Annotated in this window: 51 protein-coding genes, 2 tRNA genes and 2 pseudogenes (1 of these 55 only partly in view); 29 read left to right on the forward strand and 26 right to left on the reverse strand. The window is 39.0% G+C overall.

Features of this window, described 5'->3' with window-relative positions; translation table 11 throughout:
• Positions 1–787, forward strand: partial view of a glycosyltransferase family 2 protein gene (locus CFPU101_RS02215; RefSeq protein WP_206813682.1) — the 3' portion only. Its footprint begins 152 nt before the window's first position; the window shows 787 of its 939 coding nt (coding positions 153–939); its start codon lies off the left edge, out of view; the stop codon is at positions 785–787.
• Here CFPU101_RS02215 and CFPU101_RS02220 read toward each other — a convergent pair whose 3' ends face one another.
• Positions 788–1,237, reverse strand: coding sequence for an EVE domain-containing protein (locus CFPU101_RS02220; RefSeq protein WP_206813683.1), 450 nt, complete (start codon positions 1,235–1,237; stop codon positions 788–790). It lies immediately after the preceding gene.
• Between the two features lie 575 nt (positions 1,238–1,812).
• Here CFPU101_RS02220 and CFPU101_RS02225 point away from each other — a divergent pair.
• The 6 genes and pseudogenes from CFPU101_RS02225 (at position 1,813) to CFPU101_RS02250 (ending at position 8,344) form a co-directional block, all read left to right on the forward strand.
• On the forward strand, positions 1,813–2,535 hold the full coding sequence (locus CFPU101_RS02225; protein ID WP_242577722.1) for an EboA family metabolite traffic protein: 723 nt from the start codon (positions 1,813–1,815) through the stop codon (positions 2,533–2,535).
• 60 nt (positions 2,536–2,595) lie between these two features.
• Complete coding sequence (locus tag CFPU101_RS02230) at positions 2,596–3,504, forward strand: TatD family hydrolase (RefSeq protein WP_206813685.1); 909 nt, start codon at positions 2,596–2,598, stop codon at positions 3,502–3,504.
• A 19-nt stretch (positions 3,505–3,523) separates the two neighbouring features.
• Entirely contained in the window at positions 3,524–4,435 is a 912-nt protein-coding gene (eboC, locus tag CFPU101_RS02235; protein ID WP_206813686.1) for a UbiA-like protein EboC, read from the forward strand.
• A gap of 6 nt (positions 4,436–4,441) precedes the next feature.
• Positions 4,442–5,680: a 3-dehydroquinate synthase gene (locus CFPU101_RS02240; protein WP_206813687.1), complete on the forward strand. Its 1,239-nt coding sequence runs from the start codon at positions 4,442–4,444 to the stop codon at positions 5,678–5,680.
• 62 nt (positions 5,681–5,742) lie between these two features.
• Positions 5,743–6,960 (forward strand): annotated as a pseudogene (gene eboE / locus CFPU101_RS02245) (metabolite traffic protein EboE); the annotation flags it as partial.
• A 1-nt stretch (position 6,961) separates the two neighbouring features.
• Positions 6,962–8,344, forward strand: coding sequence for an alkaline phosphatase family protein (locus tag CFPU101_RS02250; RefSeq protein ID WP_206813688.1), 1,383 nt, complete (start codon positions 6,962–6,964; stop codon positions 8,342–8,344).
• A 32-nt stretch (positions 8,345–8,376) separates the two neighbouring features.
• Here CFPU101_RS02250 and gyrB read toward each other — a convergent pair whose 3' ends face one another.
• On the reverse strand, positions 8,377–10,302 hold the full coding sequence (gene gyrB / locus CFPU101_RS02255; RefSeq protein WP_206813689.1) for a DNA topoisomerase (ATP-hydrolyzing) subunit B: 1,926 nt from the start codon (positions 10,300–10,302) through the stop codon (positions 8,377–8,379).
• Between the two features lie 453 nt (positions 10,303–10,755).
• On the opposite strand from gyrB, the gene CFPU101_RS02260 reads away from it, so the two are divergent.
• The 5 genes from CFPU101_RS02260 (at position 10,756) to CFPU101_RS02280 (ending at position 13,949) form a co-directional block, all read left to right on the forward strand.
• Complete coding sequence (locus CFPU101_RS02260; protein ID WP_206813690.1) at positions 10,756–10,956, forward strand: hypothetical protein; 201 nt, start codon at positions 10,756–10,758, stop codon at positions 10,954–10,956.
• A gap of 114 nt (positions 10,957–11,070) precedes the next feature.
• Complete coding sequence (locus tag CFPU101_RS02265; protein ID WP_206813691.1) at positions 11,071–11,814, forward strand: hypothetical protein; 744 nt, start codon at positions 11,071–11,073, stop codon at positions 11,812–11,814.
• 76 nt (positions 11,815–11,890) lie between these two features.
• Positions 11,891–12,026: transfer RNA gene (locus tag CFPU101_RS02270), tRNA-OTHER, on the forward strand.
• A gap of 223 nt (positions 12,027–12,249) precedes the next feature.
• Positions 12,250–12,319 (forward strand) — tRNA-Met (locus tag CFPU101_RS02275).
• Between the two features lie 196 nt (positions 12,320–12,515).
• The gene (locus CFPU101_RS02280) at positions 12,516–13,949 is read left to right on the forward strand and encodes a hypothetical protein (RefSeq protein ID WP_206813692.1); all 1,434 of its coding nucleotides are present in this window, start codon (positions 12,516–12,518) and stop codon (positions 13,947–13,949) included.
• A gap of 40 nt (positions 13,950–13,989) precedes the next feature.
• Here CFPU101_RS02280 and CFPU101_RS02285 read toward each other — a convergent pair whose 3' ends face one another.
• The 4 genes from CFPU101_RS02285 to CFPU101_RS02300 all read right to left on the reverse strand — a co-directional run bounded on the left by CFPU101_RS02285 (position 13,990) and on the right by CFPU101_RS02300 (position 15,505).
• Complete coding sequence (locus CFPU101_RS02285; protein WP_206813693.1) at positions 13,990–14,457, reverse strand: type II toxin-antitoxin system VapC family toxin; 468 nt, start codon at positions 14,455–14,457, stop codon at positions 13,990–13,992.
• A 3-nt stretch (positions 14,458–14,460) separates the two neighbouring features.
• Entirely contained in the window at positions 14,461–14,700 is a 240-nt protein-coding gene (locus tag CFPU101_RS02290) for a hypothetical protein (RefSeq protein ID WP_206813694.1), read from the reverse strand.
• A gap of 68 nt (positions 14,701–14,768) precedes the next feature.
• Positions 14,769–15,101 carry a XisI protein gene (locus CFPU101_RS02295; protein ID WP_206813695.1) on the reverse strand — a complete coding sequence of 111 codons (333 nt, stop codon included), beginning with the start codon at positions 15,099–15,101 and terminating at the stop codon, positions 14,769–14,771.
• A complete protein-coding gene (locus tag CFPU101_RS02300) occupies positions 15,089–15,505 on the reverse strand; it encodes a XisH family protein (RefSeq protein WP_206813761.1) in 417 nt (138 codons plus the stop codon). The genes CFPU101_RS02295 and CFPU101_RS02300 overlap by 13 nt, the downstream gene beginning before the upstream one ends.
• Positions 15,506–15,570: 65 nt before the next feature.
• Here CFPU101_RS02300 and CFPU101_RS02305 point away from each other — a divergent pair, with 65 nt between their 5' ends.
• The 6 genes from CFPU101_RS02305 to CFPU101_RS02330 all read left to right on the forward strand — a co-directional run bounded on the left by CFPU101_RS02305 (position 15,571) and on the right by CFPU101_RS02330 (position 20,184).
• Positions 15,571–16,395, forward strand: coding sequence for a hypothetical protein (locus tag CFPU101_RS02305; protein WP_206813696.1), 825 nt, complete (start codon positions 15,571–15,573; stop codon positions 16,393–16,395).
• A 3-nt stretch (positions 16,396–16,398) separates the two neighbouring features.
• Complete coding sequence (locus CFPU101_RS02310; RefSeq protein WP_206813697.1) at positions 16,399–17,031, forward strand: ThiF family adenylyltransferase; 633 nt, start codon at positions 16,399–16,401, stop codon at positions 17,029–17,031.
• 75 nt (positions 17,032–17,106) lie between these two features.
• The gene (locus CFPU101_RS02315; RefSeq protein ID WP_206813698.1) at positions 17,107–17,841 is read left to right on the forward strand and encodes a creatininase family protein; all 735 of its coding nucleotides are present in this window, start codon (positions 17,107–17,109) and stop codon (positions 17,839–17,841) included.
• Between the two features lie 5 nt (positions 17,842–17,846).
• Positions 17,847–18,557: a response regulator gene (locus CFPU101_RS02320; protein ID WP_206813699.1), complete on the forward strand. Its 711-nt coding sequence runs from the start codon at positions 17,847–17,849 to the stop codon at positions 18,555–18,557.
• A gap of 1 nt (position 18,558) precedes the next feature.
• The gene (locus CFPU101_RS02325; RefSeq protein WP_206813762.1) at positions 18,559–19,689 is read left to right on the forward strand and encodes a cell wall metabolism sensor histidine kinase WalK; all 1,131 of its coding nucleotides are present in this window, start codon (positions 18,559–18,561) and stop codon (positions 19,687–19,689) included.
• Between the two features lie 18 nt (positions 19,690–19,707).
• Positions 19,708–20,184, forward strand: coding sequence for an SH3 domain-containing protein (locus CFPU101_RS02330; RefSeq protein ID WP_206813700.1), 477 nt, complete (start codon positions 19,708–19,710; stop codon positions 20,182–20,184).
• Here CFPU101_RS02330 and CFPU101_RS02335 read toward each other — a convergent pair.
• The 6 genes from CFPU101_RS02335 to CFPU101_RS02360 form a co-directional block, all read right to left on the reverse strand.
• Positions 20,181–20,852, reverse strand: a complete 672-nt coding sequence (locus tag CFPU101_RS02335) for a hypothetical protein (protein ID WP_242577723.1) — start codon at positions 20,850–20,852, stop codon at positions 20,181–20,183. The two genes, CFPU101_RS02330 and CFPU101_RS02335, sit on opposite strands and share 4 nt — an antisense overlap.
• 92 nt (positions 20,853–20,944) lie before the next feature.
• Positions 20,945–22,849 (reverse strand): tRNA uridine-5-carboxymethylaminomethyl(34) synthesis enzyme MnmG, encoded by a 1,905-nt coding sequence (gene mnmG, locus CFPU101_RS02340; RefSeq protein ID WP_206813701.1) that lies wholly within the window; start codon positions 22,847–22,849, stop codon positions 20,945–20,947.
• A 141-nt stretch (positions 22,850–22,990) separates the two neighbouring features.
• Positions 22,991–23,431: an N-acetyltransferase gene (locus CFPU101_RS02345; RefSeq protein ID WP_206813702.1), complete on the reverse strand. Its 441-nt coding sequence runs from the start codon at positions 23,429–23,431 to the stop codon at positions 22,991–22,993.
• Between the two features lie 207 nt (positions 23,432–23,638).
• Positions 23,639–23,950, reverse strand: coding sequence for an Arc family DNA-binding protein (locus CFPU101_RS02350; protein WP_206813703.1), 312 nt, complete (start codon positions 23,948–23,950; stop codon positions 23,639–23,641).
• Positions 23,951–24,016: 66 nt separating this feature from the next.
• The gene (gene cphA / locus CFPU101_RS02355) at positions 24,017–26,638 is read right to left on the reverse strand and encodes a cyanophycin synthetase (protein ID WP_206813704.1); all 2,622 of its coding nucleotides are present in this window, start codon (positions 26,636–26,638) and stop codon (positions 24,017–24,019) included.
• 99 nt (positions 26,639–26,737) lie between these two features.
• A complete protein-coding gene (locus CFPU101_RS02360) occupies positions 26,738–27,589 on the reverse strand; it encodes a cyanophycinase (RefSeq protein ID WP_374191925.1) in 852 nt (283 codons plus the stop codon).
• A 373-nt stretch (positions 27,590–27,962) separates the two neighbouring features.
• Between CFPU101_RS02360 and trmD the strand changes: the two genes are divergently transcribed.
• Positions 27,963–28,661, forward strand: coding sequence for a tRNA (guanosine(37)-N1)-methyltransferase TrmD (gene trmD, locus CFPU101_RS02365; protein ID WP_206813706.1), 699 nt, complete (start codon positions 27,963–27,965; stop codon positions 28,659–28,661).
• Positions 28,662–28,673: 12 nt separating this feature from the next.
• On the opposite strand, the gene CFPU101_RS02370 is transcribed toward trmD, so the two are convergent.
• Positions 28,674–29,594 (reverse strand): Sll0314/Alr1548 family TPR repeat-containing protein, encoded by a 921-nt coding sequence (locus CFPU101_RS02370; protein WP_206813707.1) that lies wholly within the window; start codon positions 29,592–29,594, stop codon positions 28,674–28,676.
• Between the two features lie 79 nt (positions 29,595–29,673).
• On the opposite strand from CFPU101_RS02370, the gene CFPU101_RS02375 reads away from it, so the two are divergent.
• The 5 genes from CFPU101_RS02375 to hppD are packed head-to-tail and all read left to right on the forward strand — an operon-like array spanning position 29,674 to position 33,286.
• The gene (locus tag CFPU101_RS02375; protein WP_206813708.1) at positions 29,674–30,300 is read left to right on the forward strand and encodes an ABC transporter ATP-binding protein; all 627 of its coding nucleotides are present in this window, start codon (positions 29,674–29,676) and stop codon (positions 30,298–30,300) included.
• Positions 30,300–31,046 carry a 16S rRNA (guanine(527)-N(7))-methyltransferase RsmG gene (rsmG, locus tag CFPU101_RS02380; protein WP_206813709.1) on the forward strand — a complete coding sequence of 249 codons (747 nt, stop codon included), beginning with the start codon at positions 30,300–30,302 and terminating at the stop codon, positions 31,044–31,046. Before CFPU101_RS02375 ends, rsmG begins: the two co-directional genes overlap by 1 nt.
• Positions 31,047–31,080: 34 nt before the next feature.
• Positions 31,081–31,380 carry a c-type cytochrome gene (locus CFPU101_RS02385; protein ID WP_242577724.1) on the forward strand — a complete coding sequence of 100 codons (300 nt, stop codon included), beginning with the start codon at positions 31,081–31,083 and terminating at the stop codon, positions 31,378–31,380.
• Positions 31,381–31,440: 60 nt separating this feature from the next.
• On the forward strand, positions 31,441–32,151 hold the full coding sequence (locus CFPU101_RS02390; RefSeq protein ID WP_206813711.1) for an SDR family oxidoreductase: 711 nt from the start codon (positions 31,441–31,443) through the stop codon (positions 32,149–32,151).
• Positions 32,152–32,191: 40 nt separating this feature from the next.
• On the forward strand, positions 32,192–33,286 hold the full coding sequence (gene hppD, locus CFPU101_RS02395) for a 4-hydroxyphenylpyruvate dioxygenase (RefSeq protein ID WP_206813712.1): 1,095 nt from the start codon (positions 32,192–32,194) through the stop codon (positions 33,284–33,286).
• On the opposite strand, the gene CFPU101_RS02400 is transcribed toward hppD, so the two are convergent.
• From CFPU101_RS02400 to CFPU101_RS02455, 12 genes and pseudogenes are all read right to left on the reverse strand, one after another.
• On the reverse strand, positions 33,283–33,759 hold the full coding sequence (locus CFPU101_RS02400) for a DUF29 domain-containing protein (protein WP_206813713.1): 477 nt from the start codon (positions 33,757–33,759) through the stop codon (positions 33,283–33,285). The genes hppD and CFPU101_RS02400 overlap by 4 nt on opposite strands.
• A 27-nt stretch (positions 33,760–33,786) precedes the next feature.
• Positions 33,787–33,936, reverse strand: a complete 150-nt coding sequence (locus tag CFPU101_RS02405) for a hypothetical protein (RefSeq protein WP_206813714.1) — start codon at positions 33,934–33,936, stop codon at positions 33,787–33,789.
• A 5-nt stretch (positions 33,937–33,941) separates the two neighbouring features.
• Positions 33,942–34,280, reverse strand: coding sequence for a restriction endonuclease subunit S (locus tag CFPU101_RS02410; RefSeq protein WP_206813715.1), 339 nt, complete (start codon positions 34,278–34,280; stop codon positions 33,942–33,944).
• Between the two features lie 30 nt (positions 34,281–34,310).
• Positions 34,311–34,769, reverse strand: a complete 459-nt coding sequence (locus CFPU101_RS02415) for an SH3 domain-containing protein (protein WP_206813716.1) — start codon at positions 34,767–34,769, stop codon at positions 34,311–34,313.
• A gap of 18 nt (positions 34,770–34,787) precedes the next feature.
• Entirely contained in the window at positions 34,788–36,302 is a 1,515-nt protein-coding gene (locus CFPU101_RS02420) for an AAA family ATPase (protein ID WP_206813717.1), read from the reverse strand.
• A gap of 127 nt (positions 36,303–36,429) precedes the next feature.
• Positions 36,430–36,687 carry a hypothetical protein gene (locus tag CFPU101_RS02425; protein ID WP_206813718.1) on the reverse strand — a complete coding sequence of 86 codons (258 nt, stop codon included), beginning with the start codon at positions 36,685–36,687 and terminating at the stop codon, positions 36,430–36,432.
• 131 nt (positions 36,688–36,818) lie between these two features.
• Positions 36,819–37,286, reverse strand: coding sequence for a dual specificity protein phosphatase family protein (locus CFPU101_RS02430; protein WP_206813719.1), 468 nt, complete (start codon positions 37,284–37,286; stop codon positions 36,819–36,821).
• 9 nt (positions 37,287–37,295) lie between these two features.
• On the reverse strand, positions 37,296–37,691 hold the full coding sequence (arsC, locus tag CFPU101_RS02435) for an arsenate reductase, glutathione/glutaredoxin type (protein WP_206813720.1): 396 nt from the start codon (positions 37,689–37,691) through the stop codon (positions 37,296–37,298).
• 14 nt (positions 37,692–37,705) lie between these two features.
• Positions 37,706–38,338: an arsenical resistance protein ArsH gene (gene arsH / locus CFPU101_RS02440; RefSeq protein WP_206813721.1), complete on the reverse strand. Its 633-nt coding sequence runs from the start codon at positions 38,336–38,338 to the stop codon at positions 37,706–37,708.
• A gap of 17 nt (positions 38,339–38,355) precedes the next feature.
• Positions 38,356–39,377: pseudogene (locus CFPU101_RS02445) on the reverse strand (PstS family phosphate ABC transporter substrate-binding protein).
• A 146-nt stretch (positions 39,378–39,523) separates the two neighbouring features.
• The gene (locus CFPU101_RS02450; RefSeq protein ID WP_206813722.1) at positions 39,524–39,856 is read right to left on the reverse strand and encodes a helix-turn-helix transcriptional regulator; all 333 of its coding nucleotides are present in this window, start codon (positions 39,854–39,856) and stop codon (positions 39,524–39,526) included.
• Between the two features lie 152 nt (positions 39,857–40,008).
• On the reverse strand, positions 40,009–41,070 hold the full coding sequence (locus CFPU101_RS02455) for a hypothetical protein (protein WP_206813723.1): 1,062 nt from the start codon (positions 41,068–41,070) through the stop codon (positions 40,009–40,011).
• A 73-nt stretch (positions 41,071–41,143) separates the two neighbouring features.
• Between CFPU101_RS02455 and CFPU101_RS02460 the strand changes: the two genes are divergently transcribed.
• Both CFPU101_RS02460 and CFPU101_RS02465 read left to right on the forward strand, forming a co-directional pair.
• On the forward strand, positions 41,144–41,713 hold the full coding sequence (locus tag CFPU101_RS02460; protein WP_206813724.1) for a DUF721 domain-containing protein: 570 nt from the start codon (positions 41,144–41,146) through the stop codon (positions 41,711–41,713).
• A 365-nt stretch (positions 41,714–42,078) separates the two neighbouring features.
• On the forward strand, positions 42,079–42,360 hold the full coding sequence (locus CFPU101_RS02465; protein ID WP_206813725.1) for a hypothetical protein: 282 nt from the start codon (positions 42,079–42,081) through the stop codon (positions 42,358–42,360).
• A gap of 101 nt (positions 42,361–42,461) precedes the next feature.
• On the opposite strand, the gene menB is transcribed toward CFPU101_RS02465, so the two are convergent.
• A complete protein-coding gene (gene menB, locus CFPU101_RS02470) occupies positions 42,462–43,295 on the reverse strand; it encodes a 1,4-dihydroxy-2-naphthoyl-CoA synthase (protein WP_206813726.1) in 834 nt (277 codons plus the stop codon).
• A 207-nt stretch (positions 43,296–43,502) separates the two neighbouring features.
• Between menB and CFPU101_RS02475 the strand changes: the two genes are divergently transcribed.
• From CFPU101_RS02475 to CFPU101_RS02485, 3 genes are all read left to right on the forward strand, one after another.
• A complete protein-coding gene (locus CFPU101_RS02475; protein WP_206813727.1) occupies positions 43,503–43,844 on the forward strand; it encodes a hypothetical protein in 342 nt (113 codons plus the stop codon).
• A gap of 156 nt (positions 43,845–44,000) precedes the next feature.
• Positions 44,001–45,833 (forward strand): threonine--tRNA ligase, encoded by a 1,833-nt coding sequence (thrS, locus tag CFPU101_RS02480; protein WP_206813728.1) that lies wholly within the window; start codon positions 44,001–44,003, stop codon positions 45,831–45,833.
• A 67-nt stretch (positions 45,834–45,900) separates the two neighbouring features.
• The gene (locus CFPU101_RS02485; protein ID WP_206813729.1) at positions 45,901–46,371 is read left to right on the forward strand and encodes a DoxX family protein; all 471 of its coding nucleotides are present in this window, start codon (positions 45,901–45,903) and stop codon (positions 46,369–46,371) included.
• Positions 46,372–46,600 lie beyond the last annotated feature (229 nt).

Consider the following 46,600-nt stretch of genomic DNA (forward strand, 5'->3'; position numbering starts at 1 on the left):
TTGGTTAGCCAACTCAAAACAAGAATACCCCCACGTTAAAGTATTTGAGCAAAATCATCAAGGCCCCGCCGCCGCCCGTAATTTAGGAGTAGACAAAGCCACAGGTGATACGATTATCTTTATCGATAGTGATTTGGTCGTTACTGAAAAATTTCTCCAGTCTCACGCCGATGCTTTAGTCAAAGGGGAATTAGAACAAGGGAACGATCGCATTTTTACCTATGGTTGGGTCATTAATACCTGTAATTTTGATGATCCAACTTCTGAACCCTATAAAATTACCGATTATTCGAGGGCTTATTTTGCTACTGGAAATGTTGCTATTGCCCGAAAATGGCTAGAAAAAGCAGGACACTTCGATACACGCTTTCAATTGTATGGCTGGGAAGATTTAGAATTGGGTGTGAGATTAAAAAAACTTGGACTTCAATTAATCAAATGTCCCGAAGCGGTGGGCTATCACTGGCATCCTCCCTTTAAATTAGAACAAATCCCCAATTTAATCGATAAAGAAATCCAACGGGGACGAATGGGAGTTCTTTTTTATGAAAAACACCCAACTTGGGATGTCCGTTTAATGATACAAATGACCTGGATACATCGTATTTTGTGGGGAGTTCTCTCCGTCGGTGGAAGATTAAACGAAAAAACGATGGCACCTTTTTTACAATGGCTTATCGATATGGGTAAACCCCAACTTGCATTAGAGATAGCACGAGTCTTCTTGAATTGGTATAACGTCCAAGGTGTTTATGAAGCCTATCACGAATTGCAACAGCGATCGTAATTATTTTAAAGATAGGATTCTCTGAGCTACTTCTAATTCTACAGGCATCACCGACAAACGATTCCCCTTTCTCACCACCCAAAGTTCATCAGGGTTGAATTTTTGTTTTAATAATTCCAGAGAAATCATCTTCGTAAACGCTTCGACAAACTCCATCTTTACCGTAAACCAACGAGGCGTGTCTAAAAATGATTTAGGATCATAATAAGGACTATCAGGAGCGAACTGAGTAGGGTCAATGATATTACTTTCTACGACTTTGACTAAACCCACTATCCCAGGAGGCGAAACATTAGAATGATAGAAAAATCCGAAATCATCTTTATTCATCTGGCGTAAAAAATTTCTCGCTTGATAGTTGCGGACTCCATCCCAAATCGTTTGACGATCGCTCCGTAAATCATCAATACTATAAACATCGGGTTCTGATTTGATTAACCAATAAGCCACTTCAAAAACATCTGTCTTTTAGTAGAATACAATTTAATCATACATGACTCATAGGCATAGATTAAAGCCCAACCACGTCCCCTCGTTGTTTGTGCGTTTAATTATGCTCACGTACTTATATTGAGTAAATGTGTCCTCAATTAAAATAATTGAAAAAAATTAGAATCGATCAAGCTATTTTAATTTTTTCATAAAATCCAAAAAATGTTCATTCTTAAAAGAAAAATAATGCTTGTCTCTTAAGAAATATAGTAGATAAACTATTGTACATAGATAAATACTAATTTACTGCTCACTATTTTTTTAATAGTTGAGTATCAACTATGTTGTATTACTCTAGATTAATTCTACTAATTCTAGAACAAAAATCTATGAAGTAAATGTTAAAAAAAAGAGGTTTGACGGGTTACTAAATGAACATTTTTTCAAAAATGAAAACCGTGCAAATCAATCTATGTAAGACATACACTTAACAATTAAGTCCTTAATTTTTTAATACATGAGATTAATATTTATGCGCTCGTTGTTAATTGAAGCTTCTTTTACTCATTTGGCATTGCTTATCTTTAATGATAATGAATAAACAACAAACAAATATCATTACTCTGCTCAATCATTTGCTTTACCGACAGCTAGAGCGAGAAAATTGGGAATGGCTTAATCAAAAAAGTCAACAAATTATAAACGGCGCATCAGAGCGAGTGCTGTGGGGTGCTTTTAGTGCAGTATCTCGCCATGCTAATAAAGACGATTTGATGTTACTTTCTCAAGACTGGGAAACTATCAAAACCCTTCGTTCTGGCTGGTGTCCTCGTCATTGGAGTGTTGCTCAAACGGCACGAATTTTTTTAATTCTTTCGTTGCCAGATGAAAACCAAAACTTTTATTTAAACACGATCAAGAAACTTTTTGCTACTGCTGATCTAGAAGAATTGATCGCCCTCTATCAAGCCTTACCTTTATTATCCTATCCCGAACAGTTTCGCTTGCAGGCGGCGGAGGGAGTGCGCTCAAATATGACGACGGTAGTAGATGCAGTGGCTTTACATAATCCCTATCCTGCCGAGTATTTTGATAACCTTGCTTGGAATCAAATGATTTTAAAAGCTCTATTTGTCGGGAGTCCTCTTGAGTTAATCCAAGGACTTAATGAAAGAGTCAATCCTAGCTTGGTTTCTATGTTACTCGATTATGCCCAAGAACGTCGCTCGGCTAACAGGAGTGTCCCTCCTCAACTCTGGCAACTTGTCGAACAATCAGGTCATCCAACAAAGATCGACGAATACAGCATCGTCTAAAAAATGACCTTGTAAAAAGCCTTTAAATTTGTCATTCATTACCTATCCTATCTCAAGCTTATGATGTATATCGATCCCCATATCCATATGTCTTCCCGTACCACCGATGACTATCAAGCAATGCGAGATGCAGGCATTGTAGCAGTCATCGAACCTGCTTTCTGGTTAGGACAACCTCGCACTAATGTCGGTTCTTTCCAAGATTATTTTAATAGCTTGATTGGTTGGGAACGATTTCGCTCTGGACAATTTGGCATCCGTCATTACTGTACCATTGGCTTAAACTCAAAAGAAGCGAATAATGAAGCCTTAGCAGAAGCCGTCATGGAACTGTTACCCCTCTATGTCTGTAAAGATGGAGTAGTGGCGATCGGAGAAATTGGTTATGATGACATGACCCCTGCTGAAGATAAATATTTTCGTTTGCAACTAGAACTCGCTAAAGAGATGGATCTTTTAGTGTTAGTTCATACACCGCACCGCGACAAGAAAGCGGGTACAAGTCGCAGCATGGATGTTTGTCTCGAACATGGTCTAAAACCAACACAGGTTATTATCGATCACAACAACGAAGAAACCGTTAAAGAAGTTTTAGATCGGGGTTTTTGGACAGCTTTCACCATTTATCCTAATACCAAAATGGGCAATGCAAGGATGGTTGAGATCGTGCGCCAATATGGTAGCGATCGCATTATTGTCGATAGCAGTGCTGACTGGGGTATCAGCGATCCCCTAGCTGTACCGAAAACGGCGCAATTAATGTTAGAACGCGGTATCCCTCGAACCACAGTACAAGCGGTTTGTTATGGAAATGCTCTTGCTGCATACAGTCAAAGTGGACAGATGAAAGAAACGGACTGGTTAAACCCCTCACCTGTCGATCAAAGACAGTTATTTAGCGGTAACTCGGTCTTACGAGGACAAAAACCTGTTACAGAAACCCCTCGCCATCCCGTTTTGATTGAGTAGAAACACGAAAAAGAAACGTATGCAAATTTTAATTCAAAAACTATCCTTTAAACTCCCAGATTACCTGTTAGCCTGTTTACAACTGATGCGCCCTGCTAATATCGTCACAGCATGGGCCGATATTCTAGCGGGTTATACGGTATCAGGTGCCGTTTTCGCTCATTCCACCTTTTTAGTCTGGTTACTGCTGGCAACGACAGGTCTTTATGGGGGTGGAGTGGTCTTTAATGATGTCTGCGATGCCCAACTCGACAAGATTGAACGTCCTGAACGACCAATACCAAGCGATCGCATTTCCATAACAACAGTAACTTTACTCGGCTGTCTGCTTTTAGGAATGGGAGTTTTAGCCGCCGCCCAAGTTTCTCGACTCAGCCTAATTTTAGCTCTATCGATTGCGGTTTTGGCTCTAATTTACGATCGCTTTAGTAAACACCATTCTTTACTAGGGCCTTTGAACATGGGGCTTTGTCGGGGTTGTAATTTACTGTTAGGCGTTAGTGCAGTTCCGCTTCTATTTAGCCAACGTTGGTATCTTGCTTTAATTCCAATCATTTATATCGCTGCTGTAACTACCATCAGTCGCGGTGAGGTAGCAGGTGGGAAATCTAAGACAGGTGCGATCGCTCTAGTTCTATTTGGCATTGTACTGATAAGTTTACTAGCTCTCTCTTGGACACCTAACTATACATTTTTGGCAGTTTTACCCTTTTGGGTTTTGTTGGCGATACGAGTGTTCCCCGCTTGGTATAAAGCAACTATCAATCCTCAACCAGACATCATCCGTCATGCGGTCAAAATAGGCGTAATTTCTTTGATCCTTTTAGATGCGACCTTGGGATCAGGTTTTACAAATGTATTACTAGGCCTTCTGATACTCAGTTTACTCCCTATTTCTTTCGCTTTAGCCCGTTTATTTTCAGTCACTTAATTAATTATGACAATTAGTATTGAGCAAACCAGTCAAGCTTCTTTATCATTTCCGATAATTAAGCAACAAGTCCCCGTCACTTTTCACTACAACGTTCATTTTACCGAACGCTTATTCGATTTAGATAATCCTTTATTGGCTCAAATAGTAGCAGCAGACGGTAGGTTATCCCCCCGTAAAGCGATCGCTATTGTCGATTCTGGAGTAGTGCGTCATCATCCCAAATTACTTGAAAACATTCAACTTTACACCGATTGGTATAATGATTCCATTCAGTTGTGTACCTTTCCTCTCGTCGTTACAGGTGGAGAAGCCGCCAAAAATGAACCCAAATCGATTCAAAGTCTTCATTCTCTAATTGATCGGGTTCAATTGTGCCGTCATTCCTATATCTTAGCGATCGGTGGGGGCGCAATGCTCGACATGGTGGGATATGCCGCCGCGACTGCCCATCGAGGAATTCGCTTGATTCGTATTCCTACTACTGTTTTAGGACAAGATGATTCAGGAATTGGGGTTAAAAATGGCATTAATGCTTTTGGTAAAAAGAATTTTTTAGGGACGTTTGCCGCTCCCTATGCGGTGATCAATGACTTTCATTTCCTAACAACTCTAGATGAGCGAGATTGGCGATCGGGTGTTGCGGAGGCGGTCAAAGTCGCTTTAATTAAAGACGCTGATTTTTTTCAGTATATTAGTACTCATACCGATGCAATTGTCAGCCGAGACAAAAAAGTGATACAGCAGATTATTTATCGTTGCGCTCAACTTCATTTAGAACACATTGCTAATAGTGGTGATCCTTTTGAAACTGGTTCCTCGCGCCCCCTCGATTTTGGTCATTGGGCAGCCCATCGCTTAGAACATTTGACCGATTATCGTTTGCGTCATGGAGAAGCGGTTGCTATTGGTATTGCCCTAGAGAGTACCTATTCTTATCTTGCGCGTAAGATTTCCTATTCCCAATGGCAAAAAATTATTAATACGCTCAAAAACATTGGATTTAGTTTATTTGTCCCTGAATTAATCAATCATGATCTCAATCCTGCTAGGTGTCTTTTTCAGGGATTAGCACAATTTCGTGAACATTTAGGAGGAGAGTTAACGATCACTGTGCTAGAAAAAATTGGCAAGGGAATAGAGATCCATGAGGTTGATCTGAGTCTGTACAAACAAGCGATCGCTCTTTTACAAGAAGCACCAGAAATTGACCGATATACAACCAGTGAACAAACTCACCATTAATCTACTACTTGCCGAAATCATATGAAAATTAATGCCGATCGAATCTTCATTTAACCTACTGCACTAATGTTCATGCGGGTGAAACTTGGTCACAAGTCTACGCTAATTTAGAACAATATCTACCATCCCTCAAAGCGCGACTTTCTCCTAATGCACCGTTTGGTGTTGGTTTAAGACTTTCAGATCGTTCAGCGCGGGAACTGTTGACACAAAATCACTTAGAACGATTTCAGTGCTGGTTAGCCGAGCAAGATTTATACGTCTTTACCCTTAATGGTTTTCCCTATGGTAATTTCCATTACTCTATCATCAAAGATCAAGTTTATGCACCCGATTGGTTTGAGCAAGATCGTTTGAATTATACCCAACGCTTACTTAAAATTCTCTCTGTTCTATTACCAGAAGGACTTGAGGGGAGCATCTCGACTTTACCATTATCTTATAAACCTTGGTGGCATGATAATCAAGTAGCTCTCGGAAAGCTTCTGACTGCTAGTACCCTTAATTTGGCTCAATTAACGGCACAAATGAGCCATATTGAGCAGGAAACGGGAAAAGTACTGCACTTAGATTTAGAGCCAGAACCTGATGGATTATTAGAAAATGGGACAGAGGTCATTGATTATTTTAAAGATTGGTTATGGCCAATTGGGAAAAAATATCTAGCTTTCAATCGTGGAATTAGTTTTTCACAAGCTGAAGATCTCCTACGAAAACATATTCGGATTTGTTACGATACCTGTCACTTTGCAGTTGAATATGAAGATCCTGCTACAGTTTTTCGACGGTTTCAAGCCCTTGGAATTAACATCGGTAAGATCCAGCTTAGTGCAGCCGTCAAGGTAGATTTAACCAAGAGCGCTCGCTATCAGATCCGCGAACGGTTACGCCCCTTTGCTGAATCAACTTATTTACATCAAGTCATCGAACAACGGGCAGATGGTACCCTACATCGATATCGAGATCTCATCGTTGCCCTATTAGAATTAGAGCGATCGCCTGCTCGTGAATGGCGTACTCATTTTCATGTTCCTATTTTTATCGAAAACTATCAACTTTTACAATCCACTCAAGATCACATTATTGAGGTTCTACAACTTTTAGAAACTTTCTCGACTTGTTGTCATTTAGAAATTGAAACCTACACTTGGGATGTTTTACCTGCACCGATGAAGCTAGATTTATTTACTTCTATTGAACGGGAATATCGCTGGGTTTTACAGAAAATGTCAGAAATCATGGAAACGAAAAAATTTGCGTTACAAAGTATTGAACGATAATATGCAAAAAACTGTTGTTCTAAACGTAGTTGGATTAACTTCTAGTTTGCTTGAACAGATGCCGTTACTTTCTCGTTGGGCATCTCGCGGACAAGTGGCAAAGATTGAACCTATTTTACCCGCCGTGACTTGTTCAGTACAAGCGACTTATCTGACTGGAAAATTGCCATCAGAACATGGAATAGTCGGTAATGGATGGTATTTTCGAGATGAATGTGAAATCAAGTTTTGGCGACAGTCCAATAAATTGATCCAGTCTCCTAAGATTTGGGAAATGGCGAAATCTATCGATCCGACATTTACCTGTGCGAATCTTTTTTGGTGGTACAATATGTATTCTTCGGTGGATTATGCGATTACGCCGCGCCCGATGTATCCCGCCGATGGTCGAAAAATTCCTGATATTTCTACCCAACCAACTCAAGTACGCTCATTAATTCAAGATGAACTCGGTCAATTTCCGCTATTTAATTTTTGGGGCCCGAATACGTCTATTAAATCAAGTCAGTGGATCGCAGATTCTGCTAAATGGATCGAGCAACGTTACAGCCCTACTTTAACATTAGTTTATTTACCTCACCTCGATTACTGTTTACAACGCTATGGCACTGATTTACAACAAATACAACAAGATTTAGCAGATATTGAGACTCTTTGTTTGGATATCATTAATTTTTATGAACAGCGTAATACTCAGGTAATTGTTCTTTCTGAATATGGTATTACTCCTGTTTCTCAACCCGTTCATCTAAATCGTCTGTTACGCGAGAATGGCTTACTTAAAGTGCGTGAGGAGTTGGGACTAGAATATCTAGATGCAGGTGCCAGTATCGCTTTTGCAGTCGCTGATCACCAAATTGCCCACATTTATATTAATGATCCAGACTATATCCCGAAGGTTTATGATTTGCTAGAAAATGCTCAAGGTGTCGCACAAGTATTAGATGAATCAAATAAAAAAACTTATGGTTTAGATCATCCTCGTTCTGGAGAATTATTAGCGATCGCTCAAGACGATGCGTGGTTTACTTATTATTACTGGTTAGATGATACAAAAGCTCCAGATTTTGCTCGAACTGTAGATATCCATCGTAAACCTGGTTATGATCCTGTTGAACTTCTAATTGATCCTCTGATTAAATTTCCTAAACTCAAAATTGGGACTATTCTAGCTAAAAAACGGCTTGGTTTTCGGACTTTGATGGATGTGATTCCTTTGGATGCCTCTTTAATACGAGGATCTCATGGTTGTGTTAGTTCTTTTTCTGAAGAATGGCCGATTTGTATTACACAACAAGAATTTCTTCAATCCACAGCGATTAAAGCGACTGATATCTGTTCTCTAATGATGCAACATTTAACGAAAAAATGCGACCAGAATTAGTTATCCTAGCCGCATTTGACAAAATAACACATTTAGATGTCGAGATCAGTCAAATTCATTCTCGCTCCATGTGTTTCGATAAATTCTCGTCGTGGGGCAACGCGATCGCCCATTAGAATTGTAAATAACTCTTCTGCTTTGGCTGCGTCTTCGATCTCGACTCGTTTCATCGTTCGGGTTTCTGGGTTCATCGTTGTATCCCATAGTTGTTCGGGCATCATTTCACCTAACCCTTTAAACCGTTGAATCGTGTAATTAGCATTTGCGGGGAATTCAGCTATTTTTTGTTGCAATTCTCGCTCACTGTAACAGTAATAATGATTCTTTCCTCGTTCTAATTTATAGAGTGGAGGACAAGCAATATAAATGTAACCTTGATCCACTAATTCACGTTGATAGCGATAGAAAAAGGTAAGTAAAAGAGTTCTGATGTGAGAACCATCTACATCAGCGTCAGTCATTATAACGATGCGGTGATATCGTAATTGAGAGGGGTCAAATTCTTCACCTTTGATCCCTAATCCAAGAGCAGTAATTAACGATTGTACTTCGTTATTTTTGTAGATTTTAGCATCATCTGTCTTCTCAATATTCAGGATTTTTCCTCTTAATGGAAGAATGGCCTGAAATTTTCTGTCACGTCCTTGTTTTGCCGAACCGCCCGCCGAATCGCCTTCTACGAGGTAGATTTCGGATTCTCTGGGATCTCTGGAACTACAATCAGCTAATTTTCCAGGTAGAGGTGATGATTCTAAAACAGATTTTCTACGAACTAAATCTCTAGCGCGTCTTGCTGCTTCTGCTGCTTTGAATGCTTGGATGGCTTTTTCAAGAATTGAGTCACCAATGGGGAGGTTAAATTCTAAGAATTCGTTGAGTTTTTCCCCCACCATTGAATCAACAAGTCCTCTAACTTCGGTATTGCCGAGTTTGGTTTTGGTTTGTCCCTCAAATTCAGGTTCGGGTACTTTGACGGAAATAACCCCCGTTAACCCTTCTCTAATATTCTCTCCGCTTAGATTGGGTTCATTTTCTTTTATTTTGTTGCGTTTGCGGGCTAAGTTATTAAAAGTACGAGTCAGTACGGCTTTTAATCCTTCTAGGTGAGTTCCTCCGTCAATGGTACGGATATTATTCGCAAACCCTAATAAGTTATCACTGTAGGCATCAATGCACCACTGTAAGGCGACTTCAATCTGAATCCCGTTGCGCTCTCCTGATACATATATAATGTCTTTGTGTAGTGCTTCTTTTTCTCGACACATATACTCGACATACTGACGAATTCCCCCTTCATAGAAATAGACTTCTTCATGAGGTTCATCAGGTCGATGATCAGTAAAAGTCATCTTAACACCAGCATTAAGATAAGCCAGTTCTCTCAGTCTTCCTGAAAGGGTACTGTAGTCAAATTCAATGCCACCTGTAAAGATCTGAGTATCAGGAAGAAAAGATACTCTTGTTCCAGTACGAGTTTCGTGATCGGGTTTTGACTGTAGTTCACCGATGGGTACGCCTCGTTCAAAGCGTTGAGTATGAACTTTTTTATCGCGCCATACCGTTACTTCTACCCATTCAGATAAAGCGTTAACGACGGAAACTCCAACCCCGTGTAGTCCTCCAGATACTTTATATCCACTATCACCGCCAAATTTACCGCCAGCGTGGAGAACGGTTAAAACGGTTTCTAATGCTGATTTTCCAGTGGTGGGGTGAATATCGGTGGGAATTCCGCGCCCATTATCGGTTACAGTGACAGAACCATCAGCATTAATCTCGACTTCGATGTGGTCACAATATCCCGCTAATGCTTCATCAATTGCATTATCAACAACTTCATAGACGAGGTGATGCAGTCCTCTGGGGCCTGTTGTCCCAATATACATCCCAGGACGCTTACGAACGGGGTCTAATCCTTCTAGGACTTGTATCTGTTCTGCACCGTAATTACTGGTCATAGAGTTTCCTATAAATTGGCTGATATTCTTTATCTGCCTTATCAAAGACAAAATCCTCAAAAATTCTAACACAAATGGGTTACAGACTGCTTAAAGTGCTTTGTAGAGGAAGTTTATTTAGGGGGTGTAGCGAACGAAAGAGAATTATAGATCGTTGTTTATGCAGTTAAGTACAATTATACCATATCTGCTTCAAAAATCTTTTTGTAGTATGGTATTGACACGACTGTATTATTTGTAGTATATTATAAAACATGAGGAAAACAAACCTCTAATCCAGTTTCTACAGCGTGTCCTAACTCGATCAAGCTTACATACTGGTTGTTCGGTTAACGCCGTAGTAGGTTCGATTCCTACAATCTCCGCTAATCTTGGAGATTAAAAGTAACTAGCTGTTCTGACTTACACGAGGTGGAAACCCTTTAATAAATTTTGAATGGAGGTGATAGCGCAATGATTCATGTACGTTTTGAGGGCCGTTCTTTTGATGTGAATGAAAGACAGGTGAATATTGCAGAGAATATGAGCGATCGCGCTATTAAAGAACGACTCGCCAGACATCTCGAAGTCAATACCGATCAATTGAATACATATGTAGTCAATCGTCGTCCTAGTGGTGATTTTATCATCCGACCTGAAGCAGTTTACGGTTAAAAAAGGAGCCTACAAAAATGAAATGTAATAAACAATTAGTTTACCGAAATGCAGTCAACCAGGAGGCACTAAATTATGAACCTCCCTAATTAAAAACCCCTCATTTTTTGTTATATGAGCGAACATCGATTAGGAGAAATTGTTATCGAACGTCCCAGAGGTGGGATGAGATGTAGTTCCAGAAGACTCAAGGGAGTTAAAAAAGAACTGGATAGAATCACTAAAGAAGCAACTGAAGACGGTTTACTAAGACCTTATTTGATTAAAGTCAGAAATAAAACTAAATCACTTTCAGATCATTTGAACCCTTTACGTCGTTTCTTGCGTTCTAAAGTGGGTCAACCTTGGGATCAAGTGTACAGCGAACTTTGTCAGGAGATTAAACCGAATACCCTAACAGGTCAACATATTCTGTCTCATCTGTGGAGTGATGTCGAACTTCATATCGAGATAATTGACGGAGTACCGTATCGTAAGAAATACAATCGTTTTAGTCGTTATCCTCTAGGATATTTGGGTTGTTTCGGGCCTATTAATACTGAATTCTACGTCCATCCTGAAACCAAAATTCTTTGTTTAGCACAAAAGGTTATTAGTCCCGACGAGAAACCCAAAAAACGAGATGATCTGATTTGGATTGATGACTATCATCAGTATCGTAAAATCGATGAAATTTGGTATGTTATCACCTTAGAAGATTTCACACCTGATTTAGTAGTGACAGATGTCGTTCTCAAGGTTCCTATGACTTCTAAGGTTGCACATGATGAATATAAAAAACAAGTTTATGCAGCACATAAAAGACAGTGTAGCAAACGAGAACTTAAGCTGATTCAAGCAAAACTTTCTCGGATATAAAGTTTGATTCTTCGCACCCTAACCAGATTAGCATACATACTATAAATCGTGGGTTCAAGTCCCATCAATCCCGTTAGGGTTTGTAGCAAAGCGGTAATGCAGTGGTAAATCAATTGCTAATCGAACTTGTGTGAAGTCCAAGAATAATATCAAATCGTACCCTAACCAGATTAGCTTACATACTATCGTGGGTTCAAATCCCACCGAACCCGTTAGGGTTTGTAGCACAGTGGATAAATGCAGTTGAAATAACAGCTAATCGAACTTGTACGACGTTTTCAAAAAATATCACATTGCACCCCAACCTAAAAAGCTTACATACTTATCTCTTGCAACGAGACTCAGCTTGAAAAACTGAATCTGTATAAAACAGCTTTTTGAACTTGTGCGAGGTGGTTAAAACCATCTTGATCGTGTCCCAACCAAGAAAGCTTACATACTAGCTCATCTAGGTAGAGCATTCGTCTCATAAACGACTGGTAGCAGGTTCAAATCCTGCGTATAAAACAACAGCTTTCTTAACTTACACGATCGAGATTTTAAAAAAACATCTAAAAAAATACTGTTTATTCCGTACCCTGATAGGGGAAGCTTACATACTCTACCAAAAACGATAGGTGCGTATGGAGTAATACGCGGCAGTCCCGAACCTTAATAGCGGGAGCTTCCCTGACTTGTACGGTATTATGGAGGTTACTTAATTGAATACCGCAGAACGTGACTTACGTTTAGAAATGCTCAACAGCTTATTAACGACTCCTCACCGTAAGCTTGAGCAAGTAAAAGAAATTCACCAATTAATTGTAGAACTTGATCCAATATTCTACGGACACTTAGCAATTTGGTATCAACGAAATGGGGATGTACGAGATCACAAAGAGGTCTTTGTTAGCTACTTGTTAACTAGTTCTCTTACCGAACACCGTGACGCAGGTTTTATGATGCTACAAGAGTTCCCACCCTATCAAGTGGCTCGTGTGGTAGACTTCATGAAACAAACACTAGGTAAATTACCTCGTTCTGCTAAAACTGCGGTTACTCGTTATCTAAAAGTACGGGAAAAAAATCCGACTCAGTTCGATCGTGCTGTATTACGGGCCAAAAATGCAATGAAACATTTATACGCTTCACTGCACATTAAACCTGATGAACGTGCAAATGCCATCTTGTTTCATGAACAACCCCCCGCAGGTTCTCCTTTAGCTGCATTAAAACTGTTAGCGAAAGCAGAAACAGCTGCAGATCAAGCGAGAATGATTGTAGAGTATGACATTCCTTATACGATTGCAGTCGGTGCAGTTAAACAAATTACCCCGACGATCTTGGTAGCTTTGATCAATAGTATGACACCGCAAGAGGTGATCAATAACCTAAAGTCACTCAAAACTAAAGGTGCAATGGATCACCCTGAAGTGAAACAACTCATTGATAGTAAGCTAGAAGAAGCGAAAAAGAGCGATCGTGTTTCTGCATTCAAAGCGAAAGTTGCTGCGGATGTAACTGAGTTGGATACGGAAACCGTTACCAGACTTGAACAAATTACCAACGAACAAGTCAAAAAACGGGGTACAATTACTCGTGCAACTGCTTTATTTGTCGATAAATCTGGTTCAATGCAACGAGCGATCAATACAGGTAAACAGTTAGCAGCGTTGATCTCTGGGATTACGGAAGCAGAATTATTTGTCTATGCGTTTGATACTATTCCCTATCCTGTGACTGCGACAGGAAAAGATTTAACCGACTGGGAAAAAGCTTTTCAAAATATTAAAGCAGATGGGGGTACAAGTATCGGTACTGCATTAGAAATAATGCGACGCAAAAAACAAATCGTTGATCAAATTATTCTCGTAACCGATGAAGGGGAAAATGCAGCACCCTACTTCACAGAAGTATACAAAACTTACTCGCGTGAATTTGCGGTCATGCCTAATGTTGTAATTGTTCGAGTCGATAGCAGTTATGACTGGTTAGAACGACAATTAAAACAAGAACATTTACCTGTAGAAACTTTCACTTTTGCGGGTGACTACTATTCTTTACCAAACTTGGTTCCTCTATTAACTCGTCCTTCTCGTTTAGAGTTGTTGATGGAAATTATGGAGATGCCTTTACCAGTACGGCAAGATAAGTAAAAATAAATGTGGGAAAGAGCAAATATGAACCTCTTTCCCTCTAATAACTGATGTTACGCCATTCGGAAGCTTCAGCAAATAAACGAAGATGTTTAACATTTGTTGTACTGATAATAACCATCCTGCCTGGGAACTCTTTTTTAAGAATCTGCCAATGAGCCGCTATGATAATATCTATATCAATATTTTTTTCATCTGCTGTTGGTGTTCCTTCTTGACGAGCTTTAGCCCAAATTTGTGACGCTAGTTCCGCAACCTCTTGAGTAACGGGAAGAAAATCAATAACATTTCTTAGTGCATCTAGTTTACTAATTCCTCTAGCAGAATATCCAGTCTGAGCAGCTAAAATTAAACTTCGTTTCAATTCATAAAAACAAAGTTCAGAAGTAACAAAATAAACACCTCTCGCTAACAAATGCTCAAACCAGTTCTGACATTCAACGATTTCTGATAATTGATTTGGATTAGACAACTGACCTAAAATACTTGTATCTATAAAAACGATCATTAACTATGAAAATAAGTGATAACTACGGTTTTCATCAATTATTTTTTTGACTTGATTCCATGTATCCTGTGCTTGTTGTAATTCATCTTCTGTTAATGTTTCCTTTTTCCAAGAGCGAATTAAATCGAGTGCCGCTTGATTTTTCATTATTTGTTCTTCTTGAGTCATCCCTAAATGTTTATAGTTAGACTCTTTTATCTGTTCATTATGAATTTGAGAAGTTAAATTAGATGCTGTTTTCATGCTATTTTTTCTTTAATCGTCTGTAACTTTATATTATCATATATCAAAATGGCTTGATTCATCTGAAACTAATTAATAGCAAACTCAGTTAAAGCCCGTCTTTCAGGTCGATAGAATCCTAAAACAATATCTTCTTTTGCAATTCCATAATCTAACAATTCTTGAGTTATTCCATTTTCTAAACCATCCCATTCAATCCAAATTTTATCATTTTGAATTCTTAAATGAAAAACAACAGCATGAACTCGTCCTGTATTATCCCATCCAAGATCCATGAGCATATAATTATCGTTCTCAAAGTCACAAATTGCCAAAGTTTCTATTTGTCCATGACTTGGTTGATAAACTTTATGTTTAATAATTTTTTGAATAGCTTTTCGATAGGTATTTAATTTATCCATTGAATAATCTCCTCTAAATTTTGGTCAAAAACTAATAAGTTAATTTTGTGATCTAAAATAATTTCTTGAATTGTAGGCCTTTGAAAAAAGTCTAAATAAATATCATTAGCAATAGCTAAGTAAATTTTTCTATCAGGATGAATACGCTGTATGAAAGTTCGATATATACTATACTGTCCAACTGCTTTTTCTAATTCTGTGATGAATGATGAACTATTAAACACTTTAATTTCAACAACAATTTTTTGTTGCTCTTTGGTAGCCGTAAAAAGTCTTTCAGCACCTAAATCAGCATATAAGCGCAATCCCTTAAATTCGATTATAAACGGATCATCCGTAATTATCCAGCCATTTTTGATTAAAGCTGTTCTTACAACATTATGATAAAGATCATATTTAGGTATTTAATAAAATTGTAATAATGTATTGATTTTAAACTAACCTTGAGCAATTCATCAATAGTCACTATATGTCTAATATCCGTCAACTTTTAGAAAAAATTGCAGCCCAAGAAAACCAATTACGAGAAACTCAGTTTTTTGCACCTTGCGTTAAGGGAGGAAAAGTTAAAACCAAAGTCTCAGGTATCATTTATAAATTTGCTCCTAAACCTCAAAATTTTGAAGGATGGGGCATCTTTCAAGCTGAAAATGAGAAAATAGCCAAACTGGTTGAGCAAGCAGATTTATGGCAAATTTCAGATTATTTGGATTATTTTCCCTCATTTCGTTTACGGTTAGCGTATCGTCTTTCGGGTAAAACTTGGTTAGCTTATCCAGTCAATAAAGCAGATGTTAAACAACGTTTAGGAAAAGTTAAACCGATTCCTGTACATCTTGTGATAGAAGGGGGACGCTTTGAACAAATTATTGCTCGATTTGATGGTCATACTTGGTGGTTTGAAGAAGTCGATCGTAGAGGTGATTTTAAAATTATTGATCAGCTTAAATCCTCTCTAAAACAATTAGTCACTGTTCAAAATCTATCGATTAAAGGAATGACACCAGAAATCAAAACTGTTTATGACTTAGTGACTCAAAAAAAAGAAGGATTTACGCAATACAGTGATGAAAGACTTTTAAAAAATGCTCTAAAACTCGGAGGAGGTGACTTACAAGAATTTCAAGATAATGGGGATTATTGGATAGTAAACTGGATGACTTCTGATAGTGAACATCATATCAGCGCTATTTCTAAAAATGATCTCACTGTTGTTAGTTCGGGAATTTGCCTAAGCGGAAAAGATCGAGATTTTGACTTACAATCTTTAGTCGGTGTCATCGAACACCGTTAACCGATGACTATTTTCTTTCATGAACAACTGTATCGTACAAATGAACTGATGAAAAAAGTAGAAAAGTATCCGATCGCGATTTGTGGTGCGGGTGCTTTGGGTGCTAATATTACTGAAAACTTAGCACGTTCAGGTTTTAGTCAGTTAAAAGTCATTGATTACGATCGCATCGAAGAACGTAACCTATCGACCCAACCTTATTATCGTTCGGATGTGGGAGCTTTTAAAGCAAAAATTCTCGCAAATCATCTGTATCGTGCAGTTGGGGTAAAAATTGTTGCAGTGACCGATAAATTAACCCTCGAAAGTGTTACATCTTTACTGAAGGGAAATTTAGTCATCGATGCTTTTGATAATAGTGTAGCTAGAGGAATCGTGAAAGAACACTGCGAACGTAAATCGATTTCTTGTCTTCATACGGGTTTATCGAGTGATTATGCTGAAATCATTTGGAATGAAAGTTATCGAGTTCCTTCAGATGTCAATGATGATATCTGTGACTATCCCTTAGCGAGAAATTTGGTGATGTTGACGGTAGCGGTGACTTGCGAGACAGTGATTAACTTTATTGCAACAAAACAAAAACTGAGTCATAGCATCACGCTCAAGGATTTATCGATCCAATCTTTTGTCTAAGAATGTTTGTTATAGTGAGTCTATTGTCTCCACTCAAAGTTACATCGATTATAAGGGCGATCGCTCAAACCAATAATGTTGTTACATTTAAGCACTTGGACAGAAGTCGAGTCCTATTTAGGACAGTCTAAAGGAATTATTATACCCATTGGCTCAACCGAACAACATGGCCCAACTGGGTTAATTGGTACGGATGCTATTTGTGCAGAAGCAGTGGCCAAAGGTGTCGGAGACGTAACACAAGCATTGGTCGGGCCAACGATTAATGTAGGAATGGCTTTACATCATACCGCTTTTCCTGGTTCAATGAGTTTGCGACCCAGTACCCTGATTTTAGTGATTACTGAATATATTACCTGTCTTGCTAAAGCGGGTTTTGAGCGATTTTTTTTCATTAATGGTCATGGGGGAAATATGGCAACTGTCAAAGCTGCTTTTTCCGAAACATATGATCATTTATCCAGTTTAAATATAGAAGTGCGATGTCAGTTAGCGAACTGGTTTATGTGTCGTTCGGTGTATCAACTCGCTAAAGAACTTTATGGAGATCAAGAAGGATCTCATGCTACCCCTTCTGAAGTCGCACTGACGCAATATATTTATCCCGAAGCAATTAAAGATTATCCTCTATCCGAAACAGTTGCATCAGGTCATCCGATTTATGGTGCGGCTGATTTTCGTCGTAACTATAGCGATGGTAGAATGGGATCGAATCCTGCTTTAGCGACACCCGAACACGGTCAGCAATTTTTAGAATTAGCGGTGAAAGAACTAAGCAACGCATATTTAGAATTTATTAATGCTCAGTAAAAACGATGAATGTTTTGATCGTAGAAGATGAGCCAGCGATCGCGCAACTCATTCGAGAAACCCTAGAACGGGAAAACTTTTCTTGTATGATTGCTCAAACGGGTTTACAAGCGTTAGATTTATTCACTCAGCATCAAAGCGATGTGATTATTTTAGATTTAATGCTTCCTGAACTCGATGGGTTAGAGGTTTGTACTCGCATTCGACAAAAATCAAACATCAAAGATCCCTATATTTTGATGTTGACTGCGAAAGGGGAAGAAATTGATCGTATTATTGGTTTATCAACGGGTGCGGATGATTATCTCGTTAAACCTTTTAGTCCTAGAGAATTAGTGGCTAGAGTTAGAGCGTTATTGCGTCGGAGTTTACGACATGGCGGCACGACAAATCAAGTCTATCGAACTCGTCATTTTACCGTTGATTTAGACCAACATACTGCAATTCGTCATTTAGATGAACAAACCTCCGAAATCCTAGAATTAACTACGTTAGAATTTAAGTTATTAGCCACCTTTGTCAGCTATCCTAGTCGGGTTTGGAGTCGCACACAACTTATCGATCAATTGTGGGGAAATGACTTTTTTGGGGATGATCGCGTGGTTGATACTCATATTCGACGTTTACGCAAAAAAATTGAACCAGATGCGTCTCATCCGTTTTATATCAAAACGGTGGTGGGTATGGGTTATAAATTTGAAGATGAAATGAGCTAAAATTTCTATGCCAAAATTTAGTTTAGGAACTCGCTTCTTTTTTTCTCACTTGTTCGTGATGCTGGTGGGATTAATTAGTTTTGTAGCGATGGCTAAATTATCTTCTCCTAAAATGTTTGTTTTGCGTCTAGAACAATTAGAAAGGCAGGGTTTTTATACGGTTCGTTCAGCTAGAACTTATTTAATTAGAGGTTTTGAAACTGCTTGGGATAGTAGCGCAATTTTAGCTTGTGTTGTCGGAGGAACTACCGCAGGATTTTTGAGTTATTTTGCTTCCCGTCAAACGATGAAACAATTTAAAGCGATGCAAGATATTACTCAAGAATTCGCCGCAGGAAATTTACATCAACGTATGGCAAGTAGTGATATTCCAGAGTTTAATCAATTAGCGTCTAGTTTTAATTACATGGCAAAAAGTTTAGAAGATGTAGAGAAAAAACGACGAGAATTAATTGGTGATTTAACTCACGAACTCAGAACTCCTTTAACAGTTGTCAGAGGATATTTAGAAGAATTAGCCGATGGTTCAATTGAAGCAAACCCTGAACTTTATTGGCGTTTGGTACAAGAAACAAGACGTTTAGAACGATTAACCTACGATTTACAAGAATTATCGAAATCTGAGGCTGGATATCTATCAATTAATTTACAATCCATTGATTTAAAACCAATTCTTAATTCTTTAGTCGAAAAATTTGCTGATCAACTTTTAGAAGACGGCCCCGTGTTACAGTTAGACTGTCCTGCTGATTTACCTATGGTTTTAGCTGATATTGACCGAACTGAACAGGTTTTAGTTAATTTATTAGGAAATGCTTTAAGATACACTGAAAAAGGTACAATAACTCTCAAAGCATGGCGTGAAAAACAAAAAGTTTGGATCGCAGTCATTGATACAGGTATTGGTATTGCTCAAGAAGATTTACCCTATGTGTTTGAAAAGTTTTGGCGTGCCGATCGCTCCCGTTCTCGCTATTCTGGAGGAAGTGGGTTAGGTTTGTCGATCGCTCGTCGTTTGGTAGAATTACAAAATGGTCATCTAACTGTTGAAAGTGCGTTAGGTAAAGGCAGTACATTTAAGTTTTCTTTACCTGTATCTGAAACAAATATTCTAAATCTTCTTTCAACTTAAAGATCTTTTTTAAGGAATATGTTTAAACCTTCCATCATATCGGTCATCACTAATTTTATCGCCTTTCCCGTCTTGGCTCAATCAACGGCTACTGTTTTTGCACCTCCTACTAATATCCGCAACCGTCCAAATGGTGAGATTATTTGTACGGTTAACGAAAAAATTTCTCTTGATGTCTATCAAAAAGAAGGACAATGGTACTATACCGATTATTGTGGCGGTGGTTACATTCATCAAAGCCAAATCCGTTTACAATCGGCATCAGGCTCGAACAACACAACCGAGCGTGCTAGAGTAGTCGGACTCAAACAAGGACAGTTAGCTTTACGAGATTCTCCTAACGGTCGTTCCTTAGCAGGTCTTAATAATGGTAATGTCGTACAAATCCTAGAACAGCAAGGAAACTGGGCCTATGTACAGGTGATTAACGGGCCAAATTCTCAAGTTAATGGAATGCAAGGTTGGGTTAATTCATACTACTTAGCACTTTTTTAATTAGCCATTAAGATTTTTTCACGGTTGGTTGATGAAAATAGTGGGGGACGTAGACAAAGATAAGCAAGAGAACCGAGTAGCGGAACGAAAACGACTGCTAAGAAGACTTGCGGTTGATACCAATGACGACGCGCCATATCATCCCCTACAACGGTCGGAAATAAAAGATAAAATAACACCAGTGCCAAACTCATACCATTAATAAAGCGATCCCCCAAAAACTGCTCTACAAAATCTCCCCAATTCCCAAAGGCTAAACTATAGCCAAGAATGATCAATGTACTTAGAGTTAACATAATTCCGTAAAGACGAGAATCCAAGAAATGCAATAAAGCATTCTTTTGTCCTGAAAATTCTTGATTTGATTGACGAGTCGCTAAATACGGTAAAAGACCTAATACACCCGAACCAAGAGAAGCGATCGCAAATGGCCAAAAAGGTATTTTCTGTATTCTGCCATCAATGAACAATACACCACTATAAATAAAGATCCAAATCCCTACTAGAGAAAACAATGAAAGGATAATCGGATTAATCTCCGTCAATTGAAATGTCAGAATATTTTTTAAGAGCGTTAATGTTTGATCTAAGTGTAAGGGTGGTGCGAAAAACAACACATAAGCGATAAATCCCACCCACACTAACCACAATGTCATTTTTCGAGCCATAATCTTCCAGAAATAAATACACAGAATCTAACGATTAGTTTGCATTCTAAAGGATGATTTCGTGGCTCGTTGTCGCTCAATGGGTATAGCTTTTACACTGATTGATAACGCGCACGCAATTCTAAATAGACCAATAGCGCATTAATATCAGCAGGGTTTACCCCACCAATACGAGACGCTTGACCAATGGTTGCGGGTTTAATTTTTGTTAATTTTTCTCTTGCTTCCATTGACAAAGTATCGATTTTCATATAATCAATTTCACAGGATAAATGACGATTACTATGACGGCTAATTTGTTCGATTTGATTTTGTTGGCGTTTGAGATATCCTGAATATTTGATATCAATTTCCGCGCCTTCCCGTTCGTTGATGGTTAAATCTGGATTTCCCAAACCATAACGATCTAGGTCAACATAGTGAAACCCTGGACGACGCAGGAGATCAGCTAGAGAGACAGATCCTTTTATTTTTTGTTGGGTATCATGAGCGATCGCAATCCCTAATTCATCGCGTTCTTTAATACGAGTTTCGTACAAACGCTCTTTCTCGGCAATGATATTCGCTTGTTTTTGTTGGTAGAGATCCCAACGGCGATCGTCAATTAAACCAATTTCTCGACCTAATGGGGTAAGACGTTCATCAGCATTATCTGATCGTAACATCAGACGATACTCAGAGCGACTGGTGAGCATTCGATAGGGTTCACGGAGATCTTTTGTACACAAATCATCCACCAAAGTACCAAGATAGCTTTGTTCTCTGGGGAAAACAATCATCTTTTGTCCCCGAGCAAAACGCGCTGCATTGATCCCCGCTACAATTCCTTGTGCTGCTGCTTCTTCATATCCCGTTGTCCCATTGACTTGTCCTGCACAGAATAACCCTTCAATCTTTTTCGTCATCAGGGTTGGATAACACTGAGTTGCGGGAATAAAATCATATTCGACTGCATAAGCTGCACGTAACATCACACACTTTTCCAAACCAGGTAAAGTGTGCAACATTGCTAGTTGTATTTTTTCGGGTAAACCAGTCGAAAACCCTTGGATATAAAGTTCAGGAATGTCTCGCCCTTCGGGTTCAATAAAGATTTGATGGCTTTCTTTATCAGCAAACCTGACAATTTTATCCTCAATAGAAGGACAATAACGTGGGCCTTTAGAATCTATAAAACCACCATAAATGGGAGACAAATGTAAATTATCTCGAATCAATTGATGGGTTTCAGCAGTGGTTCGGGTGAGATAACAGTTCATTTGTTCTCGTTCCACCCAAGCTTCAGGATCAAAGCTAAACCAGCGTATTTCTTCGTCTGGAGGTTGGGGTTCTAGTCTAGAATAATCGACAGTCCGTTTATCGACTCGTGCAGGGGTTCCCGTTTTCAGTCGTCCTGTTTCAAACCCCAAATCATTTAAGGTTTCGGTTAAACCGACTGCGGCAAATTCGCCAGCACGTCCCGCAGACATCGATTTATCGCCGATCCAGATTTTCCCTTGTAAGAAGGTACCAGTCGTCAGAATAACCGCTTTAGCTTGAAAACAAGTCCCGAAATAGGTGTGAATACCGATTACTTCATCATTTTGTCCTAAGACTAAATCTGTCACCATTCCTTCTCGAATAGACAGATTTTCTTGATTTTCCACAATATTTTTCATTACGGCTGCATATTCTCGCTTATCCGTTTGCGCCCGTAATGCCCACACCGCAGGGCCTCGTGAATTATTTAGTACTCGTTTTTGGAGATAGGTGCGATCGGCCATTTTCCCGATCTCGCCCCCTAGCGCATCGACTTCGTGGGTTAACTGGGATTTTGCTGGCCCACCAACAGCAGGGTTACAAGGTTGCCAAGCAATTTTATCAAGGTTGAGGGTTAACATTAAGGTACGACAACCTAATCTAGCACAAGCTAAAGCCGCCTCACAGCCTGAATGGCCAGCACCGACAACAATTACATCGAATGCGTCTTGAAAGTCTACAGGGGGTCTAATGGTCATTGAAGTTCTCAGGTTTTTTGAATTTAACCTAGATCTTTATTTTAACTGAAGGGAAAAGAATCTCTGTATTTGATCACGATAAAGGAAAATCGGCGAAAAACTGCACATCGTCGGATGTGTATGGGCATCGTCATGCTGTTGTTATATGCGCAACACATAATGAAAGAAGTCTTCGTCCTTAGTATATCCAAGCGATTCGTAGAGCGATTGCGCTGCTACATTGGACACTTGTGTTGCTAAAATGATTCGGACGGCTTCTGTTTCTCTGGCAAACTTTTCTGCCGCACTGATGAGTAACTTTGCTACCCCTTTCTTTCGGTAGGCTTCCTCCACGAATAAATCATTCAAAATCCAAACCCGCTTCATTGATACTGAAGAAAAACTAGGATAAAGCTGGATAAATCCTACTTTGTATTCTCCATTACTAGCTAAAAAGATTGTGGAATCATTGTTCTGAAATCGCTGTTGAAGAAACTTTGTCACTGCTTCGAGATTTGAAGGCTGCTGATAAAAAATTCGATATTGATCAAACAACTTCGATACTTCTTCAAGATGTTCCAAACGAGCTAGAACAATTTCCATCGTTTTAACCTCAGCACTTATAATAATCTAAAATTAGCACTGATTGTCATTATGCTATTATTATTACTTATTTTTCTCTAGCTTGGTCTTGGGATCTATCTCAAGATGCTGTAGGGATTTGCTCACAAAATCCAATTAAAAAGGGTTTGGCGACCAAACCCCTACAATGAATTATCATAAGTCATATTAAAACTGATTTAGGTTGATTCATCGATCTCGATCCTCCCGCAGTAATTCCGTACTGTCAAGCCGTTGAATATCATTCTGACGTTGTTTTCGACGTTGTTTTCGACGCTGCTCAATTTCAGCTTGAAGTTGAGGTACAGCCTTCCGTCTTTCTTCCCAGGTGGGATCGGTTTCTGGAGAAATCAAAAAATTTAAGGGTTTTTGTGGTTTTTCAACGGCTTGGGTGAGGATATTGATGACTTGTTCGTTAATTGAGCGATCGTGTTTTTGGGCGAGTTGTTGGATCTGTTCAACTAATTCATCGGGTAGGTTTTCTAAGATCAGGGTTGCCATAGGTTTTAAGGATAAACTGGGCTAGTTATATTGTACTTATTCAAAAAAACAAAGCCTTTTAAATGATTACGACTTTCCTTGACGCTTTTCAATCATCGAAATAGAACGAGAAACGCTATCGGGGAAAATAACAACCAGTCCACCTTCTGCGACTTGATTTAATCCTTCTTCTAATGCTTCAACTTCACTCAAAATAATTTTATAGGGAAGATCGGCATTTTCTGATATAATCCCTTGAACGATTAAGTTAGCAACTTCGCCGCGTTGTCTGCCTCTGGGATCATCGTCTTCTTTAATAATAATGCGATCGAACATTTGTGCCGATAGTTTACCCAATGTGATCAGATCTTCATCTCTGCGATCGCCTGGCCCACCGACTACGCCTAATTTTTCACCAGGCCAGTTCTTGACAAAGCCGCTTACTGCTTCATATCCAGCAGGGTTATGAGCATAGTCAATTAAAGCATGATGAGAACCAAGATCAAAAAGATTCATTCTGCCTGGAGTTTGATCAGCAGATGGGACAAATGTTCTAACTCCTTGACGAATCATCTCGATATCTACACCTTGAACAAACGCAGCTAAACAAGCAGCCAAGGCATTCGCGATCATAAAAGGTGCCATTCCCTTCATCGTCATCGGAACATTAATGGCTTCTTCAATGCGAAGTGTCCATTCACCCTCAAGAATTGACAGATAACCATTTTCATAAATGGCTGCTATTCCACCGCGTCGCATATGGGCTTCAATAATGGGGTTATTGGACTGCATCGAAAAATATGCCACTTTTCCTTTGACTCGTTCAGCCATTGGCGCAACAAGGGGATCATCAGCATTTAAGACGGCGTAACCATTGGGGGCGACAACTTCAGCAACAACACCTTTCACCTTAGCCATTTGTTCAATGGTATCAATGTCACCGAGTCCTAAATGATCTGCCGCCACATTTAAAACAATTCCAACATCACACTGATCAAAGGCTAACCCAGAACGGAGTATACCGCCTCTTGCTGATTCTAGTACGGCAACTTCAACGGTCGGATCTCGAAGGATCACACCTGCACTGTAGGGGCCTGTGTTATCGCCTTTTTCAACTAAGTGTTCACCTAAATAAATACCATCTGTGGTCGTATAACCGACGACTTTTCCTGTTTGGCGATAGATATGGCTAGTGAGGCGGGTTGTGGTGGTTTTGCCGTTGGTTCCAGTAATGGTGATGATGGGAATACGACACGGTGTACCAGGGGGGAACAACATATCAATGACGGGGGCGGCGACGTTGCGCGGTAACCCTCGACTGGGGGCGACGTGCATCCGAAAACCAGGGGCGGCATTGACTTCAACAATTACTCCATCGACTTCGCGTAGGGGTTTGGTAATATCTGGGGTCACGACATCGATCCCCGCAATATCTAGCCCAATAATCTTAGCGACTCGTTCAGTTAACCAGACGTTTTCGGGATGAATTTCATCAGTACGATCGATAGCAATTCCTCCTGTACTAAGGTTCGCCGTTGCTCGTAGATAAACGGTTTCTCCTTGAGGTGGAATACTATTAATGTCATATCCTTGACGCTCTAGAATGTTTTCAACAGTGCGATCAACGACAATTTTAGTCAGGATGTTCGCGTGTCCGTCGCCTCGGTTGGGGTCTTTATTAGTTTCATCGATCAATTCTTGAATAGTCGAGTTTCCATCACCGATCACATGGGCTGGAACTCTTTCTGCTACTGCAATCAGTTTACCATTGACAATTAGAACACGATGATCACTGCCGCGATAAAAACGTTCAACGATGACACTACGACTTTTTGAGGCTTTACTGGCGAGGTCGTAGGCTTCTTCGGCGAGTTCCCAAGAGTTTATATCAATGGTGATGCCGCGTCCATGATTGCCATCGAGGGGTTTAATGACAATAGGATAGCCCCCAACTTCGTTGATCGCACTTTCTAACTCATCTAGATATTGAATAACGGTACCTCTGGGGACAGGAATTCCAGAATCTCCGAGGATGGTTTTTGTTCCTTCTTTGTCACAGGCGAGTTCTACGGCTAATATTCCTGAATTTTGGCTTAATGTGGCTTGAATCCGCTTTTGATAGATGCCATAGCCAAACTGTACCATTGCCCTCGCACTCAGGAGCGTCCAAGGAATGAGGCGGGTTTCTGCTTCTTTGACGATCGTTTCTGTGCTAGGGCCTAGCGATGATTGGGCCGCGAGATCTCTGAGATCCGCGAGATCTTGTTCAAGTTCGACTCTAGAATAAAATCCTGTTTCGACAATTGATTGACACATTCGTACTGCTGCACGTCCCGCGTATCGTCCTGCTTGTTCTTCGACATATTCAAAGACAACATTGTAAACGCCTGGGGTTGATGTTTCACGCGTTCGACCAAAACCGACGGGCATTCCGACTAATTCTTGTAGTTCTAGGGCAATGTGTTCAATGATATGCCCCATGTAGGTTCCTTCTTGAACTCGCTCTAAAAATCCACCCCGATAGCCAGGTGAGCAGTAGTGTTCGACCAAACTGGGTAAAATTTTGACTAATCCTTCGTAAAAACCTGGGATTTCATTAGAGGGCTTCTCGGCTAGATCTTCTAGGTCAAGACGCATGATAACCAGTTTTTTTCGTCGAATACTCCAATAGTTGGGCCCTCGCAGGGTCTGAGTTTTGAGAATCTTCATAAGGATTTTGCGTTTTTCACAAACAAAGGAAGCACAAAGAAGCCGTTTGATATTGTCTCTCGTAGTTGTTATAGGTAACTGTTCAACATGAACAGTTTTTTAAGCGTTTTTGGCAATGGGTAGATGCTTATGCAGATGATAGCAATCGCTATGAGAGAGCAGATGTAGTCTCAGATTATGTAGGCTTAACGGCTCATTCACGCTGACTTCTGAAAGATTAGTATAGGACATTTCGCGGGCATCCACGATCGCTACTGTTCCTTTTCCAATCACTCTAATGATGCCATCTCGTTCAAACATAGCACAGGTGTCCTCATCGATCCCAATTCCTAAGCGTTCGGGATAAATAGAAATTGCACTCAAAAGACGCGACATCCGATTACGATTATGGAAATGTTGATCAACAATGACTTCGGGAATTAAGCCGAGTCCCATCGCCATATCGACGAGAGGACGGTTAGGTGCTTCTCCGCTACTGCCTCCCGCGATCATATGATGACCCATAACGGCTGCTCCCGCACTGGTTCCCGCGAGGGTGATTTCTCCAAGTTGAACCCGTTGCCGAATGCGTTCCATCAAGGGAGTATCAGCGAGTAAACCACATAATCTGAGTTGGTCGCCTCCAGTCAAAAAGATTCCCGTACACTCTTCTACATATTCTTGAAATAGGGGATCTTCACCTTGAGAGCGATCGCGAATATCTAAAACTTTAATATGTTTAGATCCCATTTCTTCAAAAATGCGCTGATAGCGTTCTCCAATCAGCACAGGTTCACGAGAAGCAGATGGAATAATACCAATGACTGCATCCGAACCACCAGAATGAGTCCAGAAGGTATGTAGGATCTCTTTGCCATGTACTTTATCTTCTGCACCGCCGATTACTAAAATAGCTGTTTTGGTCGCTTGAGGCATAGGAGTGTCATTTACTTTGGTCTGTGACTGGAGCATCATAGTTTAATTGCAGAATCGAAAATTTATTTTAGAATGTTTTAAACCAGTGTTTCAGGAGCTTTCAGCACATTTGCTATTTTTATGATGCGATCTCCTGTACTTTTTCAAAGTCTTAAGATAAGGAATAACTCAAATCACATTTAACCTGACAACTTTGTCCACCTCTTGCAAACGCTACACCTACCATGTTTTTCAACGGATTTTACGAATTTTCTATTTTATCAGACAACATCACTTTTTGATACTCTGTCTATTCTAAAATCGCATTATTTTTTTAATAATACTGCATCGATTGACGATTCGGGAATAAGTTTTAATGACTGGATTAGGATCTGATAGAATTAATGTAAAACGCGCTTGCTGATTGCCTGTGATATTTGATGTTATTACTCTTTTTCCCGATTTCTTTACTTCTCCTCTACAATCAGGGTTACTCAAAAAGGCACTAGATAGGGAAATTGCAAAAGTTAATTTGGTTAATCCTAGAGATTTTGTTGTTGATAAATACCGAAAAGTTGATGATGAACCCTATGGGGGAGGTGTCGGGATGTTACTCAAACCCGAACCGATTTTTGCTGCGGTTGAATCTTTGGTTATGCTACCAAGACGAGATATTATTCTTATGACTCCTCAAGGTCAACCTTTAAATCAACCGCTACTTAAAGAATTAGCTTCTAATTATGATCAACTGATTTTAATCTGTGGGCATTATGAAGGGGTTGATGAAAGAGTCACGCAGTATCTAGCAACCAGGGAAATATCTTTAGGCGATTTTGTTCTAACTTGTGGCGAAATTCCCGCATTAACCCTGATTAATGGAGTAACACGCTTATTGCGGGGAACGGTTGGTAAAGAGGAATCATTGAAAGCGGAAAGTTTTGAGACTGGTTTACTCGATTATCCTCAGTATACGCGCCCTCCAGTGTTTCGGGAATGGTCGGTGCCTGATGTGTTACGTTCAGGAAACCACCAAGAAATCGAAAGATGGCGCTCTGAACAACAGTTACAAAGAACTCAGGCACGTCGTCCCGATTTATGGGAAAAATGGCAACAGGAAACTAACCAGTAATTTTGTATTAGTTTAGGGTTTAGGTGTTGTCCCTCCTAATTCACTAATTTCGGTTTGTACTTTGCGATGTTCATAACGTAGTGATTTTAGAACAACTTCAGGCAGTTGATCTTCTTTTTTAAAAGCCAGATTATAGTAATCTAAAGCTTGTTTCAAGTCATCTACATTTTTTTCTTTACGACCTTTAGAACGTAAGATTTGACCCGTTAAGTACTGTAATTCGGGATTATCGGGTGTTTCTTGTAAAGCTTCTTTAATAAATTGTAATGCTTTATCATACTCTTTAAGATCACGATAGGCTAGAGCAATACCACGATAAGCTAGAAAATTGGGTGCAGCATAAGTTTCTAAACGTTCAATCGCTTGTTGTGGACTCGAAAAAGGTAGATTGACCGAAAGCATTAACTCTAGATATCCTTTTAATAGATTTAATTCTGGATCATCGGGATTCACTTTTTCTGCTGTTTCTAAATATTGAAAAACTTTTTGGAGTCGAGGAAGTGCTGAGACGGGGCCTTCTGTTTGGAAAATATAGCCCCCTTCTAGAAAGTAACCAACGGCTAAATAAAGATTACCACGCAAAGGATCTTGATCACTGAGTTTTCGTGCGACTTCGATGGTAGAGGCTGCATAGTTTTTTAAGCCTTCCATATCCTTGTTAGTGTAGGCTAAAGAGGCTCGCATCGCATAGGCTAAAGGTTCATGGGGTTCGCTCTGTGTTGCTTGGATGGCGTATTCTTGTGCTGCTTTATAATTTCCTTGTTTAAAAAGTTGGTCGAATGCTGCTTCGGTTTTGTCTCCAATATTACGAGGATCACTGTTGCGAAAAGGATCGCCCGCTAAACTAGAGTGTATCCCACTGGTTAAAAGGGTTAGGGTGACTGAACTAGCGAGCGCAATTTTGGTTAATAGTCTGTTTAATCTTAGTATCATGCAATTCTCCTCAAAAAAAGTTGAAAATCTGTCACAATAAAAATAAGTTTGTCAGTTTAGCTAAAATATTTCATCATTAATGCTTTATTTAAGAAATGTTGCTTATCATCCTCCCGCAACTGTGCAACCTATCTTAAGAGATATTAATTTAGAATTGGCTCCACAAGAATTAGGATTGATTATTGGCCCATCAGGTTCCGGTAAAACAACTCTCTTGGAAATTCTAGCAGGTTTAGCTTCAAAAACGGGGGGGGAGATTTTATGGCGAGAGCAGGAATTAAATTCTCTTGACTTACAACAATTAGGGGGGTTAGTTTTTCAGTTTCCTGAGCGCCATTTTTGTGGCAAAACACTTTTAGAAGAATTACGTTTAGGACATCCAGAAATCGGCGTAGAACGGATTAAAGACGCGCTAAAAGAAGTTAGTTTAGAGCATTTTCCGCTTAATACCTCTCCTCATGATCTCAGTGGTGGTCAACAACGTCGTCTATCTTTAGCAGTACAATTAATTCGTCAACCTAATTTATTATTACTAGATGAACCTACTGCGGGCTTAGATTGGTCAATGCGTCGTCAATTATCTAATTTATTGGAATCTCTTAAAAAACACTGGACTTTGTTAATTGTCAGTCATGATCCCAATGAATTGTTTAAAATTGCTGATCGTCGTTGGAAAATTAATCATGGAGAATTAAAAGCAATTTAATGGTTTCTCAAGATTTACCTCTATTTTTAGAACTTTGGCAAAATACTTTACATTGGCAGCCAACTCAAAAACAACAGCAACTTTATCAAGCACTTTATGAACAGATTTTAGTCGGAAATACTCAACTCAATTTAACTCGAATTACTGAACCCTCAGACTTTTGGGAAAAACATTTATGGGATTCTTTATCGGGTTTATCTCAAATTAATTTAGACCAATTACAGAAATCTCTTAAAGTGATTGATATTGGCACGGGCGCAGGTTTCCCTGGTTTACCAATTGCGATCGCTTATCCAGATTGGCAAGTGACACTACTTGATTCTACTCGAAAAAAACTAATTTTTGTTAGACAAATTATCGAACATTTATTAATCGAAAATGCTCAAATTGTCATCGGTCGTTCTGAAGATATAGCTAGAGAAAAACAACAGAGAGCTAAGTATGATTTAGTAACTCTTAGAGCCGTTAGTCAAGCGAGTGTTTGTGCAGAATATGCCTTACCTTTTTTAAAAATAGGTGGAACGGCAATACTTTATCGAGGTCAATGGAGCGAAGCAGAAAATAATTGTTTAAAAACTGCTGTGGAATTATTGGGAGGAGAAATAACATTAGTTCATTGTTTTCAGACTCCTTTGACTCAAGGAATTCGTCACTGTGTTTATCTAACAAAAATTGCTGAAACTTCCGAAATCTATCCTAGACAGATAGGAATTCCAACACAACAGCCATTAGGAGTAAATTTATAGGATGCTCAGACGAATCAAAATAATTTTGATGATAATGCTGATTTTTTTACTAAACCTAAATAATGCCTCATTAGCCGATGTAATTAATACAACAAAATTATTTGAAATTAACTGCGCGGGATGTCATCCCAAAGGAGGAAATATTATCCGTAGAGGCAAAACCCTAAAACTAAAAGACCTAAAAAAATTTAAAATGAATACGCTTTCATCAGTAACCGATATTGTTACCAATGGAAAGGGCAATATGTCAGCTTATAAAGAGCGTTTAACTAAGCCAGAAATTGATGCCGTTTCGAGCTATGTTCTTGAACAAGCCGAAAAAAATTGGCAGTAACCGTTCCAAAATCTTAGTAAATTGGTCTAAAATACGAAATGTCAAGAAATATCAACAACTATGCTAAAAAAAGTCATTGTTATTGTGGGTGCAACAGGTGGCATCGGTACAGCTTTAGCACAAAAACTCAGCACCACAGGGGCTAATCTTGTTTTAGCAGCTAGAAACACTGAACGGTTATCGACATTATCATCTGAGTTATCGACATCAGGTTTAGTATTTACTGTTCCAACTGATATCACTAACTTATCCCAAGTTGAAAACTTGATGGAAAAAACCGTTAGTCAGTTTGGACAAATTGATGTTTTAGTTAATGCTGCGGGTGCGGGTGTAATGAAACAATACAATAAAATCACCCCAGAAGATTTAGATTTAATGTTAGATCTAAATTTAAAAGGAAGTTTTTATACGTGTCAAGCGGCTGCTAATGTGATGAAAGATAAAAACTCAGGACATATTTGTAATGTCGTGGGTATTTTAGGTAAACATTCAATGGCGATGGCTTCTGCTTATTGTGCTTCAAAATATGGCATGGTTGGTTATAGTAAATGTTTAGCTGATGAAGTAAAAAGGTATGGAATTAAGGTTACTTTATTTTATTTCGGAGGGATTGATACCCCATTTTGGGATAATGTGAGTTTAAAAGTTGACCGTAAAAAAATGCTGAGTCCTCAAACTGCCGCCGATGCAATTTATTATGCAATGACAGCCGAACCTCAAGCGGTGCCGATGGAAATTAATATTCAACCCGAAAGTCATTTATTCTTTTAAGTGATGGTTTTTGCATCGAAAATGAATCAAGAATGTGCTTATGTATGTTGATTATGTCCATTTTTATGTAGATGATGCAAAAAAATGGCGAAACTGGTTCGTTAATGTCATGGGTTTTCAGGTTATAGCGAGTGGAGACGATTTTCACACTTTAACCGAAGTAGTAGCAAATGTAGGAAATAAAGATAATTCTTCTATTATTTTTGTTCTTTCTTCACCTTTAACGACTTTTAGTCCCGTTACAAAATTTTTAATTAATCATCCTTGTGGAGTGGTTGATATTGCTTTTTTAGTCAATGATTTAGAAACAACAATTAAAAATTATGTTAATCTTTTTAAACCAATCGAGGAAAAAATTACATCACAAGGTCGTGTCAAATGGTGTCAAATTCAAAATTCAGCTAATTTAAAACATACTTTAATTGAACGACATGGAAAAACTTCGATTGTTCCAGAGCTAAATCTAACAGAAATTACTTTTATTCCAACTCAAAAAAGTTTATTCAATAAAATTGATCACTTGGTTTTAAATGTTGCTTTGGGTGAATTAGAACAGACTGCTAATTGGTATGAAACTGTTTTAGGTTTTGAGAAAAAACAATCTTTTAATATTCAAACTGGACAATCGGGTTTATATTCTCAAGTGATGGTACATTCAGAAAGTGGTGTACAAATTCCCATCAATGAACCTAGTTCGCCGAATTCTCAAATACAAGAATTTTTAGATCTCAATCATGGTTCGGGTATTCAACATATCGCATTACAAACCTCTCAAATTGTTGATTTAACCAAAGCTTTGAAAAATGCAGGACTTTCTTTTTTAAACGTTCCAAAAAATTATTATGAACAAATCCAAAAAAATATTTATTTTGAAATACTTGAAAATTTAGAATTAGATGAATTAATTAAACAAGAAATATTAATTGACTTAGAAATAGATAATCAAGACAAAATTTTTGAATCAAATCCTCTAATTCTTCAAATTTTTACACAGCCTATTTTTGAAAAACCAACCTTCTTTTTTGAATTAATTGAACGACGCGATCACGCTAAGGGTTTTGGTGAGGGTAATTTTAAAGCATTATTTGAAGCAATAGAAAGGGAACAATTTAAACGAGGAAATTTAACACTTTAATCGCTTTGATTCATAGAAAACCAGTTATTGTCCAATACTTGCTCAACAGAAGCAATAGATTGATTAGGGAAATATTCTATTTTACAACTTATTAAATGCGACATAATTTCTCTAGCATTCTGATAACATTCATCAAACACTTCAATTAGATACGGTTTAAGACTAGGACTATCTTTTAAAAGTTCTTTAATTTGAACTCGAAAAGTGGTAATTTCAGATTTCCATTTATTACAATTATAAGCGTATTCAGCTTTCCAATAAGCTAATTTAAGTAAGTGTTCAAACAGTCTAGTTAATAAACTTTTTACTGCCCGTTTATCACTTCTTCCCCAAGCCTCCAACTCCTCAATTAAGTTTTTCCAATCTACTGAAGAAAACTCTCCTTGACGAAGTTTTTCTATTGTTGATTCTAACCATAGTTGATAATCTTGCTCGTACAATGATTGGAGTGAGGAATGTATTTGTATTGTCATAGATCTAATGTTTTATTTCAGCATTAGCTAACTTTTATAATTTTTAACTTGCCATTTTTCGCCGATACTTTTGACTTGTATAATCGCTTTTTCTAGTTGTTTTTCAGCAATTTCTAATTGAGGTAAATTTTGAATCAGCTTAGATAATTTTTCTTGATTTACTTGATTAGTTTCCATAATTTTTAATCCAAAATTTGAAGAATACGGTTTAATTCTATTTTTGTTTCGAGTAACTGTCCTAACATTAAACTTAAATCTTCGCCTGTTTCTTGTATAAGTTGAGTTGTCAGATTTTCAGATAACAAGCTTTCTTTAATCGTTTCTATTTTATTTCTAGAAAGATTGACGAAAAACAAAACATTATTGAAATAAGCATAATATCTAATCATTATAGCATTCTTAGAAAAAACGGAAATAACGGATTGAAGTAGCTCCAATCCTCTATTAGCCGCTTGTTCACTTTCATCTAATTCTAAATCAAGTCTTTGAATAAGAATTCTAATTGATTCAGGAACAGTCATTTAAAAAAGAGTTTGAAATTTATCTAAATTCTACTGCATTTTCTCAATATTGCCTGCTTTAATCCAGCCTTCTTGATTAGTTTCAATGACTTTAACTTTTTGCCAATTTCCATCATCGCTAGTGCCTAAAACCATGATTTCGGCTTTATAACCGAGACTTCCTAATCTAGCTGATTCTGTACTCGGTTCTGCCCGTAAACTTAAACCTTTTGACCACGAAACAAAAGCTTTATAATTTCCTGTAGGAATATCTTCAATACTTTTTACTTCAGTAACGGGGTTAGTTGTAGCTTTATTTTGAGTAGTTGTTGTAGTCGCTTTTTTCGCTAAAGCTTGTTGTTTCTTTTCTTCAGCAAAAAGAGGTTTGTCTGGTGGTGCTGACATTTTTGCTAAAACTACATAGGCAACCGCCGCCGATGCACCTGCTAAGAGGACAACTCCGAGGAAAAAACCGATAATAAACTGAAAGAAACCCGATAAACGATTCATAGTCTTTTTTGGTATGCTTTAGTTAAATTGACGTTGGATGCGATCGTTAAAACGTCCATCTCTAGAGGCTAAACGGGCTTTACCTGAGTTGGCCCAGTTCTGCAAAAATTCGATTTGTTCTTGTGCGGTTCGGGCAAGGGGAATCATTTGACTAGCGGCTTCTAGAATATCATCAATTGTAAAGTCACGATTCTGACTAAACCCGATGTGCATGGCTTCTACGATGGTTTGCTCAATTTCTGCCCCCGAAAAATCTGGCGTTTCATAAGCTAAACGTTTAATATCATAGTTTTTTAGGTTATGCGGACGCAACCGAGATAAATGGACGGTGAAAATCGCTTCGCGTTCCTCTTGGGATGGTAAACCAACAAAAAAGATTTCATCAAACCGTCCCTTTCTCAGCATCTCTGGGGGTAAAGCTTGAATATTATTAGCTGTCGCCACCACAAAAACTGATGATTTCTTTTCGGCTAACCAGTTAATAAAAGTACCAAAAACACGGCTTGTTGTGCCACCATCACCTCTACCATCGACTCCAGCAAAGGCTTTATCAATTTCATCAATCCACAATACACAAGGGGATAAGGCTTCTGCTAGATTAATCATCTGTCGAGTCCGTGATTCAGATTCGCCGACTAATCCACCAAATAATCGTCCCACATCCAAGCGCAATAAGGGAAGATGCCAATGATGAGAAATGGCTTTCGCGGTAAGAGATTTTCCAGTTCCTTGAATACCGACGAGTAGTAAACCTCTAGGATGGGGTAAACCATAGGCCCGCGCCCGTTCTGTAAAAGCCCCTCCACGACGCAATAACCAGTCTTTGAGGTTATCTAAACCGCCGATATCGGTAATTTGTTCAGTAGCGGGATAGTAATCTAAGATTTGGGTTTGTCGAATCGATTGGCGTTTTTCTTCTAAAATCAGTTCTACGTCTTCGGGTTCGATTTTTCCGTGAGTGGCTAGACAACGACTTAAAACACGGCGTATCCGTTCTAATGATAATCCTTGTCCTGCCCGAACCAGTTCATCAGTAAGTTTATCCGATAGAGATTGTCCAGTTGATAGAATTAAACGTTGAATTTCGCTTTTAATTTCTGTAGCGGTGGGAAGTGCGAAATCTACGACAGTAAAGACTTCGGTTAAGTCTGGGGGAATTTGAACAGTCGGGGAAATTAAGATAATGTTTTTGGGTTGTGCTTTGAGGCTACGCGCTAGGTTACGCAGTTTTCGGGAAATGGAAATATCTTCTAAGAAACGGTGAAAATCTCTCAGAATGAATATCCCACCTGCTTGGGCGGGGAGTTTTTCGAGGTATTCTAAGGCTTGTAGCGGGTTACGTTTGCCGACTCCTTCATTGTTGGGGTTGTCATGATAGCCGTCAACAAAATCCCACACATAAACGGTGCGGTTGCCCATTTGTTGAGCAGAATCGGCGATCGCTTTTTCGAGTCGTTCTTCTTCGAGTGTGGGAATATAGATTAGAGGATAGCAAGCCCGTAGTAACAGTTCAAACTCTTCACTAAAGCTCATAGCTTTTGGGTATTTTTTCTTAGTCTTTCGTTCTTCATTATTAGCGAAAAAGAAAACGAGAACAACCTTTTGTTAAGCTACAAGCAAAGGAAACTAGATATTTAGTGAAAACTTTCCTTAAAATCCTTTAACTTCCCGATAGATTGGCGTTAATAATCGGACTACTCGATAATGCTCTTTTTTCTGCATCTTCAAAATATAATTCTGCCTCATCAGCATTTTCTAGGTCTGTGGCTGAATTATCATCCATCTCCAAATCATCCAAGTCGGGGTTTTGGCTAGAATACTGATTGACAATTGATTCTTTTTGTGCTTGCTCTTTTAATTCTGTTGGATTGGGAGTGTTAAAGAGAGTTTCTGGTTTTTCATTATTTTGAGTAGCCATACTATCATCCATTTTTAAATCTAGAGTTCATATCCATCAATCTAAAATTTTTTTGATTGATGCGACTCTATCTATAGTCTGGAGTGACTATCAGACTAATTGCTGAAGAAATGCGAGAATAAGAATCTTGCTTATTTCAATATTTTTAAAAGTAGAGGCAGTTCTTGCAGAAATTGAATTTGTGCTTCTCTTAATTCAGCAGTGGGGCGAACCTGTTGGATACGCTCGAGTGCTTGAGTAGGTCTTTCTCCCTGAGCCACTAAATAAGCGGCTAAAAGCGTTCCTGTCCTACGGTTGCCACTAGTACAATGAACCGCTACGGACTGCCCTTGAGCAATAATCGAATCAGCAAAAGCCACGAATTCTTTGACTTGTGGAACGGTTGGGGCTTTTCCTCCTGTAATGGGTAGCCAGAGAGCAGCTAATCCTGTTTCTTGATACTCCTTAATTCCAGAGGGTTCATCCATCACTGAAACCAGTCCACGCAGTCCCGCTTGATAAAGTTGCTCTAGATCTTCTAAAGGAGGTCGGGGCATCCCTGCCAGCCGTTCGGGGATCACCCACCAAAGATAATCAGGATAGGACATTAATTCTGACATGGGTTAACCTTAGCTCATTTGTTCTACTAAGTGGGCAACTCGTTCTTTAATTTCATCTCTGACTCGACGGAATGTTTCAATCGGTTGACCAGCAGGATCGTCAAGTTGCCAATCTTCAAAAATTTCCTGTGTGACCCATTCAGGAGGCAAATTAACGCCACAACCGCATAAGGAAATCACTGCGTCATAGTTTTCTGCACTAAAGTCACTTAATGGTTTAGATGATTGCTCACTGATATCAATGCCAATTTCAAGCATTACTTCAATGGCGGTGGGATTGACTTCACTTTTTGCTAATCCCGAACTGGTGATAGACACTTTATCTTTTCCAAAGGTTCTAGCAAATCCTTCTGCTATTTGAGAACGACAGGAATTTTGCTTACAAACAAACATGATGCTTTTCATGATGAATTTTCTTTTTATAAAATAAGTGGTTTTTGGCTTTGTTCTCGTTCTTTGCGTTCGCTGTAACGGTCAGTTAGATAATCCACCTTGTCTCGCAACAGCAAGGTAAATTTGTAAAGTTCCTCCATCACATCAATAACCCGATCTCGATAGGGTGAATCTTTCATCGTGCCGTCTTTATTAAACTCTTGATAAGCTTTGGCGACCGAAGACTGATTGGGAATGGTAAACATCCGCATCCATCGTCCTAAAATCCGCATGGTGTTAACGGCATTAAAAGACTGAGAACCGCCACTAACTTGCATCACTGCTAAAGTTCTCCCCTGTGTCGGACGAACGGCACCTAGTTCTAATGGAATCCAATCAATTTGATTTTTCAAAATGCCCGTAACATTACCGTGCATTTCAGGGGATGACCAGACTTGACCTTCTGACCATAAACTTAAGTCCCGCAATTCTTGAACTTTTGGATGAGTTTCTGGTACTTGTCCTCGTAGTGGGAGGTCATGAGGATGGAAGAATTTGACTTCCGCGCCGAATCCTTCAATAATTTGGGCAGCTTCTTCGGCCAGTAAGCGGCTGTAGGAACGTTCCCGTAAAGAGCCGTATAGAAATAAGATTCTAGGAGGGTGATTGAAATCGGTCATTTTCTGAATAACTACTGTTAAAACTTAGCTTTTTTACGCAATAATTCCCCAATCGTCAAGCCGATTTGAGATTTTCCTTCAAAGACGGTTCCTGCTTCCCCATTTTGAAAGGTGACATTCGCTAAATGATATCCTTCCTTCGTAAAGGGATATAACCTACTGTCGGAACAAGTTCTGGAGCTTGAGCGATGTAGAATTCCACGAAGTCCCTTAAAGCGGGGTTTTTCTGAGCCGCTTCTAAATTGACATAGATGAACAGGGGACGGGAAAGCGGTTGATATTCGGCTCTCTCTACTGTTTCTCGTGATGGCAAAATTGCACCAGATCCCGCATCAATCGGTACAGCTTTCAACTGTTTAGCATTGGCTTCGTAATAAGCTAAACCAAAGTAACCTAGAGCATTGGGATCTTGCTCGACACCCTGTACAGTAATTTTGTCATCTTCGGTTTTGACATAATCAAGGCGACTGGCTCGTGCTTGACCGTTAATCGCTTCAGTAAAATAATCAAAGGTTCCCGAATCTGTTCCTGCTCCGAAAAGATTCAAAGCTCGATCGGGAAAATCCGCCCTAATTTGATTCCAACGAGTAATTTTTCCCTCGGCGGCGGGTTCCCACATCTTTCTTAACTCTTCAGTGGTCAGGCTTTGCGCCCAATTATTGGCAGGATTGACTACTACCGTCAGTGCATCAAACGCCATTGGCAGTTCAATGAATCTGATATTATATCGGTTGCACATCGAGATTTCCTGATTATCAATCGGACGCGAAGCATTACTGATATCCGTCTTACCTTCACAAAACTTGCGGAAGCCGCCTGTTGTTCCTGAAAACTCAACCGTAATTTCTACGGCATCTTTGTTTTGCGCCTTGTAAGCCTCGGCTACAGCTTGGGTAATGGGATACACCGTACTAGAGCCATCGATAGTAATGGGTTTGTTGTCTTGAGCAGAAGCACAGGCCAATAACACGGTTCCCAGTCCAATACTCAAACTCAACAATTTAACTTGATGAAAGCAAATTTTTTTTTGATTGTTCATCTCACTGCTTCAGTCTGTCAGTAGAACTGTCTCTTATTATTTCAATAAAAGTTGATATGTCAAGTTAAAAAAGATTAAGTTTCCCTCAAATTGAAACAAAAGGATATAGTCTTTAAGCCAAAAGAGTTAACCGAAGCAGGAAAAGCTTAAAATTTATCCTCAGAGCAAGCATGAGTAGGTGATATTGGACTAAAACGACGGTAATCTGCTAAATATTGTTCTAAGAGGGCTAACTGAGGAATATTGAGACTATAATAAATCCAGCGTCCAGAAGTTCGGGAACGGAGCAATCCAGCATCCTTAAGGGTTTTTAGATGGAAGGACAATTTTGATTGGCTGACATTGAGGTATTCGCACAGTTCACAGACACATAATTCACGAGTGCGTAGAAGTTCTAAGACCTGTATCCGAAGTGGCTCGGATAAGGCATGAAAACCAGCTTGAATATCTGTAGATGAGGAAAGACTTTGAACTTGCATCAATTTTTCTTGAAATTTTTTTTATTCTAACAATCAGACCTACGTCAATTGATAGGCAACAAACCCATTCGGGCTTAAATTCAATTAAAAAAAGGCAAGATATAAAACTTGGCCTAACACGGAACTTAAGCAAGAGTTAGCAATATACTATCCTAACGATTGGTGTTATTTTCGGGGTTTTTGCCATCAATAATTAGGGTATTGGGAATGGCGGGTGTTTGAATTTGTTGAGGTTGTGATTCTACTTTTTGGGTTTGTAATTCGGATTGTAGTTGTTGCTGTGGTCTAGTTTGTGGCTGTTGCTCTATTTTCTCTAATACTTGATTGAGACTTTGACGAGTTTGAATGGCTTGTTGTTGAGTTTTTACTTTTTGGAAGAAGGTTATATTAGATGTCGGCTGTTCTCGCAGACGCTTTTCTTCTAGAAGTCGTTCATTAGCGGTTCTGGTTTTTGAAGTATCTGTATTGGATGTTGGAAGTTGAATATCTGCGGGTTGAGTGGTAGGGGCGGGGGGTAAAGGTCTATTTTGAGCGACTACGGGTTGAGTGGTAGGAGGTGGCGGTAATTTGGTGATTTGGACGACGGCTACGGGTTTAGTGGCTTTACGAGGGGGTAAAGTAGCCTTTTTAACGCTTGTGGGAACTGTTTTAACTAATACAGTTGGACTATGAGGTTTAGTAATAGTCTTGACTTCCATAAATTGCGGACGTACGGAAGGAGTGAGAAGGGCTGAGGTTAAATCAGTTTTAGGTTTAACGGTTGCTACGGGTTTAACGGGTGGCTGAGGAATATTGACTGCTTGCGGTGGGGTTGGGGGTGAAATAGGTACAGATATACTTACTGCATTGGATTCGGTGGCTGATGAATTGACGGGTGGTTCTATTTTTGCCGATGCACTCGCAATAACAGGTTCAGGGGTTTGTTTACTATAAGATTCTGACCACGTAGCCCAACTTAATATACTATTTGACAATAAAATCAGCAATATTGAACCCAAACCCCAAGGTGTTAATAAAGACTCTAACCATAACAGTCTATCTTGGTCATAATTTGGGCGGGAAGACTCAAATATAGCATAGGCTTCTTCATTGTTTAAGCGATCTAAATGAGCAGTCTGTGGCGAATGTGGCACAATAGAGACGACTTCATCCTGAGTATTTGAAGATGGGCTGTGATCAGTATGATTAGCGTTTTCTGGCGAGGAATTATTCATTGCGGGTTAATTTAACTTTTAGAATAAATAGGGATGCTAATTTTATTCTTCCCACTTCATTTACGAAACTCCCATGTCTTTCAAATCTGTTGATCAAATTTTAAAAATTGTTACTTCTGCGCCAGGTTGGGAAACTTATCAGCAATATTGTCATCTTTTAGAATGTTGGCGAGCGCTCGTTTCTCCTCAAGTGTTTGCTCATACTCGTCCAGTATCTATTTCTCGTCAAGTTCTTTGGGTGGCAACGTCTAGCGCGGTTTGGGCGCAAAATATGTCCTTGCAACGCTATTCGTTACTAAAAAAATTAAATCCGATGTTGCATGAGCCACTTAATGATCTTCGTTTTTCTTCGGCGTTATGGCACAATGTTCCACAGCGTTCAACAGAAGGAACACCCCAAGAAGGAGTTTCGCAACAGCATCCGAGCGAAATCCCACCCGATCTAATTAGTAATGAAAAAGACGCATCGTCAAACAACGAGCGCACCTCAACTTCTTTTGATCGTTGGCTCGAGAAAATACGTATAAGAGGGCAAAAATTACCCTCATGTCCCCTTTGTCACGCTCCCACTCCTTCTGGTGAACTTCAACGCTGGAATTGCTGTGCTTTTTGTGCTAATCGTTTAAGTAGCTCTAAAGATTAATTCTGCTTTGGATTGTTCTAATTCTGTATTATTTCTCTTGTACTTTTCCTCTGTTCTTTATCAGTTCTTCCGTATTTTCTCTATTATTTCTATTCAGTTATTCCTTGATCCCCATACCTTATCTATCTAAAGAGATAGTTTTCAATCATTTTCTTAATTTATTTAAAAGTGAGATTCTTACTCATGATTAAGTTTTGTAAAGCAATCATTAAAAGAATATAAAAAGTATTTTCAAAACGGGGATCACTCAAATCCGTAAACCATGATATGTTCAGCTTGATATTTTATGATAATGCAAGTTTTGAATTAGAGGAAAATATAAATAGGGGAAAATTAATTGCGAATGCCCTACTTTATAAAATTCAATGAAAACGGCCAACTTTCTAGCTTCTTCCTGTCGGTACTGTCGGTATTACCAGTCAGAAGGACGTAGAGGAGGGATGTGTCAGCAGTTAGGAGTCCCCGTACAAGGTCAGTGGAAAGCTTGTTCTTTAGCTACCCATCCTTTTTCTGCCACGTGGGAAAATATCGAAGATGTTGTTAGATTAGAAAACTCACTCAATTTAAACTGTCCAACTCAGTTAAATTCTTCTCCAATTGTTAAAACTCTGACAATTGCGGAAACTAAACAAGAAGTCACAGTCTAGGTTGAACGATTGAATTTATCATAAAAATTATTAAAATTCTTTAAAAAAGATAGATATAGATTAAATCGCACCTGTCCCCTGTCAAGTGCGATTTAGTGTTTTTAAGGTAGCCAAGGATAGTTACGGAAATTAGGGGATCGCTTCTCTAAAAAAGCCTGTTTTCCTTCTGCACCTTCTTCGGTCATATAATAAAGTAGTGTCGCATTTCCCGCTAATTCCTGTAACCCCGCTTGACCATCACAATCAGCATTAAAAGCGGCTTTTAGACAACGAATTGCGATCGGACTTTTTTCTAGAATTTCGCTTGCCCATTGAATTCCCTCTGTTTCAAGTTGTTCTATGGGTACCACACAGTTAACCAAACCCATCTCCAACGCTTGAGACGCATCATATTGCCGACAAAGAAACCAAATTTCACGAGCTTTTTTTTGTCCAACAATTCGCGCTAAATAACTAGCCCCAAATCCACCATCAAAACTACCCACTTTTGGCCCCGTTTGCCCAAAAATCGCATTATCCGCAGCAATTGTCAGGTCACAGATTAAGTGTAAAACATGACCACCACCAATAGCATATCCCGCAACCAACGCAATAACGACTTTAGGAATCGATCTAATCAGACGTTGTAAATCTAAAACATTGAGACGAGGAACGCCATCATCACCAATATAACCCGCTTGACCTCTAATACTTTGGTCACCACCTGAACAAAAAGCATATTTCCCATCAGTATGAGGGCCTGCCCCTGTTAACAAAATAACACCAATGCTTTGATCTTCCCTAGCATCACAAAAAGCATCATACATTTCAAACACAGTTTTAGGACGAAATGCGTTACGTTTGTGGGGGCGATTAATCGTAATTTTAGCGATGCCGTTCCATTTGTGATACAAAATATCTTCGTAGGTTTTGGCGAGTTGCCATTCAGCTTCCATAAAGTAATGATGCGTGACAAGAAAAGAGCATTTTTAACCTTATCACGATCGCTCGTATTAGAAAATTTCCCAGACATATTTCTTTAGTTAGAGAGTTAAATTAATTAAGCTAAACGAGATGTATCCGTAGGAAGAAGACTTAGCCCAAGCAACTGCCTATAGTTATTTTAGTCTTTAAAAACTTGAATTTTGACTCAGGATAACTTTATGCAACCTATTTTCACTACTTTTAAACAAATTCTAAAACAGGGAATTCTTGTAGTACTTCTCGTGTCTTTAATAAATTTAGCTGGTTGGTTTTTACCCAGTATTCAATCTAGCTATGCAGGTGTTAAAAGTCCTGCTGAAGAATTGAAAGAGATTAGAAAAGATTTAGCCGCGCAAGATCCAGAACAACTTTATGAAGAAGCGACAAAGCCAATAGCTGATCCAAAAATGGAAGCTGAAAAAAAATATGAAGCAAATCTTGATGAATATTATAAAGAAAACCCTGATAAAGCAGGAATTTTAGGTGAAGCTAAACAATTAATTGATAAAATCACCGAATAAAAACAAAGTTAATTTTTAATTGTGTGACTTTTTCTAAAATCTCTCGTGTCTGAACGGGGGATTTTTTGTTGCTTGGGGCGAAATTAGTCAAAGCTTTGTATGATCTAGAGATAAGAAAGAATAGACTAGATATAGAGCATACAACGAGATACGTGAATGGATAAACAACCTGTACAGAGTGCAGAACCCAGTCAAGAAGCTGCACCGATTAAACTTCCAAAAACCAGCGAATCAGAACAACTCAAACGAATTCGTCATACTACTTCTCATGTGATGGCGATGGCAGTACAGAAGCTTTTTCCCAAGGCACAGGTTACGATCGGCCCTAGCACAGAAACAGGATTTTATTATGATTTTGATGTGGCTGAACCTTTTACTGACAAGGATCTCAAAGACATCAAAAAAGAAATGATCAAAATTATTAACAAGAAACTTCCTGTCATCCGAGAAGAAGTCACTCGACAAGAAGCTGAACAACGCATCAAAACGATTAACGAACCCTATAAACTTGAGATCCTAGAAGGTATTTCTGAACCGATTACCCTATATCATTTGGGTGAGCAATGGTGGGATCTGTGCGCGGGGCCACATATCGAGAATACTAGCGAAATTAATCCGAAAGCGATCGAACTTGAAACGGTTGCGGGTGCGTATTGGCGCGGAGATGAAACCAAAGCACAGTTACAGCGTATCTATGGGACTGCATGGGAAACTCCCGAACAACTCGCAGAATACAAACGTCGTAAGGAAGAAGCGTTAAAACGAGATCATCGTAAACTCGGCAAAGAATTAGGTTTGTTTGTTTTTTCTGACTTGGTTGGCCCTGGTTTACCCCTATGGACTCCCAAAGGTACTTTAATTCGCTCGACTTTAGAAGATTATCTCAAACAAGAACAAGTCAAACGCGGTTATCAGGGAGTTGTTACGCCTCATATTGCCAGAATTGATTTATTTAAAACCTCTGGACACTGGCAAAAATATAAAGAGGATATGTTCCCCATGATGGCAGATGATCAAGAATCTGCCGAAAAAGAAATGGGATTTGTTCTTAAACCGATGAATTGTCCCTTTCATATCCAGATTTATAAAAGTGAACTGCGTTCTTATCGAGACTTACCGATGCGGTTAGCCGAGTTTGGTACAGTGTATCGTTATGAACAGTCAGGAGAATTAGGCGGTTTGACTCGTGTACGGGGGTTTACGGTTGATGACTCTCACTTGTTTGTTACACCAGAACAGTTAGACGAGGAATTTTTAAAGGTTGTTGATCTAATTTTGACGGTCTTTAGAAGCTTGCAATTGAAGAATTTTAAAGCAAGATTATCTTTTAGAGATCCCGCATCAGATAAATACATTGGTACTGATGAGGTTTGGGAAAAATCCCAAGGTGCAATCCGAAAAGCGGTACAAACTTTGGGAATGGACTATTTTGAAGCACCAGGGGAAGCAGCTTTTTATGGGCCAAAACTCGATTTTATTTTCCAAGATGCCTTAGAACGAGAATGGCAACTCGGAACAGTACAAGTAGACTACAATTTACCCGAACGTTTTGAATTAGAATACGTTGCTGAAGATGGTACCCGCAAACGTCCTGTAATGATTCATCGTGCGCCGTTTGGTTCCCTAGAACGCTTAATTGGTATTCTGATTGAGGAGTATGTCGGTGATTTTCCCTTATGGTTAGCACCTGTTCAAGTTCGTTTGTTACCCGTCAGTGATCCTCAGTTGGAATATGTCAAAGAAGTCGTCGATAAGATGAAAATGATGGGAATTCGCGCCGAAGCAGATACATCTGGGGAAAGATTAGGTAAAATGATTCGCAATGCTGAAACGCAAAAAATCCCTGTAATGGCAGTTGTCGGTGCGAAGGAAGTAGAATCAAATACCCTTAGTATTCGGACTCGCGCATCGGGTGAACTAGGAGCAATTTCTGTAACGGATGTAATTGATAAAGTCACTGAAGCGATTACGAATCATACTAACTTTTAATTTATAGGGTGGGCTTTGTCCCACTTTTTAGTGTTTTTTGATAACAAGGTAAAAAGGAAAACTCATTATGACAGCTATACAAAATAAAACTTCTCTACTCTCAAAGCTATTCAACTCAACTTCAACCGATAACACTACCCTACAAATTGCTCAGACAATCTTGCGTGTTGGTGTTGGTTTATTAATGATTCACAACGGTTTCTCTAAGCTCGCAGATGTCCAAAAGTTTGCTGATAACGTTGTAAGTTTTATTGGTTTACCCTTTCCAGTCTTTTTTACCTACTGTGCCGCTTATACTGAAATCGTCGGCTCAATTTTGCTATTACTTGGATTATTTACACGATTGAATGCACTTGGTTTACTCTTTACGATGGGTATTGCAATTTTCTTTCATCTTAAAAAAGACGGATTGCAAGTTGCTTCACTAGAAACCGCCTCCCTCTACGGATTTTTTTATCTCTTTTTCCTTCTCAAAGGTGGCGGAAAATTTTCCCTTGATACGTTACTGGCAAAATGGTTAGCCAAAAAAGAGCAATAGTATATTTGAATATAAAACTGTTATTTACTATCTAAACATCTTTTTTTGAGGAAAAGAAGTCATTCTTTATTGAATGTCGTCGTTTCCTCTTTTATTTTTTAACTACAATCATTTTATTGTGGTTTAGCTAACTCTAGTTCATTGATAGAGGACTTGCAATTAATGTTTTTATACTTATCAGCCTAAAAAACCTTCGTTCGCGCTCTCTGATTCTGAACTAATACCAAGT

Source organism: Chroococcus sp. FPU101 (assembly GCF_017312365.1).
In the GTDB taxonomy this organism is placed as follows: domain Bacteria; phylum Cyanobacteriota; class Cyanobacteriia; order Cyanobacteriales; family Microcystaceae; genus Chroococcus.

Coding starts and splice junctions, on each gene's coding strand:
- CFPU101_RS02295 (WP_206813695.1), bottom strand. CDS start 15,101: ATGGATAAATTAAATACCTATCGAAAAGCTATTCAAAAAATTATTAAA.
- hppD (WP_206813712.1), top strand. CDS start 32,192: ATGTATGTTGATTATGTCCATTTTTATGTAGATGATGCAAAAAAATGG.
- CFPU101_RS02390 (WP_206813711.1), top strand. CDS start 31,441: ATGCTAAAAAAAGTCATTGTTATTGTGGGTGCAACAGGTGGCATCGGT.
- CFPU101_RS02265 (WP_206813691.1), top strand. CDS start 11,071: ATGAGCGAACATCGATTAGGAGAAATTGTTATCGAACGTCCCAGAGGT.
- CFPU101_RS02345 (WP_206813702.1), bottom strand. CDS start 23,431: ATGGAAATTGTTCTAGCTCGTTTGGAACATCTTGAAGAAGTATCGAAG.
- gyrB (WP_206813689.1), bottom strand. CDS start 10,302: ATGACCAGTAATTACGGTGCAGAACAGATACAAGTCCTAGAAGGATTA.
- cphA (WP_206813704.1), bottom strand. CDS start 26,638: ATGAAGATTCTCAAAACTCAGACCCTGCGAGGGCCCAACTATTGGAGT.
- CFPU101_RS02420 (WP_206813717.1), bottom strand. CDS start 36,302: ATGAGCTTTAGTGAAGAGTTTGAACTGTTACTACGGGCTTGCTATCCT.
- CFPU101_RS02455 (WP_206813723.1), bottom strand. CDS start 41,070: ATGAATAATTCCTCGCCAGAAAACGCTAATCATACTGATCACAGCCCA.
- mnmG (WP_206813701.1), bottom strand. CDS start 22,849: ATGACCATTAGACCCCCTGTAGACTTTCAAGACGCATTCGATGTAATT.
- CFPU101_RS02425 (WP_206813718.1), bottom strand. CDS start 36,687: ATGGCTACTCAAAATAATGAAAAACCAGAAACTCTCTTTAACACTCCC.
- CFPU101_RS02260 (WP_206813690.1), top strand. CDS start 10,756: ATGATTCATGTACGTTTTGAGGGCCGTTCTTTTGATGTGAATGAAAGA.
- CFPU101_RS02250 (WP_206813688.1), top strand. CDS start 6,962: ATGCAAAAAACTGTTGTTCTAAACGTAGTTGGATTAACTTCTAGTTTG.
- CFPU101_RS02315 (WP_206813698.1), top strand. CDS start 17,107: ATGTTGTTACATTTAAGCACTTGGACAGAAGTCGAGTCCTATTTAGGA.
- CFPU101_RS02450 (WP_206813722.1), bottom strand. CDS start 39,856: ATGCAAGTTCAAAGTCTTTCCTCATCTACAGATATTCAAGCTGGTTTT.
- CFPU101_RS02305 (WP_206813696.1), top strand. CDS start 15,571: ATGTCTAATATCCGTCAACTTTTAGAAAAAATTGCAGCCCAAGAAAAC.
- CFPU101_RS02460 (WP_206813724.1), top strand. CDS start 41,144: ATGTCTTTCAAATCTGTTGATCAAATTTTAAAAATTGTTACTTCTGCG.
- eboC (WP_206813686.1), top strand. CDS start 3,524: ATGCAAATTTTAATTCAAAAACTATCCTTTAAACTCCCAGATTACCTG.
- CFPU101_RS02370 (WP_206813707.1), bottom strand. CDS start 29,594: ATGATACTAAGATTAAACAGACTATTAACCAAAATTGCGCTCGCTAGT.
- CFPU101_RS02230 (WP_206813685.1), top strand. CDS start 2,596: ATGATGTATATCGATCCCCATATCCATATGTCTTCCCGTACCACCGAT.
- arsC (WP_206813720.1), bottom strand. CDS start 37,691: ATGAAAAGCATCATGTTTGTTTGTAAGCAAAATTCCTGTCGTTCTCAA.
- CFPU101_RS02240 (WP_206813687.1), top strand. CDS start 4,442: ATGACAATTAGTATTGAGCAAACCAGTCAAGCTTCTTTATCATTTCCG.
- CFPU101_RS02285 (WP_206813693.1), bottom strand. CDS start 14,457: ATGATCGTTTTTATAGATACAAGTATTTTAGGTCAGTTGTCTAATCCA.
- CFPU101_RS02330 (WP_206813700.1), top strand. CDS start 19,708: ATGTTTAAACCTTCCATCATATCGGTCATCACTAATTTTATCGCCTTT.
- arsH (WP_206813721.1), bottom strand. CDS start 38,338: ATGACCGATTTCAATCACCCTCCTAGAATCTTATTTCTATACGGCTCT.
- rsmG (WP_206813709.1), top strand. CDS start 30,300: ATGGTTTCTCAAGATTTACCTCTATTTTTAGAACTTTGGCAAAATACT.
- CFPU101_RS02375 (WP_206813708.1), top strand. CDS start 29,674: ATGCTTTATTTAAGAAATGTTGCTTATCATCCTCCCGCAACTGTGCAA.
- CFPU101_RS02360 (WP_374191925.1), bottom strand. CDS start 27,589: ATGCTCCAGTCACAGACCAAAGTAAATGACACTCCTATGCCTCAAGCG.
- CFPU101_RS02225 (WP_242577722.1), top strand. CDS start 1,813: ATGAATAAACAACAAACAAATATCATTACTCTGCTCAATCATTTGCTT.
- CFPU101_RS02430 (WP_206813719.1), bottom strand. CDS start 37,286: ATGTCAGAATTAATGTCCTATCCTGATTATCTTTGGTGGGTGATCCCC.
- CFPU101_RS02320 (WP_206813699.1), top strand. CDS start 17,847: ATGAATGTTTTGATCGTAGAAGATGAGCCAGCGATCGCGCAACTCATT.
- CFPU101_RS02400 (WP_206813713.1), bottom strand. CDS start 33,759: ATGACAATACAAATACATTCCTCACTCCAATCATTGTACGAGCAAGAT.
- CFPU101_RS02385 (WP_242577724.1), top strand. CDS start 31,081: ATGCTGATTTTTTTACTAAACCTAAATAATGCCTCATTAGCCGATGTA.
- menB (WP_206813726.1), bottom strand. CDS start 43,295: ATGGAAGCTGAATGGCAACTCGCCAAAACCTACGAAGATATTTTGTAT.
- CFPU101_RS02310 (WP_206813697.1), top strand. CDS start 16,399: ATGACTATTTTCTTTCATGAACAACTGTATCGTACAAATGAACTGATG.
- CFPU101_RS02350 (WP_206813703.1), bottom strand. CDS start 23,950: ATGGCAACCCTGATCTTAGAAAACCTACCCGATGAATTAGTTGAACAG.
- CFPU101_RS02405 (WP_206813714.1), bottom strand. CDS start 33,936: ATGGAAACTAATCAAGTAAATCAAGAAAAATTATCTAAGCTGATTCAA.
- CFPU101_RS02465 (WP_206813725.1), top strand. CDS start 42,079: ATGAAAACGGCCAACTTTCTAGCTTCTTCCTGTCGGTACTGTCGGTAT.
- CFPU101_RS02475 (WP_206813727.1), top strand. CDS start 43,503: ATGCAACCTATTTTCACTACTTTTAAACAAATTCTAAAACAGGGAATT.
- CFPU101_RS02290 (WP_206813694.1), bottom strand. CDS start 14,700: ATGAAAACAGCATCTAATTTAACTTCTCAAATTCATAATGAACAGATA.
- CFPU101_RS02485 (WP_206813729.1), top strand. CDS start 45,901: ATGACAGCTATACAAAATAAAACTTCTCTACTCTCAAAGCTATTCAAC.
- thrS (WP_206813728.1), top strand. CDS start 44,001: ATGGATAAACAACCTGTACAGAGTGCAGAACCCAGTCAAGAAGCTGCA.
- CFPU101_RS02410 (WP_206813715.1), bottom strand. CDS start 34,280: ATGACTGTTCCTGAATCAATTAGAATTCTTATTCAAAGACTTGATTTA.
- CFPU101_RS02415 (WP_206813716.1), bottom strand. CDS start 34,769: ATGAATCGTTTATCGGGTTTCTTTCAGTTTATTATCGGTTTTTTCCTC.
- CFPU101_RS02335 (WP_242577723.1), bottom strand. CDS start 20,852: ATGGCTCGAAAAATGACATTGTGGTTAGTGTGGGTGGGATTTATCGCT.